Origin of the sequence: Streptomyces sp. NPDC127097, from assembly GCF_042724075.1 — a bacterium.
Classification (GTDB): Bacteria; Actinomycetota; Actinomycetes; order Streptomycetales; family Streptomycetaceae; genus Streptomyces.
In genome coordinates this window covers 1-55,595 of the sequence record NZ_JBHXFI010000026.1, presented here as the reverse complement: position 1 = coordinate 55,595, position 55,595 = coordinate 1, and the positions used below count along the sequence as shown (strand labels likewise).

Annotated in this window: 53 protein-coding genes and 1 tRNA gene (1 of these 54 running past the window's edge); 22 read left to right on the top strand and 32 right to left on the bottom strand. The window is 71.8% G+C overall.

Annotated elements, in window-relative coordinates:
• The 8 genes from ACFWJW_RS20620 to ACFWJW_RS20585 all read left to right on the top strand — a co-directional run.
• Positions 1-1,305 carry the 3' portion of an FtsK/SpoIIIE domain-containing protein gene (locus tag ACFWJW_RS20620; protein WP_387243121.1) on the top strand. 51 nt of this gene lie to the left of the window's left edge, so the window shows 1,305 of its 1,356 coding nt (coding positions 52-1,356); its start codon lies beyond the left edge, outside the window; the stop codon is at positions 1,303-1,305.
• An 82-nt stretch (positions 1,306-1,387) separates the two neighbouring features.
• Positions 1,388-2,068 (top strand): DUF2637 domain-containing protein, encoded by a 681-nt coding sequence (locus ACFWJW_RS20615; RefSeq protein ID WP_387243118.1) that lies wholly within the window; start codon positions 1,388-1,390, stop codon positions 2,066-2,068.
• Positions 2,069-2,086: 18 nt separating this feature from the next.
• Positions 2,087-2,278 (top strand): mobile element transfer protein, encoded by a 192-nt coding sequence (locus ACFWJW_RS20610; RefSeq protein ID WP_088798616.1) that lies wholly within the window; start codon positions 2,087-2,089, stop codon positions 2,276-2,278.
• Between the two features lie 17 nt (positions 2,279-2,295).
• Positions 2,296-2,451, top strand: coding sequence for a hypothetical protein (locus ACFWJW_RS20605; RefSeq protein WP_109891880.1), 156 nt, complete (start codon positions 2,296-2,298; stop codon positions 2,449-2,451).
• 23 nt (positions 2,452-2,474) lie between these two features.
• Positions 2,475-2,771, top strand: a complete 297-nt coding sequence (locus tag ACFWJW_RS20600; protein WP_387243113.1) for a SpdD-like protein — start codon at positions 2,475-2,477, stop codon at positions 2,769-2,771.
• 89 nt (positions 2,772-2,860) lie between these two features.
• The gene (repSA, locus tag ACFWJW_RS20595) at positions 2,861-4,273 is read left to right on the top strand and encodes a replication initiator protein RepSA (protein ID WP_387243110.1); all 1,413 of its coding nucleotides are present in this window, start codon (positions 2,861-2,863) and stop codon (positions 4,271-4,273) included.
• On the top strand, positions 4,270-4,458 hold the full coding sequence (locus ACFWJW_RS20590; protein WP_387243107.1) for a helix-turn-helix transcriptional regulator: 189 nt from the start codon (positions 4,270-4,272) through the stop codon (positions 4,456-4,458). Before repSA ends, ACFWJW_RS20590 begins: the two co-directional genes overlap by 4 nt.
• Positions 4,458-5,609 carry a tyrosine-type recombinase/integrase gene (locus ACFWJW_RS20585; protein WP_387243104.1) on the top strand — a complete coding sequence of 384 codons (1,152 nt, stop codon included), beginning with the start codon at positions 4,458-4,460 and terminating at the stop codon, positions 5,607-5,609. Before ACFWJW_RS20590 ends, ACFWJW_RS20585 begins: the two co-directional genes overlap by 1 nt.
• Positions 5,610-5,711: 102 nt before the next feature.
• Here ACFWJW_RS20585 and ACFWJW_RS20580 read toward each other — a convergent pair.
• Positions 5,712-5,785, bottom strand: a tRNA-Thr gene (locus ACFWJW_RS20580).
• 176 nt (positions 5,786-5,961) lie between these two features.
• Here ACFWJW_RS20580 and ACFWJW_RS20575 point away from each other — a divergent pair.
• From ACFWJW_RS20575 to ACFWJW_RS20565, 3 genes are all read left to right on the top strand, one after another.
• Positions 5,962-7,098: an ABC transporter ATP-binding protein gene (locus ACFWJW_RS20575; protein ID WP_387243100.1), complete on the top strand. Its 1,137-nt coding sequence runs from the start codon at positions 5,962-5,964 to the stop codon at positions 7,096-7,098.
• A gap of 300 nt (positions 7,099-7,398) precedes the next feature.
• Entirely contained in the window at positions 7,399-7,815 is a 417-nt protein-coding gene (locus tag ACFWJW_RS20570; RefSeq protein ID WP_387243097.1) for a hypothetical protein, read from the top strand.
• A 30-nt stretch (positions 7,816-7,845) separates the two neighbouring features.
• A complete protein-coding gene (locus ACFWJW_RS20565) occupies positions 7,846-8,574 on the top strand; it encodes an NDP-sugar synthase (protein ID WP_387243095.1) in 729 nt (242 codons plus the stop codon).
• 293 nt (positions 8,575-8,867) lie between these two features.
• On the opposite strand, the gene ACFWJW_RS20560 is transcribed toward ACFWJW_RS20565, so the two are convergent.
• The 7 genes from ACFWJW_RS20560 to ACFWJW_RS20530 all read right to left on the bottom strand — a co-directional run bounded on the left by ACFWJW_RS20560 (position 8,868) and on the right by ACFWJW_RS20530 (position 15,964).
• The gene (locus tag ACFWJW_RS20560) at positions 8,868-10,493 is read right to left on the bottom strand and encodes a DoxX family membrane protein (protein ID WP_387243258.1); all 1,626 of its coding nucleotides are present in this window, start codon (positions 10,491-10,493) and stop codon (positions 8,868-8,870) included.
• A 160-nt stretch (positions 10,494-10,653) separates the two neighbouring features.
• The gene (rlmB, locus tag ACFWJW_RS20555) at positions 10,654-11,610 is read right to left on the bottom strand and encodes a 23S rRNA (guanosine(2251)-2'-O)-methyltransferase RlmB (RefSeq protein WP_387243092.1); all 957 of its coding nucleotides are present in this window, start codon (positions 11,608-11,610) and stop codon (positions 10,654-10,656) included.
• Positions 11,611-11,738: 128 nt separating this feature from the next.
• A complete protein-coding gene (gene cysS, locus ACFWJW_RS20550; RefSeq protein ID WP_387243089.1) occupies positions 11,739-13,133 on the bottom strand; it encodes a cysteine--tRNA ligase in 1,395 nt (464 codons plus the stop codon).
• Between the two features lie 123 nt (positions 13,134-13,256).
• On the bottom strand, positions 13,257-13,661 hold the full coding sequence (locus ACFWJW_RS20545) for a PPOX class F420-dependent oxidoreductase (RefSeq protein ID WP_042147072.1): 405 nt from the start codon (positions 13,659-13,661) through the stop codon (positions 13,257-13,259).
• A 142-nt stretch (positions 13,662-13,803) separates the two neighbouring features.
• A complete protein-coding gene (gene ispF, locus ACFWJW_RS20540; protein WP_387243085.1) occupies positions 13,804-14,328 on the bottom strand; it encodes a 2-C-methyl-D-erythritol 2,4-cyclodiphosphate synthase in 525 nt (174 codons plus the stop codon).
• Positions 14,321-15,067 (bottom strand): 2-C-methyl-D-erythritol 4-phosphate cytidylyltransferase, encoded by a 747-nt coding sequence (gene ispD / locus ACFWJW_RS20535; protein WP_042147066.1) that lies wholly within the window; start codon positions 15,065-15,067, stop codon positions 14,321-14,323. Before ispD ends, ispF begins: the two co-directional genes overlap by 8 nt.
• Before the next feature lie 414 nt (positions 15,068-15,481).
• Positions 15,482-15,964, bottom strand: coding sequence for a CarD family transcriptional regulator (locus ACFWJW_RS20530; protein WP_003953493.1), 483 nt, complete (start codon positions 15,962-15,964; stop codon positions 15,482-15,484).
• An 839-nt stretch (positions 15,965-16,803) separates the two neighbouring features.
• Here ACFWJW_RS20530 and ACFWJW_RS20525 point away from each other — a divergent pair.
• Positions 16,804-17,445 (top strand): DUF461 domain-containing protein, encoded by a 642-nt coding sequence (locus ACFWJW_RS20525; RefSeq protein WP_387243081.1) that lies wholly within the window; start codon positions 16,804-16,806, stop codon positions 17,443-17,445.
• A gap of 123 nt (positions 17,446-17,568) precedes the next feature.
• Here the strand turns inward: ACFWJW_RS20525 and ACFWJW_RS20520 are convergent, their stop codons facing one another.
• Both ACFWJW_RS20520 and ACFWJW_RS20515 read right to left on the bottom strand, forming a co-directional pair.
• Entirely contained in the window at positions 17,569-18,249 is a 681-nt protein-coding gene (locus ACFWJW_RS20520; RefSeq protein WP_018089768.1) for a response regulator transcription factor, read from the bottom strand.
• Positions 18,246-19,514 carry a sensor histidine kinase gene (locus tag ACFWJW_RS20515; RefSeq protein WP_387243078.1) on the bottom strand — a complete coding sequence of 423 codons (1,269 nt, stop codon included), beginning with the start codon at positions 19,512-19,514 and terminating at the stop codon, positions 18,246-18,248. The genes ACFWJW_RS20520 and ACFWJW_RS20515 overlap by 4 nt, the downstream gene beginning before the upstream one ends.
• Positions 19,515-20,051: 537 nt before the next feature.
• Between ACFWJW_RS20515 and phoU the strand changes: the two genes are divergently transcribed.
• Both phoU and ACFWJW_RS20505 read left to right on the top strand, forming a co-directional pair.
• On the top strand, positions 20,052-20,729 hold the full coding sequence (phoU, locus tag ACFWJW_RS20510) for a phosphate signaling complex protein PhoU (RefSeq protein ID WP_190839735.1): 678 nt from the start codon (positions 20,052-20,054) through the stop codon (positions 20,727-20,729).
• Between the two features lie 135 nt (positions 20,730-20,864).
• On the top strand, positions 20,865-21,020 hold the full coding sequence (locus tag ACFWJW_RS20505; protein ID WP_158894179.1) for a hypothetical protein: 156 nt from the start codon (positions 20,865-20,867) through the stop codon (positions 21,018-21,020).
• 94 nt (positions 21,021-21,114) lie between these two features.
• Here ACFWJW_RS20505 and ACFWJW_RS20500 read toward each other — a convergent pair whose 3' ends face one another.
• The 5 genes from ACFWJW_RS20500 to ACFWJW_RS20480 all read right to left on the bottom strand — a co-directional run bounded on the left by ACFWJW_RS20500 (position 21,115) and on the right by ACFWJW_RS20480 (position 25,457).
• Positions 21,115-21,363, bottom strand: coding sequence for an SCO4226 family nickel-binding protein (locus tag ACFWJW_RS20500; protein ID WP_387243255.1), 249 nt, complete (start codon positions 21,361-21,363; stop codon positions 21,115-21,117).
• A 130-nt stretch (positions 21,364-21,493) separates the two neighbouring features.
• On the bottom strand, positions 21,494-22,945 hold the full coding sequence (locus ACFWJW_RS20495; protein WP_387243075.1) for a hypothetical protein: 1,452 nt from the start codon (positions 22,943-22,945) through the stop codon (positions 21,494-21,496).
• On the bottom strand, positions 22,932-24,047 hold the full coding sequence (locus tag ACFWJW_RS20490; RefSeq protein ID WP_387243072.1) for a WXG100 family type VII secretion target: 1,116 nt from the start codon (positions 24,045-24,047) through the stop codon (positions 22,932-22,934). The genes ACFWJW_RS20495 and ACFWJW_RS20490 overlap by 14 nt, the downstream gene beginning before the upstream one ends.
• Positions 24,047-24,376, bottom strand: a complete 330-nt coding sequence (locus tag ACFWJW_RS20485; protein ID WP_387243069.1) for a hypothetical protein — start codon at positions 24,374-24,376, stop codon at positions 24,047-24,049. The genes ACFWJW_RS20490 and ACFWJW_RS20485 overlap by 1 nt, the downstream gene beginning before the upstream one ends.
• Positions 24,377-24,695: 319 nt before the next feature.
• Positions 24,696-25,457, bottom strand: coding sequence for a phosphoglyceromutase (locus ACFWJW_RS20480; RefSeq protein WP_042149646.1), 762 nt, complete (start codon positions 25,455-25,457; stop codon positions 24,696-24,698).
• Positions 25,458-25,710: 253 nt separating this feature from the next.
• Between ACFWJW_RS20480 and ACFWJW_RS20475 the strand changes: the two genes are divergently transcribed.
• Positions 25,711-27,105: an MDR family MFS transporter gene (locus tag ACFWJW_RS20475; RefSeq protein ID WP_387243066.1), complete on the top strand. Its 1,395-nt coding sequence runs from the start codon at positions 25,711-25,713 to the stop codon at positions 27,103-27,105.
• Between the two features lie 60 nt (positions 27,106-27,165).
• Here the strand turns inward: ACFWJW_RS20475 and ACFWJW_RS20470 are convergent, their stop codons facing one another.
• Both ACFWJW_RS20470 and mshA read right to left on the bottom strand, forming a co-directional pair.
• Positions 27,166-27,726: a YbjN domain-containing protein gene (locus ACFWJW_RS20470; RefSeq protein ID WP_387243063.1), complete on the bottom strand. Its 561-nt coding sequence runs from the start codon at positions 27,724-27,726 to the stop codon at positions 27,166-27,168.
• On the bottom strand, positions 27,719-29,089 hold the full coding sequence (gene mshA, locus ACFWJW_RS20465) for a D-inositol-3-phosphate glycosyltransferase (RefSeq protein ID WP_387243060.1): 1,371 nt from the start codon (positions 29,087-29,089) through the stop codon (positions 27,719-27,721). The genes ACFWJW_RS20470 and mshA overlap by 8 nt, the downstream gene beginning before the upstream one ends.
• Before the next feature lie 307 nt (positions 29,090-29,396).
• Between mshA and ACFWJW_RS20460 the strand changes: the two genes are divergently transcribed.
• Positions 29,397-30,233, top strand: a complete 837-nt coding sequence (locus ACFWJW_RS20460) for a class I SAM-dependent methyltransferase (RefSeq protein ID WP_387243057.1) — start codon at positions 29,397-29,399, stop codon at positions 30,231-30,233.
• 105 nt (positions 30,234-30,338) lie between these two features.
• On the opposite strand, the gene ACFWJW_RS20455 is transcribed toward ACFWJW_RS20460, so the two are convergent.
• A complete protein-coding gene (locus ACFWJW_RS20455) occupies positions 30,339-31,205 on the bottom strand; it encodes a helix-turn-helix domain-containing protein (RefSeq protein ID WP_387243054.1) in 867 nt (288 codons plus the stop codon).
• A gap of 256 nt (positions 31,206-31,461) precedes the next feature.
• On the opposite strand from ACFWJW_RS20455, the gene ACFWJW_RS20450 reads away from it, so the two are divergent.
• Positions 31,462-32,469, top strand: a complete 1,008-nt coding sequence (locus ACFWJW_RS20450) for an aldo/keto reductase (protein WP_387243051.1) — start codon at positions 31,462-31,464, stop codon at positions 32,467-32,469.
• Between the two features lie 81 nt (positions 32,470-32,550).
• On the opposite strand, the gene ACFWJW_RS20445 is transcribed toward ACFWJW_RS20450, so the two are convergent.
• On the bottom strand, positions 32,551-33,684 hold the full coding sequence (locus ACFWJW_RS20445) for a hypothetical protein (RefSeq protein ID WP_387243048.1): 1,134 nt from the start codon (positions 33,682-33,684) through the stop codon (positions 32,551-32,553).
• 191 nt (positions 33,685-33,875) lie between these two features.
• Between ACFWJW_RS20445 and ACFWJW_RS20440 the strand changes: the two genes are divergently transcribed.
• Positions 33,876-34,082 carry a hypothetical protein gene (locus tag ACFWJW_RS20440; protein WP_387243045.1) on the top strand — a complete coding sequence of 69 codons (207 nt, stop codon included), beginning with the start codon at positions 33,876-33,878 and terminating at the stop codon, positions 34,080-34,082.
• A 79-nt stretch (positions 34,083-34,161) separates the two neighbouring features.
• Here ACFWJW_RS20440 and ACFWJW_RS20435 read toward each other — a convergent pair whose 3' ends face one another.
• From ACFWJW_RS20435 to ACFWJW_RS20415, 5 genes are all read right to left on the bottom strand, one after another.
• Complete coding sequence (locus tag ACFWJW_RS20435) at positions 34,162-34,581, bottom strand: NUDIX hydrolase (protein WP_387243042.1); 420 nt, start codon at positions 34,579-34,581, stop codon at positions 34,162-34,164.
• 86 nt (positions 34,582-34,667) lie between these two features.
• Positions 34,668-36,002 (bottom strand): CHAD domain-containing protein, encoded by a 1,335-nt coding sequence (locus tag ACFWJW_RS20430; protein WP_387243039.1) that lies wholly within the window; start codon positions 36,000-36,002, stop codon positions 34,668-34,670.
• On the bottom strand, positions 35,965-38,247 hold the full coding sequence (locus ACFWJW_RS20425) for an RNA degradosome polyphosphate kinase (RefSeq protein WP_387243036.1): 2,283 nt from the start codon (positions 38,245-38,247) through the stop codon (positions 35,965-35,967). The genes ACFWJW_RS20430 and ACFWJW_RS20425 overlap by 38 nt, the downstream gene beginning before the upstream one ends.
• Positions 38,248-39,041: 794 nt before the next feature.
• The gene (locus ACFWJW_RS20420; RefSeq protein WP_387243033.1) at positions 39,042-40,088 is read right to left on the bottom strand and encodes an ABC transporter permease; all 1,047 of its coding nucleotides are present in this window, start codon (positions 40,086-40,088) and stop codon (positions 39,042-39,044) included.
• Positions 40,085-41,170, bottom strand: a complete 1,086-nt coding sequence (locus tag ACFWJW_RS20415; protein WP_387243030.1) for an ATP-binding cassette domain-containing protein — start codon at positions 41,168-41,170, stop codon at positions 40,085-40,087. Before ACFWJW_RS20415 ends, ACFWJW_RS20420 begins: the two co-directional genes overlap by 4 nt.
• Before the next feature lie 102 nt (positions 41,171-41,272).
• Here ACFWJW_RS20415 and ACFWJW_RS20410 point away from each other — a divergent pair, with 102 nt between their 5' ends.
• Positions 41,273-41,887 (top strand): GNAT family N-acetyltransferase, encoded by a 615-nt coding sequence (locus ACFWJW_RS20410; RefSeq protein WP_387243027.1) that lies wholly within the window; start codon positions 41,273-41,275, stop codon positions 41,885-41,887.
• Positions 41,888-42,079: 192 nt separating this feature from the next.
• On the opposite strand, the gene mshD is transcribed toward ACFWJW_RS20410, so the two are convergent.
• Positions 42,080-43,018, bottom strand: a complete 939-nt coding sequence (gene mshD, locus ACFWJW_RS20405; protein ID WP_387243024.1) for a mycothiol synthase — start codon at positions 43,016-43,018, stop codon at positions 42,080-42,082.
• A 155-nt stretch (positions 43,019-43,173) separates the two neighbouring features.
• Here mshD and ACFWJW_RS20400 point away from each other — a divergent pair, with 155 nt between their 5' ends.
• Entirely contained in the window at positions 43,174-44,982 is a 1,809-nt protein-coding gene (locus ACFWJW_RS20400; RefSeq protein ID WP_387243021.1) for a bifunctional metallophosphatase/5'-nucleotidase, read from the top strand.
• Positions 44,983-45,106: 124 nt separating this feature from the next.
• Here ACFWJW_RS20400 and ACFWJW_RS20395 read toward each other — a convergent pair whose 3' ends face one another.
• Entirely contained in the window at positions 45,107-46,033 is a 927-nt protein-coding gene (locus tag ACFWJW_RS20395) for an aminoglycoside phosphotransferase family protein (protein WP_387243018.1), read from the bottom strand.
• A 218-nt stretch (positions 46,034-46,251) separates the two neighbouring features.
• Here ACFWJW_RS20395 and ACFWJW_RS20390 point away from each other — a divergent pair, with 218 nt between their 5' ends.
• A complete protein-coding gene (locus ACFWJW_RS20390; RefSeq protein WP_387243015.1) occupies positions 46,252-46,824 on the top strand; it encodes a DUF3995 domain-containing protein in 573 nt (190 codons plus the stop codon).
• Here ACFWJW_RS20390 and ACFWJW_RS20385 read toward each other — a convergent pair.
• On the bottom strand, positions 46,803-47,660 hold the full coding sequence (locus ACFWJW_RS20385; protein WP_387243012.1) for an SDR family oxidoreductase: 858 nt from the start codon (positions 47,658-47,660) through the stop codon (positions 46,803-46,805). The genes ACFWJW_RS20390 and ACFWJW_RS20385 overlap by 22 nt on opposite strands.
• 296 nt (positions 47,661-47,956) lie before the next feature.
• Here ACFWJW_RS20385 and ACFWJW_RS20380 point away from each other — a divergent pair, with 296 nt between their 5' ends.
• A complete protein-coding gene (locus tag ACFWJW_RS20380) occupies positions 47,957-49,381 on the top strand; it encodes a DUF2993 domain-containing protein (RefSeq protein ID WP_387243009.1) in 1,425 nt (474 codons plus the stop codon).
• 86 nt (positions 49,382-49,467) lie between these two features.
• On the opposite strand, the gene ACFWJW_RS20375 is transcribed toward ACFWJW_RS20380, so the two are convergent.
• The 5 genes from ACFWJW_RS20375 to ACFWJW_RS20355 form a co-directional block, all read right to left on the bottom strand.
• On the bottom strand, positions 49,468-50,940 hold the full coding sequence (locus tag ACFWJW_RS20375; protein ID WP_387243005.1) for an ATP-binding protein: 1,473 nt from the start codon (positions 50,938-50,940) through the stop codon (positions 49,468-49,470).
• Entirely contained in the window at positions 50,937-51,674 is a 738-nt protein-coding gene (locus tag ACFWJW_RS20370) for a response regulator transcription factor (RefSeq protein WP_387243002.1), read from the bottom strand. Before ACFWJW_RS20370 ends, ACFWJW_RS20375 begins: the two co-directional genes overlap by 4 nt.
• A 124-nt stretch (positions 51,675-51,798) precedes the next feature.
• A complete protein-coding gene (locus ACFWJW_RS20365; protein ID WP_387242999.1) occupies positions 51,799-52,950 on the bottom strand; it encodes a S1C family serine protease in 1,152 nt (383 codons plus the stop codon).
• Between the two features lie 116 nt (positions 52,951-53,066).
• On the bottom strand, positions 53,067-54,092 hold the full coding sequence (locus ACFWJW_RS20360) for a LacI family DNA-binding transcriptional regulator (RefSeq protein WP_387242996.1): 1,026 nt from the start codon (positions 54,090-54,092) through the stop codon (positions 53,067-53,069).
• Positions 54,093-54,116: 24 nt separating this feature from the next.
• Positions 54,117-54,956: a response regulator transcription factor gene (locus tag ACFWJW_RS20355; RefSeq protein ID WP_387242993.1), complete on the bottom strand. Its 840-nt coding sequence runs from the start codon at positions 54,954-54,956 to the stop codon at positions 54,117-54,119.
• Positions 54,957-55,595 lie beyond the last annotated feature (639 nt).

Genomic DNA, 55,595 nt, shown 5'->3' with positions numbered 1-55,595 from the left:
CTGCGGTGGCGGCGTCCCGCCTGGTACTGGATGACCTTCGGAGTCGTCCTCGCCGCGCTGCGCGTCTTAGTCCGGTACGCCTCGGTCATGGACGCCTGTGGCCTGGCGGTCCCGCCCCCGCGCTGGCGGCTCGCGCTCGCCCGCTTGACCGACCGCCCGGCCCCCGAGTCACGTGCCCCACGCATCCTCCGTCTCCGGCCGAGCCGTACCGGGCTCGTCCTGCGGCTCAAGCTCCGTCCCGGCCAGGACGTTTTCGACCTCTCCTCCGCCACCGACCGGCTCCGGCACTCCTTCGGGATGTACGGCGTCACCGCCCGGGAGATCCGCTCCGGGGTCGTCGAACTGCGGATGACGGGCTACGACGTGCTCAAGCGCGTGCAGATGCCCGCCAAGATCGACCGCGCTCCGATGCGTGTACCCGTCGCGCTGCGCGAGGACGGATCGGTCCACTACCGCGACTACCGGACCGTCCCGCACGGGCTCACCCTCGGCGCCACCGAGTCGGGGAAGTCCGTCTACCAGCGCAACCTGGTGGCCGGTCTCGCCGCTCAGGACGTCGCGCTCGTCGGTATCGACTGCAAGCAGGGGGTGGAGCTGTACCCGCTGGCTCGCCGCTTCTCCGCCCTCGCCGACAACCAGGACACCGCTCTCGATCTGCTCGAAGCCCTGGTCGCGCACATGGAGTCCGTCTATCAACTCGTCCGCGAGGAACAGCGCATCAGCGTGAACGTCCCGGACGCGGAGATCGCCGCCGACATCTGGGATTTGGCCGAGGACCTGCGTCCCACGCCTGTTGTGGTCCTGGTGGACGAGGTGTCCGAACTCGCGCTCTTCGCCTCCAGGGAAGAGGAGAAACGCCGGGACCGGATCATCATCGCGCTCGTCCGGCTGGCCCAGCTCGGCCGTGCTGCCGGCATCTACCTGGAGATCTGCGGCCAGCGCTTCGGCTCCGAACTCGGCAAGGGCATCACCATGCTCCGGGCCCAGCTGACCGGCCGGACCGCGCATCGCGTCAACGACGAGGCCAGCGCCAACATGGCCTTCGGCGAAATCAGCCCGGACGCCGTACTGGCCGCCATCCAGATACCCGCCGACGCCCCCGGCATCGCCATCGTGGGTGACTCGACTGGTGGCTGGTCTCGCATCCGGGCCCCGCACACCTCGCTGCGCGAAGCAGTGAACCTCTGCAACAAGTACGCCGACCGCACGCCGGACCTGCCGGTGCTCGCGCCCTTCCGGCCTGCTATCGCCTCGTCGAACTCCGACGCCGTGGTGCTCAACAAGGCGTCCACCACGACTGCCTGACCCTCCCGCTCCCAAGGTCGGCGCTACCTCGATGCGCCACGTCCCTACCCCCTCCATGCCAGATTCCGGAAGGAGCACCGACATGGGACGCATCCGCCCGGACGCCGTCCTCGTACAAGCCGTCATCGCCGGAGCGCTCTCCTTCGCCCACCTCCATGACCTGGCCGCCGCTGCCGGACAGGACGGCTGGAAGGCGTGGGCCTACCCGATCAGCGTCGACCTGCTGCTGGTCGCGGCCTGGCGGCGCCTCCGCAACGACGGCCCGTCCCGGCTCGCCTGGTGCTGGTTCGTGATCGCCCTGGTGGCCTCGCTCGGCGCCAACGTCGCGACCGCCGGGTTCCTCGACCTCCGGCACCCGCCCGCCTGGCTCCGCTTCGGCGTCGCCGGATGGCCGGCACTCGCCTTCCTCGGTGGGACTCTGCTGGCTCATACACGGGGTGCGGCCGAGCCCGCCGATTCTGCCCCGACGGCCGACGTGGCTCCGGCATCCGCTCCCGTACCCGCTCCGGTCCCGACAGCTGAACCTCCGTCCGAGCCGCCCGAGTTGGACGCCGTCGACCTCCCCTCGGCGGAACCACCCGCCGAACCGCACCGGTCCGCCCCCGCGCCTGCCCCCGTCCCGGCCGCGCTCGTCGCCCACGCCCGCAAGGTCGCCGACGAGCACCGCGCCCGGACCGGAGACCAGATCGACGTCGACACCCTGCGGGCTCGCCTCGGCGTCCCGCCCCAGCTCGCCGACTCCATCGCCGCCCAACTCACCTGATCAGCAAGGAGAACCACCATGCCCGCCCGCGACCACTTCCACTCCGTCATGCGGATCGGCCCCGTACAGATCGGCACCTACCGCGACCGCTACGGCCGCACCAAGCACGCCGCTGTCTGCACCGCCGACCGCTGCGGCTGGTCCGCCGACTTCTCCAGCCGCTCGGCCGCCCAGCTCGCCGCCCGCACTCACCGCTGCACCGTCCGCTGACCAGCTGAGGAGATCCCATGGACGTCCCGCTCTGGCTTGCCCTGATCGCCGTCGGCTACCTCGGCATCAAGCTCATCCGCCCGCCCTGGTGGCTCGTGGCCGTGTTCCTCCTCGGCGGCTACCTCCTCGCCGACAGCTTCCTGGCCTCCGCCATCGACACGGCCGTCAAGTAACGCCCGCAGAAGGGAGATCCACCATGTTCCGTCCCAAGGTCCCGACCAACCCGACGCCGACCGGGCTCGTCATCCAGCCCTCCGTCGAACCGATGCACACGCCGCCGCCGGCCCCGGTCGGTCAGTCCTCGTCCCGCCCCGCGGTTCAGCTCACGCCCGGCAACGCGCTCGCCCTCCTCGGCGGCGGCACGGCCGTGGCCCTGGTCGTCGGCGCCGTCCTGGTCTCGATGCTCCTGGCGGTCGCCATCAGCGGGGTGTCCGTCGCCGTCTGCGCGGTCGTCCTCCGCTCGCTGCTCGCCTCCGGGCGCACGCACCGCTGACCGGCTCCCGGGCGGCCTCAACCGCCAAGTCTCCGCCGCCCGGGAGCCGTGCTCCTGCCCGAACCACAGATCCGGAAGGAAGCCCCATCATGACCGACCGCACCCACGTACGTGGGAGGTCGCCCGTGCCTGACGCACTCCTTGACCCGACCACCCTCGGCGACCTGCTGAGGGTAGCTTCGGCCCCCGACTACGACCGCTGGGCAGACCAGATCCACCGCACCGGCGGCTGCTCCGACCCCATCCACCTCACCGGCTGGACCCTCACCAAGGACCGCACGTCGGGCGAGACCCTGCACCACTACTCGACCGCGTCTGAACCCGGCGGACGCCTCCGCCTCGCCTGCGGCAACCGCCGCGCCTCCCGCTGCCCCGCCTGCGCCTGGACCTACGCCGGGGACACCTACCACCTCATCCGCGCCGGCCTCGCGGGAGACGACCGCCGAGACATCCCCGGCACCGTCCGAGACCACCCCCGCGTCTTCACCACCCTCACCGCGCCCTCCTTCGGCCCCGTGCACAACCGGCCCGACCGAGGCGTCTGCCGCTGCGGCACGCATCACGGCACGAACGATCCGGCACTCGGCACCGCCCTGGCTCCCGAGACGTACGACTACGCCGCCGCCGTCCTGTTCAACAACCACGCGGGCGACCTCTGGCAACGCTTCACCACCCGCCTCCGCCGCGAACTGGCCGCCCGCGCCGGCCTCACCCAACGCGACCTCAAAGAATCGGCCCGCCTCTCCTACGGCAAGGTCGCCGAGTTCCAGCAGCGCGGCGCCCTCCACTTCCATGCCGTGATCCGCATCGACGGACCGGACGGGCCCGGAACACCACCGCCGTCCTGGGCAAGCGTCGACCTACTGACCAACTCGATCCGCGCCGCCGTCACACACTCCTACACCTCGGTCACGGCCCCGGCCGCAGGCGACCAGCCCGCCCGTACCTTCCGCTGGGGCACGCAGCTGGACGTACGGCCGGTCAAGGCATTCGACGACAACTCCGACATCACCGAACAGGCCGTGGCCTCCTACGTCGCGAAGTACGCGACCAAGGCCGCCGAAACCACCGGCACCCTCGACCGGCGCATCGGCGAACTCGCCGAACTGGACCGCCACCAGGTCCCCGAACACACCCGCTGCCTGATCACCGCGTGCAAAACCCTGGACCCGCTCTACCCGGATCGCCGCCTCTGGGCCTGGGCCCACATGCTCGGCTTCCGCGGCCACTTCTCCTCCAAGTCCCGCCGCTACTCGACCACCCTCGGCGAGCTGCGCGCGGCCCGCGCCGACTTCCGCGCCGCCCAGGAACACCAAGCCCTCGGCCTCAAACCCCCGGAGCCGGACACCGTCCTCGTCCTGACCGACTGGCAGTACGCCGGCCACGGCCACACCCCCGGCGAGTCCGCCCTCGCCGCCACCATCGCCCGCGACATCCAGACCAACCGCGAAACCGCACGCCAAGCCCGTGCCGAGCTCGAAGCCGAGGAGGACTGGACATGACCACCGACACCAGCCAGTTGCTGACCGTGCCTGAGGTCATGGCGCAGCTCAAGTTCGGCCGCTCCAAGGTCTACGACCTGATCCGCTCCAAGCGCCTCATCTCCATCACCGAGGGCCGCGCCCGCCGCATCCCCGAGAACGCGCTGCACGACTACATCCGCAACCGGATCGAGGAGGCCGCCTGATGTCACAGCAGCGCAAGCGCAACCCCAACGGCGCCGGCACCATCACAAGGCGCAAGGACGGCCGCTACCAGTGCGCGGTATACGTCCTCCAGCCCGACGGCACCCGGGCCCGCAAGTTCGCCTACGGCAAGACCTGGGCAGAGTGCGACGCCAAGCGCCGCGAACTCCTCGCCAAGGTCGACGGTGGCGTCCCCGTCCCCACCCGGTCGGCCAAGCTCGCCGAGTGGCTGCCGTACTGGCTGGACAACGTGATCAAGCCGAACCGGAAGCGCAGCACGTACAGCAAGTACGCGATGCACGTACGGCTCTACCTCGTGCCTCTGCTCGGCACGAAACGGCTGGAGACCCTCGGCCCGCGTCACGTCCGAGTGTTCCTCGCCGACGTTGCCCGCAAGTCCTCCCCCGCAACGGCCAAGGAAGCTCACCGCGTGCTCCGCACTGCCCTGACAGCAGCCACCCGGGAGGAGTTGGTCACGCGCAACGTCGCCTCGCTCGTAGAGGCCCCCAAGGTCGTCAGCCGCGAGACCACGCCCTGGTCGCTGGACGAGACGCTCACGTTCCTCGAAGAGGCCCGCCGCGACCCGCTCTACGCGGCCTTCGTCCTCGCCATCGCGATGGGCCTCCGCCGCGGTGAGGTTCTCGGCCTGCGCTGGTCGGACGTGGACCTCGACGGCCGGGTGATCCGCATCAGCAACCAGGTGCAGCGCATCGGCGGCGAGCTGTACCAGGACACCACCAAGACCGGGAAGATCCGCCCCGTACCGCTGCCCCTGATCTGCCTGGCCGCTCTCCGCTGGCACCGGCTCCGCCAAGCCCACGAGGCAGAGAAGCGGAGCACCAAGATCGACCCAGCCGGCCTCGTCTTCACCACCCGCTCCGGTCGCCCCATCGAGCCGCGGAACCTGAACCGCTCCTTCTCCCGGCTGACCGCCTCGGCCGGCCTCCGCACCATCCGTCTCCACGACGCCCGGCACGGCTGCGCCACCCTGCTCACGGCAGCCGGCGTCGCTCCCCGCGTCCTGATGGAGATCCTCGGCCACAGCCAGATCAGCATGACCATGGACGTCTACACCCACGTCGCCCAGGACACCCAACGGGAAGCGATCAGCCACATGGACCGGCTGCTGAAACGGCGGCTCGACCGAGACTGATCACGGCTGACGGGCGACCGACCGTCCCCGTTGATGTCACCCGTAGATGTCAGAAGCCCCAGGCCACATCCGGCCCGGGGCTTCTTCCCTGCTCAAGCTAAGAGCCCCCTGTCGGATTCGAACCGACGACCTTCGCTTTACAAGAGCGGTGCTCTGGCCAGCTGAGCTAAGGAGGCGTGCGTGAAGCAGTGTACCCAGGCGCGCCGGATGCCGGTTCCCATTTCGTGACTGCCGGGCTACTGACATCGGGGCCCGCCGCGGGTAGCGTCACGGAGAGTCCATATCAGTGGACTACACCACTCCTTTTACTCGGATCGTCCGGCACGTTCCTGCCGGTGAAGGGACTTTCACCATGGCTACGGTCACGTATGACCAGGCAACCCGCATCTACCCGGGTTCCGACAAGCCCGCCGTCGACAAACTGGACATCGCCATCGAAGACGGCGAATTCCTTGTTCTGGTCGGCCCCTCCGGATGTGGCAAGTCCACCTCGCTGCGGATGCTCGCGGGGCTGGAGGACGTCGACGGAGGCGCCATCCGTATCGGGGACCGCGATGTCACCCACCTTCCGCCCAAGGACCGGGACATCGCCATGGTGTTCCAGAACTACGCGCTGTATCCGCACATGACGGTCGCCGACAACATGGGCTTCGCGCTCAAGATCGCCGGCGTGCCGAAGGCCGAGATCCGGCAGAAGGTCGAGGACGCGGCCAAGATCCTGGATCTGACCGAGTACCTGGGGCGCAAGCCCAAGGCGCTGTCCGGTGGCCAGCGGCAGCGGGTCGCGATGGGCCGGGCGATCGTCCGGGAGCCGCAGGTCTTCCTGATGGACGAGCCGCTGTCCAACCTGGACGCCAAGCTGCGCGTGCAGACCCGTACGCAGATCGCGGGGCTCCAGCGCCGGCTCGGGATCACGACGGTGTACGTCACGCACGACCAGGTCGAGGCGATGACGATGGGCGACCGGGTCGCCGTGCTCAAGGACGGCCTGCTCCAGCAGATCGATTCGCCGCGGAACATGTACGACCGGCCGGCGAACCTGTTCGTGGCGGGCTTCATCGGCTCGCCCGCGATGAATCTCGTCGAGGTGCCGATCACCGACGGCGGGGTGAAGTTCGGCAACAGCGTCGTCCCGGTCAATCGTGAGGCGCTGGCCTCGGCGGCCGACAAGGGCGACCGGACGGTGACCGTGGGCGTGCGCCCCGAGCACTTCGACATCGTCGAGCAGAACGGCGCCGCCGCGCAGTCGCTGTCCAAGGAGTCCGCGGACGCGCCCGCCGGTCTGGCCATCACGGTCAATGTCGTCGAGGAACTCGGCGCCGACGGCTATGTGTACGGCACCGCGGAGGTCGGCGGCGAGGTCAAGGATCTCGTCGTACGGGTCAACGGCCGCCAGGTCCCGGAGAAGGGCAGCCGGCTGCACGTCGTGCCGCGGGCGGGCGAGACGCATGTCTTCTCGACCTCGTCCGGGGAGCGCCTCACCGACTGACACGGGCGGAGAGCGAACGTGGCGGCGGTCCCGGGCACGTCCGGGGCCGCCGCCGCGGCGTTCGCCGGCAATAACTCCCGCACCGCCGCCGCGCCCCCGCAACCGACCCCCGCACCGCCGCGGCATCCGCCGGCAACAACTCCCGCACCCCCGCCGCCAAGCCCAAGTCGGCACCATAGGGACATAACCCGACTTTCCGCACCAGTGCGTCAACCCCACAACCGCACCGACGAGCCATTGCGTCCCCCGATAAGGTGACCAAATGTCGCCAAATCATCACTCCTCGCTACGATCGCGACCGTGAACTCCGCAGCCCGCCGCATCGGCAGAACTCTCGCCCTCGTCCTTCCCGTCGTCCTGGTGCTGTCCGGGACCCTCGCCGTCACCGCCGTCCCCTGGGCGTCGACGGCCACCGACTCCCAGGTACTGACCGCGGCCGCCGGCCAGGCCGTCACCAAGACCGCCGCCCGCGCCCCCGAGGAGGCCCTGCGCAAGCGCCTCCTGGTCGAGCTCCAGGAGAAGGACCCGGGCGTCGCCCTGACCCACCTCCAGGAGGCGACCACCAAGCGGCCCTCGCTGGCCAAGCACTGCGTCTCCATCGCCCGTGACCTCGGCCGCGCCGCGGTCGCCAAGTACGGCGCCGCACACCGCGCTCAGGCATTCTCCCGCCCGGTCTGCGACACCTCCTTCGCCACCGGCGTCGCCGCCGCCCAGTGACCCCCGCTCGCACCGCATAGGGTGCGATCCATGACAGGTGCCCCGCATCCCTACCCCACGCAGGCCGTGGTCCTGGCCGGCGGCCAGGGCTCACGTCTCCGCCCGTACACCGACGACCGCCCCAAGCCGATGGTCGAGATTCCCGGCACCGGGACCCCGATCATCGGCCACCAGCTGAACTGGCTGGCCGAGGAAGGCGTCACGGACGCGGTCATCTCCTGCGGGCACCTCGCCGGAGTACTCCAGGACTGGCTGGACCGGGCCGAACTCCCGTTGCGCGTCACGACCGTTGTCGAGACCGAGCCGCTGGGCCGCGGCGGCGGCCTCAAGTACGCGGCCGGCTCACTGCCCCGCCCGGACGAACCCTGGTACGCCACCAACGGCGACATCTGGACCCGCTTCCCGCTCCGCGACATGGCCGCCTTCCACCACGAGCGCGCCGCCGAGGCCACCCTCGCGCTGGCCCGCCCCCACATCCCCTGGGGCGCCGTGGAGACCGACGCGTTCGGGCATGTGCTGGACTTCATCGAGTCGCCGCCCTCGCCGTATCTCATCAACGCCGGCGTCTACGTCTTCTCCGCCACCTTCACGGGCCTGCTCCCGGACCGCGGCGACCACGAGCGCACCACCTTCCCGCGCCTCGCCCGCGAACGCCGGCTGGCCGGCTTCCCGCTCCCCCAGGGCGCCTACTGGCGCGCCATCGACACCGCCAAGGACCTCACCGAGGCCGCCAAGGAGCTGAGCGCCCAGGGGCGTTGAGCGGGCGCAGGCGGGGCGGGGGCGGGCAGGGCGGGGGCGGGCCCCTGGAGCCCGGAAAGTCGTACGGCACCTCCGCCCTCCCACCACGGCCCCCACGGCCCCCACGGCGCCGCCACGTCGGCCGTACGCCGCGTCCACCCGCCGCCCTCGGCCGTGCACGACATCCCCCACCGGCCTCCGCCGTCCCCACACAACGACTGTCCCCGACCGCTCCTCCCTCCCCCTGACGGCCGGTGCAGAAGAGCCGTACGGGGAGATCGGGGCGATCGGGGACGGTGTGGGAGCGGTGGGTGTCAGCCCAGGAGGCCGCCCAGGGCGTCGCGGCCGGAGTCGCCTCCGGAGTCGCTGCTGCTGCCGCTGCTGCCGGTGGTGCCGCCGCCGGTGCCGCCGGCCGAGGGCGGCACCCGGCTCGGTACCGGGGCCCGACGGGACGGCACGGTCTGCTGCGGTGCGCTGGTGGTCGCGCCGGGCTGTTCCGCGAGGCCGCTGCTGCTGCCCGTCGCCCGTCCGGTGCCGGGGGCCGAGGCGGCCGGGGTGCCCGGCTTGCGGGCCTTGTGCGAGGCGCCCGCGGAAGGCGTCCCGGGGCGCGGTGCGGCGCTGCCGGTGTGCCGGTGGCCGGGCCGGGTGGCGCGCTTGCCGGGGCGGGGCAGCGGGGAGCCGGGCAGGTTGTTGATCGCGGGCTCGCCGGGCCGCGGTACGGGCGCGACCGTCGCGGACCGTACGGCGCCGCCGAGCAGCGAGCCGATGAGCAGGGTCAGTCCGGCCACCATCGCGGTCATCACGGCGCCCCGGCGCAGCACCCGGCGCCGCAGATCGGCCACCTCTACGCGGGGGCCGAGCCGCCGCCATGCCTCACCGGCCAGCCGTCCGTCCATGGAGTAGACCGGGGCGCCCGCGATGATCAGCGGGCTCCAGGCGGCGAGGTAGATGATGTCGGGGGCGTCGTAGGCGGGGACGGTGCGCCAGCTGACGGTCATCAGCAGCGCCGCGGACAGCAGCGTGCCGATCGACGCGGCGACCCGCTGCCACAGTCCGCAGATGGTCAGCACACCGACGACGACCTGGAGGAAGGCGACGGTCAGGCCGGCGCCGACGGGGTGCGAGACGGCGAAGTCGCGGAGCGGCACGGCCAGCGCCCAAGGGTCGAGCGACAGCAGCCACTTGACCATCGAGCCCCGCTCGCCGCCGTCGAAGTAGACGGGGTCGCAGAGCTTGCCCATCCCGGCGTAGACGGAGATCAGGCCGAGGAAGATGCGTAGCGGCAGCAGGACGACGCCGAGGTTCATCCGGCGGCCGGGGTAGTACGCGTGCCGCACGGAGTCGGCGCCCCGCCGGCCGCCGGGGTCGTAGCCGTCCGGCGCCTCGAACCGGTCGTCCTCGTAGCCGTCGTCGAGCGGACCGCGGCTGCCGTACGAGGTGCCCCGGTAGGGGGTGTCGTAGCTGTCGGCGTACGCGCTGCCCACGGGGCGTACGCCGCGCAGCAGCTTGGTGTCGTTCTGGGCGGGGCCGCGCTGGCCGATCACGGTCTGGGCGGGGGGCGCGTCGTCGAGGCGGACCCGGGGCAGGACCTGGGTCGTGCCGACGTCCTCGCCCGGTCCGTCGAGGCCGATGCCCGCGTCGCGTACCGCGTGCAGGAGTTGGGTGGTGGCGCCGGCCGTGCCGCCCGGTGCGGTGCGGCCGCTCCACACCACGGGCGCCCGGCGTCTGGCACCGGCGGACGGGCCCCGGCCGGCGGGGATGTGCGCGGTGCCGGCCATGGCGCCGCCCGCCGCGGGCGCGGCGAGCTGTACGCGGAAGCTGGCGTGGTTGACGATGACCTGCGCGGGATCGCACGGCACCTTGACCGAGCTCAGGCCCGGCTCGTCATCGAAGCCCGGCGAGCGTCCCCCCGTAGGCGTGCGGGGTGTTCTGGTGTCCACGCTCATCTAACCGAGTGACTCGCGTGAAAGACACTGCCTTGACCGGGTCGATCTGTCCGAGACCCGTCAAAGGGGCACGGGATCCGGCGAAGACGTACGGAGGGTCAGGCCGTGCCCCGGGGTGGCGCGGCGGTGTGCCGGACGCCCCGGGGCACCGTACTCAGCCGCGGCGGCGGGCCGCCTCCCACAGGACGACACCGGCCGCGACACCGGCGTTCAGCGACTCCGCGCCGCCCGGCATCGGGATGCGCACCCGGACGTCACAGGTCTCGCCGACCAGCCGCGACAGGCCCTTGCCCTCGCTGCCGACGACGATCACGACCGGGCCGTCCAGCGCCTCGACGTCCTGGAGTTCCAGCTCGCCGTCCGCGGCCAGCCCGACGACCGTCAGACCGGCCTTCTGGTACGACTCCAGGGTCCGGGTCAGGTTGGTGGCGCGGGCGACCGGCGTACGGGCCGCGGTGCCCGCCGAGGTCTTCCACGCACCGGCCGTCATCCCGGCCGCCCGGCGCTCCGGCACGACCACGCCGTGACCGCCGAAGGCACACACGGAGCGGACCACGGCGCCGAGGTTGCGCGGGTCGGTGACGCCGTCGAGCGCGACGATCAGCGGGTCGTCACCGTCGTCGAAGGCGGCCGCGGCCAGGTCCTCGGGGTGCGCGTAGTCGTAGGGCGGGACCTGGAGGACCAGGCCCTGGTGGTTGAGGCCGTTGGTCATCCGGTCCAGCTCGGGGCGCGGCGCCTCCATCAGATTGATGTCGCCGCGCTCCGAGGCGAGCTGGAGTGCGGCGCGCACCCGCTCGTCGGTGTCGATGAACTGCTGGACGTAGAGGTTCGTCGCGGGCACGCCGTCGCGCAGCGCCTCGAAGACCGGGTTACGGCCGACGACCAGCTCCGCGGTGCCCTTGGCGCCGCCGCGGCGCGGGGCCGGGCGGCGCGCCGCGGCCTGCTTCGCCTGGGCGTTGGCCACGCGGTTCTTGACGTGTCCCTTGCGCGCGGAGGCGGGCGGGGTCGGGCCCTTGCCTTCCAGGCCCCGGCGCCGCTTGCCGCCGCTGCCGACCTGCGCGCCCTTCTTGTTGGACGTGCGGCGGTTCCTGCGCTGGCTGTTGCCGGCCATGGGTCACCTGTTTCTTCACTGCTCTCGACGTCTCGCGACGTGGAGTGGGGACGTACGTATGGAATGAGTGTCGCCCGCGGCCACCGGGGCGGTCGAATCCGGGTGGCCGGTGACGGGCGGGACGGGGGTCAGGACAGCGACCAGCGCGGGCCCGAGGGGGTGTCCTCGATGGCGAGTCCGGACTGCTGGAGCTGGTCGCGGATGGCGTCGGCGGTGGCGTAGTCCTTGCGGGAGCGGGCGGCCTGGCGCTGGTCGAGGACCAGGCGGACCAGGGAGTCGACCACGCCGTGGAGGTCGTCGCCGCGGTCCGTGCCGCCGCCGGACCAGCGCTCGTCGAGCGGGTCCAGGCCGAGCACCCCGAGCATCGCCCGCAGCTCGGCGAGCCGGGCCACCGCCGATTCCTTGTCGTCGGCGAGCAGCGCGGAGTTGCCCTGGCGGACGGTGGTGTGCACGATCGCCAGCGCCTGCGGGACGCCCAGGTCGTCGTCCATCGCCTCGGCGAAGGCCGGCGGCACCTCGGGCGCGGGCTCGACGACGCCGGCCTTCTCGACCACGCGCTGGATGAAGCCCTCGATCCGCGCGAACGCGGACTCGGCCTCCCGCAGCGCTTCCTCGCTGTACTCGATCATCGAGCGGTAGTGCGGGGTGCCCAGGTAGTAGCGCAGCACGATCGGGCGCCAGTGCTTGACCATCTCCGAGACCAGCAGGGAGTTGCCGAGCGACTTGGACATCTTCTCGCCGCTCATGGTCACCCAGGCGTTGTGGGTCCAGTACGCGGCGAAGTCGTCGCCGTACGCCTTGGCCTGCGCGATCTCGTTCTCGTGGTGCGGGAAGACGAGGTCGACGCCGCCGCCGTGGACGTCGAAGGCCGAGCCCAGGTACTTGTGGGCCATCGCCGAGCACTCCAGGTGCCAGCCGGGCCGGCCGCGGCCCCAGGGGGTCTCCCAGCTGGGCTCGCCCTCCCTGGCCGCCTTCCACATCGCGAAGTCGCGCGGGTCCCGCTTGCCGGTCTCGCCCTCGCCCTCCGGCTGGCGGAGGTTGTCCAACTCCTGGTTGGACAGCTGGAGATACTCCGGGAAGGACTTCACGTCGAAGTAGACGTTGCCGTCGGCGGCGTAGGCGTGGCCCCGCTCGATCAGGCCGCGCATCATCTCGATCATCTCGGGGATGTGGCCGGTGGCGCGCGGCTCATAGGTGGGACGCAGGCAGCCGAGGGCGTCGTAGGCCGTGTTGAAGGCGACCTCGTTCTCGTAGCCGATCGACCACCAGGGGCGGCCCTGCTCGGCCGCCTTCTTGATGATCTTGTCGTCGATGTCCGTGACATTGCGCACGAACGTCACGTCGTAGCCGCGGTGGGCGAACCAGCGGCGCATGATGTCGAAGTTCAGTCCCGACCTGATATGCCCGATGTGCGGGGCGGCCTGCACGGTCGCGCCACACAGGTAGATCGAGACACAGCCCGGCACGAGCGGGGTGAAGTCGCGAATCTGCCGGGCGCTGGTGTCGTACAGGCGAATCGTCACGGAACCAGGGTAGTCGGAACGAGGCAGTGCCCCGCGACCCATTGGGCCACGGGGAAACAGATCCGCCACAACCGCCCGATTCGCCGGAAGTGTCACCCCGCCCGGGGCGGGCCCGGGGGCCGGTCAGATGCTGCCGACCACCTTGCGCGGGGTGATCCGCACCACGACCCGCTCGGCGTCGTCGGCCGACGCCGGGTTGAACTCCGCGTACGGCTTGCCGGTGTACTTCCGCGACAGCTCGTCGATCAGCTCCGGCCCGCCCTCCGTGCTGAGCGAGGCGGAGCCGCGGACCTCGGCGTACGTATACGGCGCGTCGAAGGGCTGCACGACGACGGAGACCCGGGCGTCGCGGCGGAGGTTGCGCTCCTTGCGGCGGCCGACGGTCGTCGAGATCAGCAGATCGTCGCCGTCCCGCTTCACCCAGACCGGGGAGACCTGGGGGCTGCCGTCGGGCTGGACGGTCGCCACGGTCACGAAGACCGGGGTGTCGAGGAGCTGCTTGAGGTCGTCGGACAGGGTGGCAGTCACGAGGGGTCCTTCCTGCGGGCCGTTCCGAGGGTCACGAGTACTCCGATGGTCCCCCCAACACCCGCGCGGCGCCCGGCATTCCCGCGCCGTACGGGGGAATGCCGGGCGCCGCGTCAGGCGGTCCGGGCCCCGCGGGACCCGGTCAGGCCGTACGGAAGACGATCGCCGTGGCGACCGCGGCCAGGCCCTCGGCGCGGCCGGTCAGGCCCAGCCCGTCCGAGGTCGTGCCGGAGACCGCGACCGGCGCCCCGACGGCCGCCGAGAGCGCCTTCTGGGCCTCGTCCCGGCGCTTGCCGACCTTCGGGCGGACGCCGATGACCTGCACCGCGACATTGCCGATGGTGAAGCCCTCGGCCCGCACGATCCGCGCGGCCTCGGCCAGCAGGGTCACCCCGGACGCGCCGGACCACTCGGGGCGGCTGGTGCCGAAGTGCGCCCCCAGGTCGCCGACGCCGGCCGCCGAGAACAGCGCGTCGCAGGCGGCATGGGCGGCCACGTCGCCGTCGCTGTGGCCGGCCAGGCCGTAGCCGTCGCTCTCCGCGGCGTCCCAGAGCAGCCCGGCGCACCACAGCTCACGGCCCTGCTCGAAGGCGTGCACATCCGTGCCGATGCCGACGAGCGGGAGCAGCGGGGCGGCGGGGGCCCCGGCGGGGTTCGGCTCAGACATAGCCATCGGTGGCCCTCCTGCGGGCGAGTACGGCCTCGGCCAGGACCAGGTCCAGCGGCCGGGTCACCTTGAATGCCTCCTCGTGGCCGGGAACGACCACGACCGGCGAGCCGAGCCGTTCGACCAGCCCGGCGTCGTCGGTGGCGCCCTCGCCCTCGACGACGGTGTCATGCGCCTTGCGCAGGGTCGCCAGATCGAAGCCCTGCGGGGTCTGTACGGCGCGCAGCAGCGCCCGCTCCGGGGTGCCGACCACCGGCTCGGGGGCGCCCTGCGGCTGCGGATCGACCTGCTTGACGGTGTCGGCCAGCGGCAGCGCCGGGACGACGGCGGGCGCACCGGCGCGGACGGCGGCGACCACCGCGTCGACCGTGTCGACCGGGACCAGCGGCCGGGCGGCGTCGTGCACCAGCACCACGTCGACGGTGTCGGGGAGCGCCGCCAGACCGAGCTGGACGGACTCCTGGCGGGTCCCGCCGCCGGGGACGACCCGCAGGTCGGTGCGCTCGGGCAGCGGATGCTCGTCGAGCAGGCGGCTGACCTCGGCGGCGCCGTCGGGCGGGGCGACCACCACGATCACGGAGACCGCGCGGGAGGCGGCCATCGCGCGGACGGCGTGCACCAGCATCGGGGTGCCGCCCAGGGTGCGCAGCGCCTTGGGGGTGCCGGGACCGAGCCGGACACCGCGGCCGGCGGCGGGAATCACCGCGGCGGTGCGGAGGGGACGGGAGGGATCTGACATCGATGGCTCCGGAGTCCGGGGCGAGCCCGGAATTGACGCAGACAGGTTTGTTTCCTCGGACGAGGTGGGTATGGCCTGGGCGTGCCCCCTACGGGGGGAGTGCCGGGCGCGACGCCTTGACCGGACCCTTCCGTGACATCGGTCGAGCCAGCTGCCCGGGCCCGGCACGTCACAGGGGGGCGGTGTTCCTCGTCGACACCAGCCGATCGCCCCCCGTGGCTCCATCGCAAGACCCGCAGATATGCCGCAGCGCCCGGCAACGGACCGTTCCCCTCGGGGAATCGATCGTCACTCGGGCACCGCGGCATTGCTACGTCGTCGCTGCGTAGGATTTCCTTGGCTGGGATTTCCTGGCGCTGGTTTCACCTGCGTTGGATGGCGCCAACGCCGGGCAGGGCCAACGCTTCAGCGTCGTCAGGACGCGAGTACCTCGTCGAGCAGGGCCTCGGCCTTGTCCTCGTTGGTGTTCTCCGCGAGGGCGAGCTCGCTCACCAGGATCTGGCGCGCCTTCGCGAGCATCCTCTTCTCACCGGCGGAGAGGCCGCGCTCACGCTCACGCCGCCACAGGTCACGCACCACTTCGGCAACCTTGATCACATCGCCGGAGGCGAGCTTCTCGAGATTTGCCTTGTAGCGACGGGACCAGTTCGTGGGCTCTTCGGCATACGGTGCGCGAAGCACCTCGAAGACCCGGTCCAGCCCGTCCTGACCAACCACGTCGCGTACGCCGACGAACTCCGCATTGTCCGCTGGCACACGAACAGTCAAGTCGCCCTGGGCGACCTTCAGCACCAAGTAGGTCTTGTCCACGCCTTTGATCTGGCGAGTTTCGATGGCCTCGATCAGCGCGGCCCCGTGATGGGGATAGACCACGGTGTCGCCAACCTTGAACGTCATGTGACAGGTACCCCTTCCGTGGCTATCCATGCTAACACGGGAACGGGCCGTTCTGAATGGCGTTTTCGCAGGTCAGGGCATATCTCGGGGCTTGACAACAGCGACCGGAACGTGCTGCGAGGGGTCTCGGGAGATGGGAATTCGCAGGTCGGAGGGGCTGCACGGGTGAGCGGAAACATGCCCGTCACGTACCGGGAAGGCGATGATCGACAGGCCGAACGTCCCGGTTTGCACGGATCCACACGAGCGAGTTCCGGTACTCCGTTCGGCCGCTCAGGGACCTCTTGGGACGGATTCTGGAATTGATCACGAACCGGCGGGCGAAGAGTGTGATCAATTCCAGCGAGCCCTTCACATTCCCTGCGAATACTGCTTTTCCCAGGAAGGAAACCAGCCGCTCGCCACCCGAACGGCCGCTTGCCGAAAATTCATGCCCGTTCTTGAGAACGTTCTCGACTCCGTCTGATCTGCGAACCGTTCCGTGTGCCGTTCCGCGAACCGTTCCGCCGGCCGTTCCGGGTACCGCGGGCGGCCGCCCGTTTCGCGGTGCTTCTCCCGTCGTCTCCCGGGGAGGCGGCCGCCGTCGGCTCCCGTTCGGGGCCGCGTGCCGAGGGCGGTGGAACAGGGCCCGGGCGGCGGTGGCGGGCCGCCGATCGCGCTGGGGGCGGGTCGGGTGCGGCGGCGCGAGGGCGGCTCGGTAACCTAGCGGCGCTGACACACCCTTAGGGCGGCTTTACGCACCCGTCGTCATGACGCGTACGGAGGGCCGCCCCAGCCGTCCATCCGCGACCGGGCAAGAACGTTCGGCCGCCGTAGCTCGTCAAGGAGATGCCGCCGCCGTGAGCCGCAGCCTTCGACGCGGCGTCCTCGCCGCCACCGTCCTTTCGCTCTCGATCGCCACGCTGTCCGCGTGCGGGGCCGGGAACGACGCCCAGACGCTTGCGGTCAAGCCGGACAACGCCGCGACCTCCGTCGGCGACATCAAGATCCAGAACGCCAACGTGATCACCCAGCCCGAGGTGGACGCCAAGGGCCCGGCCGTGGTCTCCGCGACGGTGTTCAACAGCGGCATCAAGGACCAGAAGCTGACCGCGGTCTCCGTCGACGGCACCGGCCAGACGGCCAAGCTCGCGCCGGCCGACCACGGCTCCGGCCCGATCACCGTGCCCGCCGGCGGCTCCGTCGTGATCGGCGGCGCGGGCAACCCCTCGGCCGTCCTCGCCAGCGGCCGGGAGGCCGTCCAGGACGGCAACGCGCAGCCGCTGACCTTCAAGTTCAGCTCCACCGGCCAGGTGCGGATCAACGCCTTCGTCGTCCCGGCGAAGAACTACTTCGAGGGCTACGGGCCCTCGAAGGTGCCGTCGCCGTCCGGCTCGCCGTCGGCGTCCGGGTCCGGCAAGCCCTCGGGCAAGCCGTCGGGGTCGGCGTCCCCGTCCGGTTCGGGCAAGCCGACCGCCGCGGCGGACCACGCCGAGGACTGAGCCGGCCCACGACGGCGGCAGGCCGTCACCACCACGCGTCAGGGGCGCCCGTCCGATCCGGAGGGGCGCCCCTGACGCGTGGCATGGCGCAGCACCGCACGGCGCAGCGCTGCGCGGGCCGGTTTACGGCTCGAACTTGTAGCCCAGGCCGCGGACCGTGACGAGGTAGCGCGGCGCGCCCGGGTCGGGCTCGATCTTGGCGCGCAGCCGCTTGACGTGCACGTCCAGGGTCTTGGTGTCGCCCACGTAGTCGGCGCCCCAGACCCGGTCGATGAGCTGCATACGGGTCAGCACCCGGCCGGCGTTGCGCAGCAGCATCTCCAGGAGGTCGAACTCCTTCAGCGGCAGATCGACCTTGCCGCCGGCGACCGTGACGACATGGCGGTCCACGTCCATCCGGACCGGGCCGGCCTCCAGGGCCTGCGGGGCGACCTCCTCCGGCTCGCCGCGGCGGCGCAGCACGGCGCGGATACGGGCGACCAGTTCGCGGGAGGAGAAGGGCTTGGTGACGTAGTCGTCGGCTCCTATTTCCAGGCCGACGACCTTGTCGATCTCGCTGTCCTTGGCGGTCACCATGATGACCGGGACATTGGAGCGGCCGCGGAGCTGGCGGCAGACCTCGGTGCCGGGCAGGCCGGGCAGCATCAGGTCCAGCAGCACGAGATCGGCGCCGTTGCGCTCGAACTCGTCCAGTCCGTCAGGGCCCGTAGCCGCGATGGCGACCTCGAAGCCCTCCTTGCGAAGCATGTACGACAGTGCATCGCTGAACGATTCCTCGTCCTCGACGACAAGCACTCGGGTCACGGAAGGACCTCCGGGGCTGGGTGAGCAGGGAGCGGATCGTTGAAGGTCTCGTACGGGCGGTCCTCGTCGTCGAGGCCCTCCGCGGAGAGGTCGGCGGGCCGTTCGCGGTCGCGTACGGCCCCGGCTTCCGGGAGACGCAGGGTGAAGGTGGAGCCTTGTCCCTCGGCGCTCCATACCGTGACCTCCCCGCCGTGCGAGGCGGCCACGTGCTTGACGATGGCGAGGCCGAGGCCGGTCCCGCCGGTGGCGCGCGAGCGCGCCGGGTCCACACGGTAGAACCGCTCGAAGATGCGGTCCCGGTCCTTCTCGGATATCCCGATGCCCTGGTCGGTCACCGCGATCTCGATCAGGTCGCCGCCGGGCGCGGAGACATGGCGCCCGGCGATCCCGACGCGGGTGCGCGCCGGGGAGTAGTTGACGGCGTTCTCGACGAGGTTGCCCAGGGCCGCCGCGAGCTGGCCGCGATTGCCCCAGACGCTGAGCTCGGCGGTGCCGCCGGCGGCCATCGTGATCTGCTTCGCGCCGGCCTGCTGGCGGCAGCGGTCCACCGCCTCGGCGACCAGCTCGTCGACCCGGACCGGCTCGGCGTCCTCCAGCGGGTCGTCGTTCTGCACCCGGGAGAGATCGATGAGCTCCTGGACGAGGCTGGTCAGGCGGGTGGCCTCGTTCTGCATCCGGCCGGCGAAGCGCTCGACGGCCTCGGGGTCGTCGCTGGCGTCCATCACGGCCTCGGAGAGCAGCGACAGGGCGCCGACCGGCGTCTTGAGCTCATGGCTGACGTTGGCCACGAAGTCGCGGCGGACGGCCTCTATGCGGCGGGCCTCGGTGAGGTCCTCGACCAGCAGCAGGACGAGCCGGGAGCCGAGTGGGGCGACTCTGGCGGAGACCGCGAGGGCCTCGCCGCGGCCGGTGCCGCGGCGCGGGAGATCCAGCTCGACCTGGCGTATCTCACCGTCCCTGCGGGTGTCGCGGGCCATCTGCATCATCGGTTCGACGGCGAGCTTGCCGCCGCGGACCAGCCCGAGGGCGTACGCGGCGGAGCTGGCCTTGACGACGGCGTCGGCCTCGTCGAGCACCACCGCGGAGGAGCGGAGCACCGAGAGCACGGTGTCGACGCCGGGCGGCAGCGCGGCGTCGGTGTGCAGCGAGCTGCGGGTGGGCTTGGCCTGATCGCGCTCGCTCCAGCGGAACGCCAGCATGGCGAAGACGCCGGTGCACAAGCCGGCGATCGCTGCCACTGCGGCGACGGCCGCATCCACGTTCATGACTCCAGGTTATGCGCCGGGTCGGACACTTCCCCAGCCGTGCGAGGCCCTGCTCGAACAGCCGTCGCCCAGAGTTCACCGTGGCGTCCCGACGGGTTCACTCCGGAGGCCGGTGCGGAACGTGTGCCCGACCGCCGGACGCCCCTAGGGAAACCGGCGCGTGCGCCCGGCCGCTCCGGCGCACGACCAGGTGAACCGCCCGGCCGGCCCCGGGGCAGCGGATGCGTCGCCCAGAGTTCACCTTCATGTCGGTGCCGGTTCACCCCCGGTGGCACCGGAGGTCGCGCGGCGCCCGCAGGGTGAGGGTGCGGGTGCCGGACCGGTTCCGCTCCGACCCGCGACCGGACACCCTGAGCGACCGCGGGCGGGCGCCCCTCCGGAGCACGGCACCGCGGAGTACCGGCTCCGCGGAGCGCTCCTCCGGGATCCGGGCCGCGCGGGCACCGGCCGTGAGAGCGTGGGCACAGGTCACCCTGCACCCCGTTCCACCTCCCACCCCACGCCACACCACCACATCGAAGCGAGAGAAGGTCACTGATGCGGGACGCGTACCACGAGGAGCTGGATTCGATCGGCGAGGGCCTGGTCGAGATGGCCCGGCTCGTCGGCTCCGCGATCGGGCGCGCCACCACGGCGATACTCGACGCGGACCTCAAGCTGGCCGAGAACGTCATCGCCGGCGACGAGAAGGTCGATGATCTCCAGCGCGACCTGGAGGCCCGTGCGATCGCGCTGCTGGCGCGGCAGCAGCCGGTCGCCACCGACCTGCGGATCGTCGTCACCTCGCTGCGGATGAGCGCCGACCTGGAGCGCTCCGGCGACCTGGCCCAGCACGTGGCCAAGCTGGCCCGGCTGCGCTTCCCGGAGTCGGCCGTTCCGCAGGATCTGCACGCCACCATCCTGGAGATGGGGCAGCTGGCGCAGCGCCTGATGGCCAAGGCCGCCGAGGTCATCATCACCAAGGACGTCGACCTCGCGCTCCAGCTGGAGCAGGACGACGACGCGATGGACATGCTGCACCGCACGCTCTTCCAGCACCTGATGGACGACCGCTGGAAGCACGGCATCGAGACGGCCGTGGATGTGACCCTGCTGGGCCGCTACTACGAGCGTTTCGCGGACCACGCGGTGTCCGTCGCCAAGCGGGTCGTCTACCTGGTCACGGGCGAGCACGCGGACGAGATCGCCCCGCCGACGGCGGTGGAGGGGGCCTGACGGCACCGGCGGGCGGAGGGTGCGGGTCCGCCCCATGAGCCACCGTGCGCCGTTGACGTGTGCTTCCGCGCGCCGTTGACGCGCCTCGTCACCCGGGCTTGCAATGGGCAGCAGGTGACCCCTAGGAGGCAATGCATGGCACCCATGGCGGACTCCCCCAACCCCGCGGCCGAGGCTCCGACGGCCGTCGACCGCCCGCGGCTCCCGCTGCTCGGCGCCTGTGGCTGCGGCCCCGGCTGTAGCTGCGGCTGCCAGTCGGGCGGACCGTGCCAGTGCGGCGGCGGCTGCTAGCGACCTCGACGGCACAGCGCCACGGCGGCCCCGGCCGGTCGGTCTTCACGACCCTCCGGCCGGGGCCGCACGCATTCCCGTCATTCCGCCGTCGTCACAGCATGATCGCCAGCGGATGGATCTCGTCCGCCTTGTGGCCGGCGCGCTCGTGTATGCGCTGCACCGCTCCCGCCGACGGCGCTTCCGACAGACAGAACACATCGCCGGACTCGGTGTCGGCCCAGGCGTGCTCGAAGGTCACGCCCTCCTCGCTCTGGATAGCGAGATCGGCCTGATGCGCGGCTTGGAACTCATCGGCCGTGAGGCCCTTCATACCGTGATGGATGTCCATGAACTTGGGCATCGGGCTCATCCTCCAGATTGCAGACGACACCCCCTCTTCCATGCTGCATGCGCCTGGCCGGGGCGCATCTACGGGGCGGGCCCTTCGTTTGTCTCCTTGCGTTTGCCCTCCGGCATGTCCCCGGAGGGACTCAGGCCGGATTCGTCCCGCCCTCGGACATGGCCGCGCGGAATTTCGACGCGTGCGGGGCAGCCGTCACGAGAAGGACGAGCGCCAGCCCGGCGACGGCGCCGGCGATGCCGGTCACCCAGCGCCAGACGCCCGTGATGTCGAAGGTCAGCAGCGCGGCGCAGCCGATGAGCACCGCGGCGAGCACCAGCACCGACGGTGCCACGTAAAGCGGCCACGCGGAGTGCGGGTCCCAGAGCCGCAGAGCGCGCGACTCGCCGTTGCCCGCGGCGGCCTTTTCGACGGAGACGCCCTCGGCGGCCATCATCTGCGCATCGTCGGCCTTGAGCGTCCCGTGCATCACCCAGCCGTCGTCGGACACCAGCGCCGCCGGGGTGTCGCCCCCGGATGACCGCCCGCCGTCGGCGCCGCTCCGGGCGGCCCAGCACAGCCACAGTTGCTGCCCCGTCAGGGAATCGGGGACATGTTCTTCTCCGACAGCGGCCAGGAAATGCGCGGTGCGGGATGACGCGGTGACAACTTTCAGGCACATCTGCTTCTGGGAGTCCCGCTGCCAGAATCCGGGCCCCAGGCATGTCCCGCGCACGGCCATATCGGTGCCGCCCAGCCGGGAGAAGGAACGGAATCCATGGCGCAGGGAAAGGCCGACCACGGAGAGGACGAGGCCGGCGGCCCAGGCGATGCCGATGATCAAGACGCGGCCGGTCCCCATCGTGGAGCCCTCCAGCGCCGCACCGAGGCTGCGCTCGTCCCCCGCGAGGGCGCCCAGTCCGGGATGCGCCGGGGCGTAGAGGACCGAGACCTTGCCACCCGCGCGCGGACGGTCGGGCGTGACCGGATGGACGGTTGCCGTCACCGGCCGCCCGCCCGCCTTCGGGGCAAGCCGGACGACCGCGGTCGAGGTGTAGTAGTCATGGCCCTTGCTCGGATCGTGGAACTGGACGTCGCTGACCTTCTCCACCCGAACGTGTGCGAACTCCGCACCGGCGTCGGCGATCCGCTGCATGGGTTCCGGACGCTGGGGCGCCCCGATCACCAGCGCGAGAAGGGTCACCAGCGCCGTGCAGACCCCTAGGGACCAGGCGAAGGAACGCCCCTGCATGCCCCGGCGCGAGGGCAGCACCCGGGGCGGCCCGTCCGGTTCCGCGGCGCCAGGCTCGCCCGTTGCCCCCGAGAACTCGGCGACGGCGACCGCGGCGTACGTCCGCCGTCCCCCTGCCGCGCGCTGGAACACGGCGATGGCGCCGACACAGGCCAGTGCGCACCCCAGCGCGACGAGTATCGCCGTCCGGCGCGGCTCCGGTTCCGAGCAGAAGAGCCACAGCGGCAAGACGGCGGCGAGGGCCGCCAGACCCAGTGCGCCGAAGTACGCCCCGGCCCGGCGTGGGGCCGCGCCCACCCGTCGAAGGGCGGGCGGCGCGGCCGCGGTGGTGGCGTGGTCAGCCGAAGACATCTCGTACCTCGTCGGTCGCTGAGGCATCGCGCCCCTTGGTGCCCTGTTTGGCACCCGACTGTACGTCCTTGTTGTGGTCGTCGACGTCGCCCCAGCCGTCCTTGCCGTCGTTCGCCGCGACACCGCCGGCGATGGGGACGGTGGTGCCCCACGCGGTGTCCCGGGCGATGTCGTGGCTCTCGGGCGTGTGCGTGCCCCTGAGGTCGTTCGCGATATCGCGCAGGCCCTTGTCGATGCTTCGCATCGTGGCGCCGGCGCCACCGGCCGCGCCGCCGGCGACGGCGGTGATCGCGGTCTGCCGCATGTCGAGGTCCTCGCCCTTGCGCCAGGAGTCCAGCGCATCGCCGCCGACCCCACCGGCCGCGCCGGCCGCGGCACCGCTGACGACCTCGCCGGCGCCCATGCGGGTGGCGGCCGCACCCACGCCGGTACCGATGCTTGCGCCCGCGAGACCGCCCATGAGGTTGGTCCCCCACTCGGGGCCCTTGCCGCTGATGAGGCTGGTGGCCACGCCGCCGGCGGTGCCGGTGGTGGAGTTCAGCGCGAAGGAGGACAACAGCTTCGCGGCGGCCTCGGTGTACTTGTTGATGCCCTTGAACGCCTTGTACGCATTGGCAACCGCCCGCAGCATCCGGCCCAGCATGCCGGCCGCGTCCAAAGCTTTCTTGGCCAGCATCGCTATTCGGGCGGTACCGACCGCGGCGGAGACACCGAAGGTCACGAACGACATACCGATCGAGACTCCGACGGAGATCCCGATCTCGATGTAGATGTCCTCGATTTCGTTGTTGACCTCTTCGATGGCTTTCGCGGCCTTTTCCAGACCCGCGGCGGCTTCATCGAAATGCTCGGTCACATGGTCCGCGGCCTTTTTGCACTGTTTCCAGTGCTCGTGAAAAGCCTCGGCGGCCGGGCCCCGCCACGTGTGCCCGACCGCGGCGTTGACCTGCTTGTCCAGGGCGCCGAAGATACGGTCGACCTCGGATTTCAGGTGACGCCACTCCTTGGCGGCCTCTTTCAGCTCGTCCGGTCGGCCGCCCGGATGGACGATCTCAATTCCGAGTTCGACGATCTCCTCGGCAACGGACTCGTTTCCGCTCATCACTTGCCCCCGTGATCACCGAAGAGCGCGCCGACACCCTGGTCGTTGGTCTCCGTGTTCACGGTGACCTGCTTCAGGCCGGCGCCGATGGCGTCGAGATGCGTGTAAATGGACTTCATGGCACCGGCGACGTCCGTGGAGTACTCGATGTACGCCGAGGTGACCTCCTCGGACTCGGTCAGGACACCGAAGCCGTCACTGATGGCCTCTTCCCCGGTTTCCGCGACGAACTTCTTGAGAGCCGACTCCAGGTCGTAGGAGTGCTGCTCAAAGCTCTTCGCCAGCTTCATCAGTTCCGCGTGATCGACGAATGATTCTTGGTCAGCCACTTACACTGCCCTTCCCCCGCTATCCACAACTCCGGCGCATGCGCCCTTGCGCTACACCCTAGGGGAACTCCGTCTCGCACAAGCAATCCTGAGCGCCCATCAATTCGGCGAAGCGACGGGCGCGCGGGCCGCGATGCCACATATGCGCACATGGTGACAATAATCGGAGACTATGCACTTCACGGCCGAACCCGGACGCAGCATCGATGACATTTCGGCATATCGCGGAACCAGTAGAAAAATGGTGACGCGGATTTCCCAGGGAAAACGAAGGCCCCGCACTGCACGAAACATGCAGTGCGGGGCCTGATCGCCGTTCTTACTTCTTCTTGCCCTGGTTCTTCACGGCCTCGATGGCGGCCTTGGCGGCCTCCGGGTCGAGGTAGGTGCCGCCGGGCTTGACCGGGCGGAAGTCGGCGTCCAGCTCGTAGGCGAGCGGGATGCCGGTGGGGATGTTCAGGCCGGCGATGTTCTCGTCGGAGATGCCGTCGAGGTGCTTGACCAGCGCGCGCAGGCTGTTGCCGTGCGCGGCGACCAGGACCGTGCGGCCGGCGAGGAGGTCCGGGACGATGCCGTCGTACCAGTACGGCAGCATGCGGACGACGACGTCCTTGAGGCACTCGGTCTTCGGGCGCAGCTCCGGCGGGATCGACGCGTAGCGCGGGTCGTCCGACTGGGAGAACTCGGCGCCGTCCTCCAGGGCGGGCGGCGGGGTGTCGTACGAGCGGCGCCAGAGCATGAACTGCTCCTCGCCGAACTCGGCCAGCGTCTGCGCCTTGTCCTTGCCCTGGAGCGCACCGTAGTGGCGCTCGTTCAGCCGCCAGCTGCGGTGGACCGGGATCCAGTGCCGGTCGGCGGACTCCAGGGCCAGCTGCGCGGTGCGGATGGCGCGCTTCTGGAGGGAGGTGTGCACTACGTCGGGGAGCAGGCCGGCGTCCTTGAGCAGCTCTCCGCCGCGGACTGCCTCCTTCTCGCCCTTCTCGTTGAGATTGACGTCCACCCAGCCGGTGAACAGGTTCTTCGCGTTCCACTCGCTCTCGCCGTGGCGGAGGAGGATCAGCTTGTACGGTGCGTCGGCCATGGCGTCGAGCGTAATCGACGTCCGGACCAGGCCCGGCGCCGGTCCAGGAGCTGGGATCCCCGACGACGTTTGACGCTTCCCGTCAATTGAGTGGCGGGCCGGGCCGGGCGATCAGTAGGGTGCGGATGCCGTAGTCACCACTTACACCGCTCGCCTCTTCCGTGCCCGCCGCCCGCCCTTCCGGCGCCCGCCGCGGCCGGACCCGCCCGCATCCCTGCCACGCACCGCTTCACCATTAGACGGGGGAAATGTCATGTCCGCATCCACGCCCGGCCTCACCAGGCGGTCCGCTTTCCGACGGGCCGCCCTGGAGAGCGTCTCCGGCCTCCCCCGGCAGTTCTGGTGGCTGTGGACCAGCACCTTGGTCAACCGGCTGGGCGCCTTCGTCGCCACCTTCCTCGCCCTCTATCTGACCGTCGAGCGCGGCTACTCGGCCTCGTACGCGGGACTGGTGGCGGCGCTGCACGGGCTGGGCGGCGTGATCTCGTCCGTGGGTGCCGGGGTGATGACCGACCGGCTCGGCCGGCGGCCCACCATGCTGATCGCGCAGCTGTCGACGGCGGCGTCCGTCCTGCTGCTCGGCTTCATGACGGACCCGGTCGCGATCGCGGTGGTGGCGGGCCTGGTCGGCATGGCGAGCAACGCCTCCCGCCCCGCCGTCCAGGCGATGATGGCGGACATCGTCGCCCCCGAGGACCGCGTCCGCGCCTTCGCCCTGAACTACTGGGCGATCAACCTCGGCTTCGCCATCTCCTCCACCGCCGCCGGACTCATCGCCGAACACGGCTACTTGGCACTCTTCGTGGGCGAGGCCACGCTCGTGCTGGCCTGTGCGCTGGTGGTCTTCTGGAAGCTCCCGGAATCGCGGCCCGCCCAGAGCGCCCCGGGCGGCCCGGGCGGCCCGGGCGGCCCGGGCGACGGTGCCACCGGTCCGGCCCCCGCCCCGGTCTCCATGCTGACCGTCCTGCGCGACGGCCGGTTCATGACCGTCGTCGGCCTCAACCTGCTGCTCGCGCTGCTCTTCCAGCAGGCATACGTCTCGATGCCCGTGTCGATGGGTCAGGACGGCTTCTCCAGCGCCCAGTTCGGCATGGTCATCGCGGTCAACGGCGTCCTCGTCGTGCTGCTTCAGATCCCGGTGACGCGCTTCATCGAACACCGCAGCCCGGCCCTGCTGCTCATCGGCTCCGCGCTGCTCGCCGGCTACGGCTTCGGGCTGACCGCGCTGGCCGGCTCGGTCGCCATGTACGCGGTCGCCGTCACCGTCTGGACCCTCGGCGAGATCATCAACTCCCCCACCCAGATGGGGCTGGTGGTGCGACTGTCCCCGCTGCACGGCCGCGGCCGCTACCAGGGCATGTACACCCTGTCCTGGTCGGTCGCCTCCCTGGTGGCCCCTCTGCTCGGCGGCGTGGTCATCGACCAGTACGGGGCGGATGTCCTGTGGGCGGGCTGCGCGGCCGTGGGCACGGTGGCGGCGGTGGGCTACGGGCTGCTGCTCCGGGGCCTGCCGGAGGAGGAGGGCACGGGGGCGGTGGCCGCGGGCCGGCCAGCCGTGGGCACGCAGGAGTCGGCGGAGCAGGGGTCGTCTTCCGGGCGCGGGCGGGAGGCCGGGGCGCCGGTGGGGGCGGGCGAGCCGGTGGCGTGACGGGGGCGGGCGGCTTGGGCCCGGGCCGCTCCCCCGGCCGGGCCCTTCGGCGTACGGCTGCTACGCGGAGGGCCGCTGGGTCAGATGCGCGAAGGCTTCGAGGTTGCGGGTGGACTCGCCGCGGGACACCCGCCAGGCGTACTCCTTGCGGATCGCCGTGGCGAAGCCCATCTCCAGCAGGGTGTTGAAGCTGCCGTCGGCGTTCTCCAGGACCGTGCCGAGGATGCGGTCGAGTTCGTCGGGGGTGACGGCGGCCAGCGGGAGCTTGCCCACGAGGTAGATGTCGCCGAGCTTGTCGATCGCGTAACCGACGCCGTAGAGGCGGGTGTTGCGTTCGAGGAGCCAGCGGTGCACGGCCTCGTGGTTCTCGTCGGGCCGGCGGACGACGAAGGCGTTGATGGAGAGCGAGTGCCGGCCGACGATCAGCGAGCAGGTCGTGGAGAGCTTGCGGGTGCCGGGGAGCTTGATGACGTAGGTGCCGTGGGAGGGGGACTCCCAGTCGAGGCCGGCGTCGTTCAGCGTCTGCTCGATCACGTCGTGCGCGGTCGCCCCCGGGGGCACGGCCGGCCCGGCCTGCCCCGTCGTCCTGCTCACGCCGTGGTCCTCGCCCGTGTCACCCATGGAGCGATCGTAGGTGACGGCGGTGTTCCTGCATGGCGGCGGTGTAGACGTCACCGGTCGCCGCGGCGGCGGTGTCCCAGCCGAAGGACTGGGCGTGCCGGGCCGCGTCGGTGCCCATACGGGCGGGCAGGGCCGGGTCCGCGACGAAGCGGGCGAGCGCGCGGGCGTAGTCGGCCGGGTCATGGCCGGCGACGAGGAAGCCGCTGACGCCGTCGCGCACCGCCACCGGCAGCCCGCCGACCGCGGCCGCGATGACCGGGGTGCCACATGCCTGGGCCTCGATGGCGACCAGTCCGAACGACTCGCTGTACGAGGGCATGACCAGCACGGAGGCGGCGCGGTACCAGTCGGCGAGCTGTTCCTGGCCGACCGGCGGGCGGAACTGCACCAGATCCGCGATGCCGAGCCGGGCGGCCAGCTTCTGGAGGCCCTCGGGCTTGGCCAGACCGCTGCCGCTGGGCCCGCCGACCACGGGCACCACCAGACGGGAGCGCAGCGAGGGGTCCCCCTCCAGCAGGGCGGCGGCCGCGCGCAGCAGGATGTCCGGGGCCTTCAGCGGCTGTATTCGGCCGGCGAAGAGCGGAATGACCGCGTCCTGCGGCAGGCCGAGGCGGGCGCGGGCGGCGGCCCGGCTCTCGGCGACGTCGCCGCCGGTGGGCCGGAAGCGGTCGAGGTTGACGCCGGGGTGCACCACCGCGATCTTGTCCGGCTCGGCCTCGTAATGCCGGGCGAGCTCGTCCGCCTCCTCGGCGGTGTTGGCTATCAGCCGGTCCGCGGCCCGGACGATCTGGGTCTCGCCGATCACCCGGGCGGCCGGCTCGGGGGTATCGCCCACGGCCAGCGCGGCGTTCTTGACCTTGGCCATGGTGTGCATGGCGTGCACCAGCGGGACGCCCCAGCGCTCGCCGGCCAGCCAGCCGACATGGCCGGAGAGCCAGTAGTGGGAGTGCACCAGGTCGTAGTAGCCGGGGCGGTGGCCGGCCCATGCCTGCATCACGCCATGGGTGAAGGCGCACAGCTGGGCGGGCAGCTCCTCCTTCGCCAGTCCCTCGTACGGGCCGGCGTCCACATGCCGGACGAGGACGCCGGGGGCGAGCTCGACGGCGGGCGGGAGGGTGCCCGTCGTGGCGCGGGTGAAGATCTCCACCTCGATGTTGATCGAGGCGAGCTTCCTGGCCAGCTCGACGATGTAGACGTTCATGCCGCCGGCGTCGCCGGTGCCGGGCTGATGCAGCGGGGAGGTGTGGACGCTGAGCATCGCCACCCGCCGCGGACGGCGGGGGCTGCCGGGCAGCCGCAGCCGGGCCTGGCCCGGGAACTGGCCATGGGGACGACTGCGGAGCCGGGACACGTATTGGCTCACGTCGAGCTACCTCCTAGGCGAGGCGGCGGCGCGCCTCCGACCCCGTCCAACAACCGACCACGGCCATCCATTTCCGTTCGGCACGCGCTCCGCGTACTTTGCCAAAGCGTGACCTGGCGGGGGCGGGCGGGAGCTCCGCGGGGGCGGCCGGGGCCGGCGCGGCGGGGTGGGGCTGGTGGGCCGTCGGCCGGTCCCGGTGGGTTCCAGGCCGTCCCGGGGGGCGTCGGCCGGTCCCGGCGGGCCCTCACCCGCCCCGGCGGGACCTCGGCGGGCGGCGCACCCGCGGCCACCCCATACTCTCGATGCCATGGCCCGCCGCCCCTCCGTCCCTACCGCCGCCCCGGCGACCGCACCGTCCCGCCCCGTCGGCAACGCCACCCGCGGGACCACCAACCCCAACCGGCTGCGCCGTATGGACCGCTGGATCGCCGCGGAACACGGCGCCGTGCTGCGCCGCTCCGCCGACCCCGTCGCGGTCGACCTCGGCTACGGCGCCGCGCCCTGGACCGCGGTGGAACTGCTGGGCCGGCTGCGGACGGTACGGCCGGACGCCCGGGTCGTCGGCATCGAGATCGACCCGGCGCGGGTGGCGGCCGCGCGGACCTATGAGCGGCCGGGGCTGGACTTCCTCCACGGTGGCTTCGAGGTGCCGCTGCCGGGTCAGCGGACGCGGGCACCGGTCCTCATCCGGGCCGCGAATGTGCTGCGGCAGTACGACGAGGCCGAGGTGGCGGCCGTGTGGCGGCGGCTGTGCGCACGGCTGGCGCCCGGCGGGCTGCTGGTCGAGGGCACCTGCGACGAGATCGGACGGCGGCACGTCTGGGTGGCGCTGGGCCCCGAGGGGCCGCGCACGGTCACCTTCGCGGCCCGCCTCAGCGCCCTCCAAACCCCCTCTGACCTGGCTGAACGTCTCCCGAAGGCGCTGATCCACCGCAATGTGCCGGGCGAGCCGGTCCATGCCTTCCTGCGGGACTTCGACCGCGCCTGGGCCACCGCCGCCCCGCTCGGCGCGCTGGGTGCCCGCCAGCGCTGGCGGGCGGCCGTGGCAGCGCTGGCCACGGACTGGCCGCTGACCGGCGACCCGCGGCGCCGCCGCCAGGGCGAGGTCACCGTCCGGTGGGAGGCGCTGGCCCCCAGGGGGTGACCCGGGTCCCGTCCCTACGTGGTCAGCGCCGGCCCCCAAGGGATGGCCCGAGCCCCTTACGTGGTCAGCGCCGGACCTCAGGGGACACCCCGGGCCCCGCCGCCCCTACGTGGTCAGCGCCGGCTCCGCCAGGGTCCGCCCCAGCTCCCGGATGCGCCGCTCCGTCTCCGAGCCGACCGGGGCCGTGTACGTCACCAGAGCCTGGTCCGGGTCGTTGCCCAGCCGGAAGCTCTCGAAGGTGACGACGAGCTCGCCCACCTGGGGATGCAGAATCCGCTTGGTGCCGCGCAGACACTCGTGCACCGACTGCGTCTCCCAGATCCGCCGGAAGTCCGGGCTGTGGGCGAGGAGTTCATTGACCACCTCGCAGATCCGCGGGTCGTCGGGGTGCCGGCCGCTGTCGGCGCGCAGATTGCCGACCACCTCCACGGCCTTCGCCTCCCAGTCCGGGTGCAGGTCACGCGCCGCCGGGTCGAGGAAGACCAGCAGTGCGGTGTTGCGCCGGTCCGGGGCGAGCCCCTCCAGGTCGAAGGCGATCCGGCCGCCCAGCGTGTTCCAGGCCAGGATGTCCAGCCCGCGGCCGACCACGATGGCCGGGACGGTGTCCCCCATCGCGTCCAGGACCTGCTGGATCTCGGGGCGTACGGTCCGGGGCGCGGGGCCGGCGGCGCAGCAGTCCGCGCCGGGGCGCCGGGGTACGGCGATGTTGCGCAGGTAGGTCAGCTCGCCGTCGGTCAGCCGCAGCGCCCGCGCGATGGCGTCCAGGACGGAGTCGGAGATGGCGGGGGCCCGGCCCTGCTCGATCCGGGTGTAGTAGTCGACGCTGATGCCGGCGAGCTGGGCGACCTCCTCGCGCCGCAGCCCGCGCACCCGGCGCCGGTTCACGCCGCCGGGCAGGCCCAGGTCGGCCGGGTCGAGCGCCGCGCGGCGCGCCTTGAGGAACGAGCTGATCTCGATTTCCGCGTACAGCATCGGTCCAGTATGCGACGCACGGCCGGTTGGGTGGTTCCCACCGTCCCAGGTTGCGACGGGCCTGGTCCGCTCCCCCTACGGACAGCAAGGTGGTGCCCGGACGTCTCCCGGTCGCCCCGGAGCCGCACTCCGGCACGCCCCGCAGACGTCCTCCGGACGACCCGCAGACGCACTCCGGCACGCCCCGGAGACACCCTTCGGGACACCCCTGAGAACTCGCAGACTCGCCACTCGCAGACTCGCAGAAGGAGCACTCATGCAGCGCAGGATCCTCGGCGGTACCGGCATCTCGGTCAGCGAGTACGCGCTCGGCGCGATGATGCTCGGCGGCTGGGGCAACACCGATCACGACGACTGCGTACGGATCGTGCACCGTGCGCTGGACGCCGGGATCAACTTCGTGGACACCGCGGACGTGTACGCCGCCGGCGAGTCCGAGGAGATCGTCGGCAAGGCGCTCAAGGGCCGCCGCGCGGACGTCGTCCTGGCCACGAAGGCCGTCAGCTCCATGGGCCCGGACGCCAACCACGGCGGCAGCTCCCGGCGCTGGATCGTACGGGCGGTGGAGGACAGCCTGCGCCGTCTGGGCACCGACTACATCGACCTCTACCAGATGCACCGCCCCGACCCGACGACCGATATCGACGAGACGCTCGCCGCGCTCTCCGACCTCGTCCGCGCCGGGAAGGTGCGGGCGATCGGCTCCTCGACCTTCCCCGCCGAGCAGATCGTCGAGGCCCAGTGGACCGCCGAGCGCCGCGGCCACCTCCGCTTCCGCACCGAGCAGCCCCCGTACTCGATGCTGGCCCGCGGGGTGGAGAACGCGGTGCTGCCGACCGCCCAGCGCTACGGCATGGGCGTGCTGACCTGGGGCCCGCTCAGCGCCGGCTGGCTGTCCGGCCGCGACCTCTCGGCCAGCTCCCGGGCCGGCATGGAGAGCCAGAAGTTCGACCTCTCGATCCCCGCGAACGCCCGCAAGGCCGAGGCGGTCACCGCCCTGTCGGGGGTCGCGGCGGAAGCCGGCCTGCCCCTCCCCCACCTGGCGACCGCCTTCGTCCGTTCCCACCCCGCCGTGACGTCCGTGATCATCGGCCCCCGCACCCTCGACCAGCTCGACAGCATGCTGGACGGGGCCGGGGTGACGCTCGACGCGGACATCCTCGACCGGATCGACGCCATCGTCCCGCCGGGCACCGACCTCAACCGGGCCGACGCCTACTACCTGCCGCCGGCTGTCACGGACGCTTCCCTGCGGAGGCGGTGAGGGCGCTCGGGCGGTCGCTTCGGATTTCCAGGGCGCCGGGTTCCAGGCACGGCGCGCGTCAGCCGCGTCCGAGCTGCGAGGCTACGCCGCCTTGAGCCGCCCCACTTCCCGTGCCCGGTCCGACAGTTGGCGCACGGCGGGAAGGTGGCGATACGGGCGCAGCCCCTCCCGCAGGGTGGCGAAATGCTCGTCCCCGCGGGCGCCGGAGGTTCCCGCGTAGTCGTCCAGGAAGCGGCGCCATGCCTCGCAGGACTCTTCGACGTGGCGCATGGCGAGGAGGCGTCGGGCGAGAAGTCCGTTGGTGTGCAGGCGGCCCTGGCGTTCCTGCGTCGGCCGGACACGGTTGGAGCGGCGTAGCGCCCGGACCGATTCCTGGCGGTCGCCCAGCTCCCACAGCACGTGCGCCACGTGGAACTCGTAGGCGGCACGGTCGTAACCGCCGATGTGGTCGTTACGGCCGTCGGCCTGTGACAGGGCCGCTTCGGCCTCTCGCAGCCGGGTGAACGCCTGGCGGCGGTCCTTCACCATCGCGGCGCCGTGTGCCTGCTGCCCCCGGAGGAACGCGGTCAGACGCGGGCCCGCGACGGGGGCGGCTTCGGCGGCGGAGTCGGCGAGTTCAAGGGCCTTCGCGCCGTGGCCGAGGTGGGATGCCTGCAACGCCATGCCCCGCAGGGTGCGGCAGTAGGTGAGGTGGTCCTCGGCGGCGCCGGCGAGCTTGAGGGCCTTGACGAAGTACCGCTGCCCGATGCGGTGTTCCCGTTCGTACATGGCCATCCAGCCGGTGAGATATACCAGGTCGGCGGCGGCCGACCGCATCGCCTTCCGGGCCTCTTCCGTGCCGCCGGCCTTCAGGTAGGGGCCGACGGTGTTGACGAGGAAGGCGGCGGCCATCGGCCGGGCGTGCGCTCCGCCGAGATCATCGAGGATGTCCGCGATGTTCTCCGTCATCGTCCGGACGGTCTGCACGTCGCCCGTGCCGATCCGCACCGTACGCCCGGCGGTCGTCGCTTCGGCCCTTGCCGTGACGGCGTCAAATCCCGGCACGGCCAGCGCGGCCGAGTACAGCCCGGCGCCGAGCACCGCCCGCCGTGAGGGGTCCATATCGGCCCTGCCCAAATCCATCACTCCCGCCGCGATGTCGGCTGGTTCGCCCGGGTCGGCGCTCTCGCCGAGACCGGCGAGTGCGAGGTTCGGCGTTCTTGAGCGTGGTGCCATCTCGTGAACCCCCGAGCGTTCAACCAGTTCAACCGTCTCTCCACTCTGCTCCCTTACCCGGTGAGCCGTCGGGGAGTTGAGTGAATACCAGCCGTCGGGAGGCTCCTTCCGCCGGATGCTTGACAGCCCTGTTCGCGCCTGCCGCCGAGAGGTGGGGCGGACCGGACTCCCCGACCGATGAGGAGACGCCCGTGATCTCACACATCACGATCGATCAGCGGGACATCGCCTACGACGCCCGCGCCCAGCAGGCCGCGCTGTCGGTGACCGTCCACCACCGCGACGGCGCCACGGAGCCGTCCCTGCTCGTCATGGACCCGGGGCAGGTGGAGCTGTACGCCATCCAGCTGGGTCAGGCGATCGCCAAGCGGAAGGCCGCGCAGGAAGCGGCGTGGTGATGCATGGGCTTCGCGAGGTCGGTGACGAGGTGGAGGACGACGGTCGCCGGAGGATCGTGACCGCCATCCATCAGGCCCTTCACGCCAGATGCAACGCCGCCAGCAACGCATCCACCAACGGCCGGTCCCGTTCCTGGGTGAGGCGGTGGCGGGCGTCGGTGGGGGAGAGCCACTCCAGGCGGTCGACCTCGGTGCTCGGGGTGAAGGCGCCGGCGAGGGCCTCGGCTGCCCAGTAACGGACGGTCTTGGGGCGGCCGTTGGCCATGTAGGAGGAGGTGGGGAGGGGGGCGCCGGGGCGGCAGTCCATGCCGGTTTCCTCGGCCACCTCGCGCACCGCACCGGCCAGGGGGTTCTCGCCGCGCTTCAGCTTGCCTTTGGGGTGGGACCAGTCGTCGTACTTGGGGCGGTGGATGAGGGCGATCTCCAGCCCCTCCTCGGTCGAGGCGCGGCGCCACAGGACGCAGCCCGCGGCCCGTACCGGCTTCTGGGGGGACGTCACCTCGGCACCCCTTTCCGTGCGGTCATGGGGCCACCTTCTCAGCCCGGCCGCGCCCCGTCCGCGCGTTCATGTCCCGCGTCGCCTCCTCAGCCTTTGCGGTCCGGTGTCCGGGGCAGCCAGACGCGGCCGAAGGCGAAGCGGGCCGCCTCCACCTCGTGGCGCTGGTCGGCGTGCAGCACGCCCAGGGCGTAGGCGGTGGCCGGGGCGATGCGAGGGGTGCGGGCCGCGGCGGCGGCTGCGGCGGCGGCCTCGGCGGCGTCCCGGTGCCACTCCAGGGCCCGGCCGGCCTCCGCGAGCCGGAGGTCGCTGGTCTCCGGCGCGATCACCTCCCGGGCGTAGCGGCTCAGCCGCACCAGCATCCGGGCCTGGTGCCAGGGCGCGTCCTGGCGCTGGTCGGCGGCGAGAGCGGCGGCGTTGTACGGGTAGCCCGCGCGGGACAGCGGCAGGGTGGCGACCGCCTCCGCGAGCCGCCGGTGCGCCTGCTCTACGAGCGGCGGGAGCGCCTCGTCGGCCGGCAGCTCGGCGGTCTCGGGGGCCAGTGGCACCTCGGAGGCGAGCACCGCCACGGAGTCGGCGACGGCGTGGAAGCGGGCCGAGCCCAGGGCCTGGAGCGCGGCGGAGTGGGCGCGGGTGCGGGCGAGGGTGAGCTGGCGGTCCAGCAGCGCCCCGGCGCGCGCCGCACCGGCCGACAGCGCGCCGTCGGGGTCCGGGTCGGAGGAGGAAGAGGAAGAGGAAGTGGAAGAGGGGGAGGAGGGCGCCGCGGAGGGGGCGGTGGCGGAGGTGGGCTGGCCCGTGGGTGTGCGGTCGGGGCGTTTGCCTCGTTCTCCGCGGCCGGTCCGGTCGCTGCGCTCGGGGCCCCGGCCGGTCAGCCGCTGGAGGGCCGTCATCAGCCGTTCGCGGCGGGCCGCGCACGCCTGTTCGCGGGCCAGGGTGCCGGACAGCCAGCCCAGTTCGGAGCGGAGCTGGTCGGCCCAGTCCTCCTCGGTCAGCGGCCGGAAGGTGTGCAGGGTGGCGCTGATCCGGCGGGCGGCGCGGCGCAGCTGCCGGGCGGCCTCACCGGCGCCCTCGGCGTCCGAACCGCTCTCCCGGTGCAGCCGCAGACTGCGCAGGAAGTCCGCGGACTGCTGGTGCAGATACTCGGCGAGCACCTCGTCGGCCGTATGGGAGGCGAGGCCGGCACCGATGTCGGGGCCGGTTCCGCGGTCGCCGCCGTCGTCTTCGCCGGTGCGGGCGGCCGTCACGGCCCCGTACCCGGTGTCGTCCGGCCCGTACATGCCGTCGTTCCCCCCGTACGGCCCGTCCACCACCGCGGCGCGGGCGCCGGGCGCCCGGCCGGGCTCGTATCCGATTCCGAGGAGACCCGCCGGTCCTCCGCTCGGCTGGTCATGTCGCTGGGCCACGCCGGCGCCTCCGGGCGTCAATGAGCATTTCCTGTACGTTGCGCAGCGGCGCGCCGTCCGCGTCCACCGCCTGCCGGGTCCAGTCCCCGTCCGGGCCCAGGTGCCAGGACGAGGTGGCATCCGACGTCCCCCGCTCCAGCAGCCGGTTGAGGGAGGCGCGGTGCGCCGGGTCGGCGACCCGCACCAGCGCCTCGATCCGGCGGTCCAGATTCCGGTGCATCATGTCGGCGCTGCCCAGCCACACCTCGGGCTCCCCGCCGTTGCCGAAGACGAAGATCCGGGAGTGTTCGAGGAAGCGGCCGAGGATGCTGCGGACCCGGATGGTCTCGCTCAGGCCGGTGACGCCCGGCCGGAGCGCGCAGATGCCGCGCACCCAGATGTCGACCGGCACCCCGGCCTGGGAGGCGCGGTAGAGCGCGTCGATGACGGCCTCGTCGACCATCGAGTTGACCTTGATCCGGACGTAGGCGTCGCGGCCCGCGCGCTGGTTCTCGATCTCCTTGTTGATCCGCTGGACCAGGCCGTCCCGCAGGGACTTGGGGGCGACCAGGAGGCGGCGGTAGGTCTCGCGGCGGGAGTAGCCGGAGAGCCGGTTGAAGAGATCGGAGAGGTCGGCGCCGACCTGGGGGTCGGCGGTCAGCAGCCCGAGATCCTCGTAGAGCCGCGCCGTCTTGGGGTGGTAATTGCCGGTCCCCACATGGGAGTAGCGGCGCAGCATCTCGCCTTCCTGGCGGACCACGAGCGACAGCTTGCAGTGCGTCTTGAGGCCGACCAGGCCGTAGACGACATGGCAGCCGGCCTCCTCCAGCTTCCGCGCCCACTTGATGTTGGCCTGCTCGTCGAAGCGGGCCTTGATCTCGACGAGGACGAGCACCTGCTTGCCGGATTCCGCGGCGTCTATCAGGGCGTCCACGATCGGCGAGTCACCGGAGGTGCGGTAGAGCGTCTGCTTGATCGCGAGCACGTCCGGGTCGGCGGCGGCCTGCTCCAGGAACGCCTGGACGGAGGTGGAGAAGGAGTCGTAGGGGTGGTGCAGCAGGACGTCGCGGGCGCGCAGGGCGGCGAAGATGTCCGGCGCGGACGCCGACTCCACCTCGGCGAGGTCACGGTGGGTGCCGGCCACGAACTTGGGGTACTTCAGCTCGGGCCGGTCCAGGGCGCCGATGCCGAAGAGGCCGGTCAGGTCCAGCGGGCCGGGCAGCGGATAGACCTCGGCGTCGGAGATCTTCAGCTCCTGGACGAGCAGGTCGAGCACGGCCGGGTCGATGGACTCCTCGACCTCCAGACGGACCGGCGGTCCGAAGCGCCGCCGCATCAGCTCCTTCTCCAGCGCCTGGAGGAGGTTCTCCGCGTCGTCCTCCTCGACCTCCAGGTCCTCGTTACGGGTGACCCGGAACATGTGGTGCGCGCGCACCTCCATGCCCGGGAACAGCTCCTCCAGGTGGGCGGCGATGACGTCCTCGATGGGGACGTAGCGCTGCGGCGACGCCTCCAGGAAGCGGGAGAGCAGCGGCGGCACCTTGACCCGCGCGAAGTGGTCGTGGCCGCTGACCGGGTTGCGTACGACGACGGCCAGATTCAGCGAGAGGCCGGAGATGTACGGGAAGGGGTGCGCGGGGTCCACCGCCAGCGGCGTGAGCACCGGGAAGATCTGCTGGCGGAAGAGGGTGAACAGGCGGGCCTGCTCCTTCTCGGTCAGCTCGGGCCAGCGGATCAGATGAATGCCCTGGTCAGCGAGCTCGGGGGCGATGTCCTGCTGGAAGCAGGCGGCGTGCCGGGCCATGAGCTCGCGGGAGCGGGTCCAGATGAGGTCCAGCACCTCACGGGGCTGGAGCCCGGACGCGGAGCGGGTGGCGACGCCGGTGGCTATCCGCCGCTTCAGACCCGCGACCCGGACCATGAAGAACTCGTCCAGATTGCTGGCGAAAATCGCCAGGAAGTTCGCCCGTTCGAGGAGGGGGGTGGCCGGGTCCTCGGCCAGTTCCAGCACCCGCTCGTTGAAGGCCAGCCAGCTCCGCTCGCGGTCCAGGAACCGGCCGCTGGGCAGCTCCTCCCCGTCGGCGCCCACCACGCCCTGGTCCTCGTACGCATCCGGATCGGCGTCCAGGTCGGGCTCCAGACCGGGCACCGTGCCGCGGACCGCGTGCGGGCGGTGCGCGGCGATCGAGCCCACGGAAGGCTGGGCCGAGGGGGCCGGGGCCTGCGGGGGCTTCGTGGTGGACATCTCGGGCTGGACCTGTGCCTGAGCGCTGGGCTGCTGGTTCATGGCCTTATTCTTCCGCGTTCCGGGGGTTCCAGGCGCGTCAGGAGGTGGCGGCGGCGCGAGATGGAGCCTCGGGTTCGGGACGGTCGGCACAGCGGGCTGCATTCAGCGATGCTCGCAAGCGACGTTGAATCGCCGGTAACGCGGATATGGCGGACAGGCAAGCGGGGTGCTACTCCCAGGGGTATTTCGGGTCGGCCGGGGCCCGGCGCCACGCCGGGGGCGGCGGGGCTCGGAGGCCCGGGGCCGGAGGCCGATCGGCGGGCCGCGTCCCTTGTCTTTCCCCTGCGCTGCCTTTGTAACACGCGCGGAGAGCCGGGAGAAATGCGCGGCTTTCCGATCAAGGAATTGCGGGGGTGGTGATCTTGCGGAATGCGGGTGAGGAATGACGGGGGGAATGCGGCCGCGGCGGAGGAGATGCGGCGGGAGGCGTCGGGATGCGGCGGGATGCGGCGGGATTCTGCAATTCCCGGCGATCCGGTGGGGCGGGCCGCCGGCGAGATCCTGGGCGGTTTGGTGGCCGGTGGGGCGCAGGCGGCGGCCGGGGCCGTCGGGCGGCGCCTCGCGCCGGGGCCGGTGCCCCGCTGGTCCGCCAGTCCGCCGGTCCGCCGGTCCGCCGGTCCGCCGGGACGGCACCCGGCGCCCCGCCCCGCCCCCATCCCGCCCTTTTCGAGCCCGAGCCGGAATTCCCGTGGCACGAAATGCCACGGCGAGGGGGCGGAAGGGGAAATCCCGGAAGCTCCCGGAGTTCCGGTAGCCTCCGGGCGGAGAACCCGCCGGAATTCCCCGGCGGCGCCTCAGCCTTGTTCGCGGCGCATCACCCGGAAAGCGATCACGGTCAGTACGGCCGTCAGGGCGAGCACGATGCCGCTCTCGATCCACGCCAGCGGCCAGTGGTGCGACACCGGGTGGTGGTCCATGTACTGGCCGACCACGTGGTTCGTCCGCAGACAGCCCTCGTAGTTGCCCGCGGACTCACAGACGGTGTCGGGCAGATGGGCGCCGGAGCGGGTGTAGTAACCCTGGCTCACGAGCCAGGCGTTGTCCGGCAGCTGGGCGGACTCCTTGGGCCCGAACTCGGTGGTCCCGGCCGGCAGCAGGTACGGCCGGATCTGCTGGAGCGCGACCTGGACCACGACCATGGCGCCCAGCGTCACCCCCATCGTCAGCACCGTACGGCGCAGCAGCAGCCCGGCCAGCACCCCGATCGCCAGGGCCAGCAGGGAATGGGCGACCGGCACCGGGCCGAGGGCGGCGAAGCCGAGGACCGAGTACCAGTAGGAGCCGGACACCTCGTCGCCGACGACCTGCCACATCCAGGCGAACACCGCCGAGAGCGCCGTGGTGGCGGTCAGCACGACCAGCGCGGGCAGCGCGGTCTTCGCCGCCAGCCAGCGCAGCGGGCCGACCGACTGGGTCAGTACGAGCTTGTGGGTGCCGGCCTCCAACTCGCGGGCGATCAGCGGCGCGCCGAGGAACAGGCCGATCAGTACGGGCAGCAACAGCAGCCCCGCCTCGGCGAGTTCCAGGGGCACGCCGTAGGTGCTGCGGAAGGCGATGACCGCATCCTGGGTGCCGTCACAGCGTGGGACCAGGGAGATCATCGAGCAGCCGTCGAGGTGGTGGGCGTCGATGAACGCGGCCGCCCGGCCACGCAGCACCACGCACCAGACGATGCCGGCGGCCACGGCGGCGAGCAGCACGCCGAAGAACAGCCGGTGCTGCCGCCGGACCAGCCAGACGAGACCGCCCAGCCGGCCGCGGCCGCCCGCCTCCCGGGTCCCGCCCGGATCGCCCGCGGCGGGTCCGGCCCCGTTCGCCCCGAGGTGTGCTGTGGTGGTCATGCCGCCGCTCCCTTGCCGCTGTGATGGATGTGCCGTGTGCGTGGTGCGTTGTCCGGCGGGTACTGCCAGGCGCCCCGCACCCCTGCCGGGCCGGGCGGCCCGTTGCGCGGCAGGCCGGGGATACCGGGCTTGTTGCCGGGCCGGCGGCGCCCGGGCACCGAGACCGGTTCCGCGCTCGGTGCGATCAGGTCGGGTGCGCCTGGCGCGCGCAGATAGGCGAGCAGCAGCTCCTCCAGGGACGGCTCCGCGACCTCCCAGGGCCCGGCCGCCACCGGGCCCTCGCGCCGTACGACCGCGGTGAAGTGACGCCCCGACAGCTGCGCCTCGACGACCGGATGCGCGGCGATCTCGGGCGGCAGCGCCGCACCCCGGCGCTGCCCCATCACCAGGGCGTGCGCCCCGATGACGTCATCGACCTCGCCCGCGAGCCGCACCCGGCCGCCGCCCAGCACCAGCAGATGGTCACAGACCCCGTCGAGCTCGGCGAGCAGGTCCGACGACAGCACGACGGTGGTGCCCTGCTCGGCGGCCTGGGCCAGCAGCAGTGCGGTGATCCGGTGCCGTGCCAGCGGGTCGAGACCGGCCAGCGGCTCGTCGAGCAGCAGGAGTTCGGGGCTCTTGGCGAAGGCGAGGGCCAGGGCGAGACGGGTGCGCTGCCCGCCGGTGAGGGTGCCGACCCGGGCATCGAGGGGGAGGTGGCCGTCCCGGACGATCCGTTCGGCGCACCGCCCGTTCCACCGGCCGGGGTTGAGCTCACTGCCCAGGCGCAGGGTCTCGGCGACCGTCAGCCGGGGGTGGCGCGGTGTGCCCTGGGTGAGGTGGGCGACCCGGGCCGAGGTGCCGGCCGGGGCCTCGCCCCAGACCCGTACGGAGCCTTCGCGGGGGCGGGTCAGCCCGGAGACCAGCGAGAGCAGGGTGCTCTTCCCGGCGCCGTTGGGCCCCACCAGCGCGCAGATACGGCCGGCCGGCAGCCGGAAGGTGCAGTCGCGCAGCGCCCAGCGGCGGCGGTACCGCTTGCCGAGGCCGACCGCCTCGACGGCGGTACGCCCCGAGGTCCGGCCGGTCACCTGGTCCATGGCCATCGGCCGCATCCCGCCCCCCCCTGAGCCATTCCACTAATTAAGTAGTGAAAGGGTGGGGGAAATGGGCTGCACCTGTCAACCTCAGCTGCCTACGCTGCCCGGGTGGCCTCCTCTTCCGCACCCGCACCACCACCACCGCCGCCGCCGCCGTACACCCCCGACTACCCGCTACGCACCGAGCGCCTGTATCTGCGCCCTCTCGCCCTCGACGACTTCGCAGCGGTCCACGCCTACCGGTGCCGCCCCGAGGTCAGCCGCTACCTCTACTCGGGCCCCTTCGACGAGGCCGCGTCCCGGGACTTCGTCGCCTCCAGGTCCACCCGCACGACGCTGCGCGAGTCCGGCGACGGCCTCCAGCTCGCCGTCGTCGTCCGCGACAGCGGCACCCTGATCGGCGATGTCACCTTCCTCTGGAAGAGCAGCCGCCAGGGCCGCATCGGCTACGTCTTCCACCCCGGCCACGCCGGCCACGGCTACGCCACCGAGGCGAGCCGGGCGCTGCTGAAGCTGGGCTTCGAGGAGCTGCGACTGCACCGCATCCAGGCCGAGTTGGACGGCCGCAACACCGCCTCGGCCCGGCTGCTCGAACGGCTGGGAATGCGCCGGGAGGGCCGGCTGCGGGAGAACTCGCTCCTCGACGGGGAGTGGAGCGACGAGGTCATCTACGCGATGCCGGCGCGCGAGTGGCGGGCCCAGCAGGAGGAGCGGGCCCGGTAGGAGGCGGTGCGCGCCCGGCGGGAGAGCGGGCCTGGCAGGAGAGCGCGCGCGGTAGGAGAAACGCGCCCGGTAGGAGGAGCCCGCCCGGCAGCGGCGACGAAACGGGGCGGACCCCGATGGGCCCGCCCCGCGGCACGCTCGTCCGGCGCCCGGTCCCGGTCTCAGGTCTCCGACCGGTACAGGCGCCCCGTCTCAGGTCTCCGACCGGTACATCAGATCCGTCTCGTGGGTCGCGAACCCCATCCGCTCGTACACGGTCACCGCCGCCTTGTTGTCCGCGTCCACGTACAGCATCGCGGTGGGCAGCCCCTGGCCGGCCAGATGGCGCAGCCCGATCGAGGTCAGCGCCTTGCCCAGGCCGCCGCCCTGGGCGCCCGGCCGCACGCCCAGCACATAGACCTCACCCAGGCCCTCGTCGGCGTGCACCTTGGTCCAGTGGAAGCCGACCAGCCGCCCTTCCTTCTCCGCCAGGAAGAAGCCCTTGGGGTCGAACCACGCCTCGGCCTTGCGGTCGTCCAGATCGCGCTGGATCAGCGAACCCTGCTCCGGATGGTGCGCGAACGCCTCCGCGTTCACCTCCAGCCAGGCCGCGTCATCGGTGCCCGGCTGGAAGGTCCGTACGGTCACGCCCTCCGGCAACACGGGCTCCGGCAGCTCCAGATCCGTCAGCCGGCGCCGCATCTGCCGCAGCTCCCGGAACATCGTCAGCCCCAGGGTCTGGGCGAGGTGCCGGGCGGCCGGATGCCCGCCGTGCGCCCACACCCGCAGCCGGCGCCCGGACTGCTCCATCAGCTCACCGCCCAGCGCCCGGCCGTGCCCGCGGCCCCGGTGCCCGGGGTGGACCACCAGTTCGGCGGCCGGTGCCTCCACCGGGTCGGTGTCCTCCAGCTGCCCGTAGGCGACCAGCTCCTCGCCCTCGTCGCCGCGCGTGTACACCAGCACATGGCGCACGCCGTCGCGCCGGCCCCCGCGCAGCTGGAGCCGCCCCTGCTCGGACACGGCGGACTGTCCGTCCGTCCGCGCGGCCCGCTCGATCAGCTCGAGGACGGCCGCGCCCGCTTCCGGCGCCAGCTCGTCGACCACCTGGATCCTGCGGCCGGCCCGGCCCATCTCCTGTGCAGCGTCATTCATGTGTGAAGCGTACGACTCCCCCGGGCCCCCGGCGGGGTACCACCCGCACTCGGTCCCCTCCCCCGCAACCAGCTCGTCACCCGTGCCCCCCTGTTGCGCTACGCGCGTGGACCTTAAGCTGCCGTCCGCTCAGCAACATCCAGGAGGGGACCCCCATGCCCGCGACACCGCAACGGCGCCGCGCCGTACGAAGATTGACGATCGGCGCCGCCGTACTGGCCGCCGCAGGAATCGCCGCCGGCGCGCTGCCGGCCGGCGCCGACACCGGCCGCGGCGCCCGCACCGGCCGCACCATCGACGTCCAGCTGCTGTCCTTCAACGACTTCCACGGCAACCTGGAACCGCCGCAGGGCTCCTCCGGCACGGTCGAGGAGCTCCAGGCGGACGGCGGCAAGAAGAGCGTTCCGGCGGGCGGCGCCGAGTACCTCGCGCAGTCGCTGCGGACGGCCCGTAAGGGTCACCCCTACTCGGTGACCGCCGCGGCCGGGGACCTGGTCGGGGCCAGCCCGCTGCTGTCCGGGCTGTTCCACGACGAGCCGACCGTCGAGGCGATGAACAAGCTGGGCCTCGATGTCACCTCCGTCGGCAACCATGAATTCGACGAGGGCCGCACGGAACTGACCCGCCTTCAGAAGGGCGGCTGTCACCCGAAGGACGGCTGCTACGAGGACGGCAAGAAGTTCCCGGGCGCCGGCTTCCCGTACCTCACCGCCAATGTCACGGACGAGAAGACCGGCAAGCCGCTGCTCAAGCCGTACTCCGTCTGGAAGCACAAGGGCGTCAAGATCGGCTTCATCGGGGTGACCCTGGAGGGCACCCCGGACATCGTCAACGCCGAGGGCATCAAGGGCCTGAAGTTCCATGACGAGGTCGAGACCATCAACAAGTACGCCAAGGTGCTGAACAAGCAGGGCGTGAAGTCGATCGTCGCGCTCATCCACGAGGGCGGCATGCCCGCCTCCACCTCGTACAACTACAACTGCGACAGCCCCGGCCCCGGCGACGGCATCTCCGGTCCGATCACCGAGATCGCCCAGCACGTCACCTCAAAGGTCGACGCGCTGGTCACCGGCCACACCCACCAGGCGTACGCCTGCACCATCCCGGACCCGTCCGGCCGGCCGCGTACCGTCACCTCCGCCGCGTCGTACGGCAAGCTCTACACCGACACCACGCTCACCTACGACCGCCGCACCCACGACATCGTGCGGACCACCGTCAAGGCGCCCCACGCGGCCAACCACGTCGTCGACCGCACCCAGCCCAAGGCCGCGGACATGACCTCGCTGATCGCCCGCTGGAACAAGCTGGCCGCGCCGGTCGCCGGCCGCCCCGTCGGCCATATCTCCGCCGATATCGCGGGCCGCGGCGCCAACGCCCCCGAGTCACCGCTCGGCGATGTCATCTCCGACGCCCAGCTCGAAGCCACCAAGGCGGACGACAAGGGCGGCGCCCAGCTCGCCCTGATGAACCCGGGCGGCATCCGCTCCGACCTCGCCTTCAAGGCGTCCGGTTCGGAGGGCGACGGGGTCGTCACCTACGGGGAGGCGTTCACCGTCCAGCCGTTCACCAACATGATGAACGTCATCGACCTCACCGGCGCCCAGCTCCTCAGCGGCCTCCAGCAGCAGGTCAGCGGCCCCAACGCGGCCTCCCCGAAGATCCTCCAGGTCTCCAGGGGCCTGACCTACACCCTGGACATGACCAAGACGGGCGCCGACCGCGTCGTCAAGGACTCGGTGAAGCTGAACGGCGAGCCCCTCGACCCGGCCAAGACCTACCGCGTCGCCATGAACGAGTTCCTGGCCGGCGGCGGCGACGGCTTCCCCGCCTTCAAGGACGCCAAGAACAAGCACGTCGGCCCCTCCGACCTCGACGCCTTCACCGCCTACCTGACCGCACACTCCTCGGCGGACAAGCCCCTCACCCCGCCGAAGGCTGATCGGATCACGGTCGTGAAGTAGGGAGTGAGAGGCAGGCAGTAGGCAGGGGCCAGTAAGCAGGAGGACGCGGCGGGCGATCGGGTGGCCGCCGCGTCCGCCGCCCTTCGCTCGCCCTCCGCCCGCCCCTGAACTGCCCGCCCCGCCCTCACCCCACCCCGAACCACGTCTCCGCCAGGGACTCCAGGGTCGGCTCGGGCGGGGCGGGCAGTTCGCGGAGGTAGCGGGGGAGGTTGCTGTGGACGTGGAGGAGGGTGTGGGTGAGGAGGTCGGTGGGGGTGAAGGTCTCGCCGTAGGCGCGGAAGATGCGGGCGAGGAGGCGGGGGTCGGCGCGGGAGACGTAGAGGCCGACAGCGACGAAGTCGTAGGCGGGGCGGCCGAGCATCGCGGGTTCGAAGTCGAGGAGGCCGGTCAGGCGCCAGTCGTCGTGTTCGTCGACGGTCAGGTGCTCGCGCATGAACTCGGTGTGGAGGAGGACGTCCGGCCCGGGGGCGGCGGGGGGCGCGGAGGCGAGGAAGGCGGGGATCTGTTCCAGCCAGGGTTCGGGGAGGCCGTGGGCGCGCTGACGGTCGACCGCGGTGGTGTGCTGCCGGGTGCGGAAGTCGTCCCAGTCGCCGGGGCCGAGGATTCCGGTGAGCGGTGACGGGTCCAGGGCGTGCAGGGCGGCCAGGGTCTCCCCGGCTTCGGTGGCGATCCGGTCCTGGTCGGCGCGGGGTATGCGGGGCCAGGTGACGGCCAGGTCGGTGCCGCGCAGACGGGACATCAGGACGTAGCGCCAGCCGTTCTCGTACGTACCGGCGTCGTGGACGTACGGGGTGGGGACGGGGAGTTGGCCCTGGAGATGGGTGAGGACGTGGGCCTCGGTCACGCCGTCGTCGGCCGCGGCGGCGGGGAAGAGCTTGAGGACATAGCGGTTCCCGACGGCGTAGACGGGCTGGGAGCCCGCTGAGTAGCGGGTGAGCGGGTCGGCTCGGAGACCGAGCCGGGTGCAGAGCGCGGCGACGCCCGGCCGCATCACCGTTTCGTCGGGGACGATCGCGTCCCATTCGTCGTCCGTGTCCACGCGAGGCAGCATGCGCGGACGGTAGGGCGGGGAGCGGGGCGACGGCAAAGGAATTTCGGTGGGGCCGGGGGCATGGGGGTCCCCTGGGGGGAGCGGGGTCCCGTAGGGGAAGTGGGGTCCCCTAGGGGGAGTGGGGTCCCCTAGGGGGAGTGGGGGCTCCGTCGGGTGGGGGAAGGGGACGGGTCCGTGGGAGGACGCCGTGGGGGCGGGGCGTTCGTAGCGTGGCGGGCATGAGGACTTCTGTGGGTGGTGCGGGGCGTGGCTCGTCGGGCGTGCGAACGGTGCGCCGGCGGCCGGTGTTCTGGGCGTATGCGGCCTTCGGGTGGCTGGCGGTGTCGTTCGTCTGGCATCTGTGGATGGGGATCGACTACCGGTCGGCGATGGGCGGCGGGGACCGCGTCCCGGTGTGGGGGTTTCTCGCCTACGACGGGCTGATCACCGCGATGTCGGCGGCCGGGGCGGTCCTCGCGCTCGCGACCGTCCGGCCGTGGGGCCGCCGGCTGCCGCCCTGGATGGTGCTGCTGCCGCTCTGGTTCGGGGCGCTGCTGCTGGTCGTACGGGGTGTGCCGGGGCTGGTCGAGAACGTCACCACGGCCATGGGGCTCACCCCGTACGGGCTGTTGGGGCTGGCGGAGCGGCCGGCCGATCCGTCGTCGGGGGAGTTCTGGACCGGCATGGTGATCAATACGTACTTCTTCGTGGGCGCGGTGGTGTTGCTGCCGCTGGCCGTGCTCCACCACCGGGGCCTGCGGGCCGCCGGGAGCACCGGCGGCCCGTCCGGTCAGGAGAAGTCGGCGGCGTGATCCCGCGCCCACTGGGCGAACGTCCGGGCCGGGCGGCCGGTGATCCGCTCGACGGCGTCCGAGACGGGGAAGGCCGGCGCCTCGACCGTACGGCCGAACATCCGGACCAGCTCCAGCGCGGCCTCCTTGGGGAAGTGCGGCCCGGCCATCGCCTCGGCCGCCGCCTCCTCGGAGATCTGCTCGACCCGGGTCTCCTTGCCGGTGGCCCGGCCGATCTCGGCGACCTGCTGAGCCACCGTCAGCTCCGCCGGGCCGGTGACGAGATACGCCTGGCCGAGGTGGGCGCCGCTGCGGTCCAGCAGGGCGGCGGCCGCGACATCCGCGAGGTCGGCCTCGTGGACGGGGACGCCGCGGGCGTCCGGGTGCGCGTCGCGGACCACACCGGACGTGCGGATCGCCGGGGCCCAGGCGAGCGCGTTGGTGGCGTAGTTGCCGCCGCGGACAAAGGTCCACTCCAGGCCGGAGTCCCGCACCGCGCGCTCCAGACCGGCGTGCAGGCGGGCGATGTGGTGCGCGTCGTCCTCCGGCGTATCGGTCACCGCCATCGAGGAGTTGAGGACGATCCGGCGGACACCGGCCCGGACGGCGGCCTCGGTCAGCGCCGCCGCGGCGTGGTCGCCGCCGGCCGCGAGATTGAGGAACAGCGCCTCGGCACCGGCCAGCAGCGGTTCGAGGGCGTCCGCGCCGGTGAGATCGGCGCGGACGGTCTCGGCCTCGGCGGGCAGCCCGGCGCGTGCCGGATCGCGGGTCAGCGCGCGGACCGCGGCGCCCTCCGCGAGGAGCCGGCTGACAAGTACGCGGCCGATGTTGCCGGTTGCGCCGGTCACAACGATCATGGGGGCAGCTTCCTGCGACTTCATGGGATGACAACCGTCTTCCGTTTGTTGGGTGAATGAGCTGAATGCGAGGAAGGAAACGACTGAGCCGGGCAATGGCGCGGAGGGCCCAGGTATGGGTCAATGGACGCCCGGCCGCGCGCTGTTGTCCGGGTCACAAGAGATGTGACGGTAGTTCACGTCGCTGTGGCCGCGCCGCCAATTTTTTGCCAAGAGCGGCGGGACAACCGTTATGTATGCGACTTACTTCCGGTACGACTTGCGTTCAAGGGACCCGCTCGTGGTGAGATGAGCGGATGCGAACCCCCACACGCATATCTTCACCCTCGCCCACGCCCGCCGCGCCGCACTCCTCGCATTACCCCGCGCCGGGCGCCCAGGACGACCCCACCGGCGACACCAGAAAGCTCGACGCGATCAATCCCTACGCGGACCTGGCGGCCCTCGCCGACCCCGAGCCGGAGCCGGAACCCGAGCCGGAATTCGGCTCGTTCGACATCGACGGCACCCCGCGGCGCCGCACCTACCTCAACGAGCGCGACGACAGCGACGACCCGCTGGGCCTCGGACTGCGCTCGGACGAGGAGACCGGCGAGGCATGGAAGCCGCCGAACCACCGCCGCCGCAACGGCAACGGCAACCGCAACCGCAGCCGCCGCAAGAAGCGCGGACTCAGCAAGTTCGCCGCCATGTCGATCACCCTGAAACTGCTGGTCACCGCTTTGGTCGGGGTGGCATTCCTGACGCTCTTCGACCGGTTCGCGGTGCTGTACGTCCAGAACGCGGCGGCGAAAAAGGTGAAGGACGCGCTGCATCTGAACGCCACTCCCGAGGTCGACATCAAGGGATTCCCGTTCCTCACCCAGGTCATGGACAAGCATGTCGACCAGGTGAAAGTCACGATTCCCGACCTGGCCGCCGACCGGGTTTCGCTGGCGAAATTCGAGGCCACCGCGAATGACGTACGCATCGACGGCGATCTGCCCAGCTCCATCAAGGGCGCCACGATCGGCACCATGAACGGCAGCGTGCTGCTCGCCTTCGACGACATGAACCGCGAGCTGGGGGCCTCGCAGGTGAAGTTCAGCGAACGGGGGCCGAACGTGGTGCGCGCGGTCGGTCAACTGCCGATCGCCGGCCATAAATTGCGCGTACGGGCCGAGGCGCGCATCCGGCGGGCCGGGGACCGCGGGGTCTCCACCGACATCAGCCGGATGCGTCTGGACATCGGCGATATCGCCGTCTACCGCCCCGGCACCGGCAAGGAGGAGGGCCTGCGGCTGACCCGCAAGACCGCCGCCGAGCTCAGCCGGCAGGCCGCCAAGGTCAAGTCGATGCTGAGCATCCCGGCGATCGCGGACCGGATCGGCATTCCCAAGCCGTACATCCAGGAGGCGCTGCGCAACGAGGAGAAGCTGCACGAGCTGACCGGGTCGCCGCGCTTCGTCCAGAAGCTGATGACGGTCAATCTGGTCGATGTGGTGGCCGACCACCCGTGGCTGCTGGAGAAGGTCGGTATCGACCCGAAGATCCTCGGCGCGCTGACCGGGCTCACCAAGCCGCAGCTCGCGGACCAGCTCTCGCTGTCCTTCCAGCTTCCCAAGACGCCCGGGAACGTCCGGCTGCGCAACATCTCCGTCGAGGAGGACGGCATCCGCGCCGACATCACGGGGTCGGAGCTGCCGTTCGGGGACGCGGCGAAGAAGCAGCCGAAGAAGTAGCCGGAGCAGCGGCCGGACAGGGGCCGCGGTGGCGGGCGCCGTAGGGGACGGGGCCGCCGCCGCGGCCCCTGGGCATACGACACCCCCTAGCGGGGGCCCGTCGGCCCCGGCATCCCGGGCGGCGGGGTCGCGGCGCCCGGCAGGGTCAGCACCGCCTCGGTGCCGCCGACGTCCGCGGACCGCAGCCGCACCGCACCGCCCGCCTGCTCCGCCGTACGCGCCACGATCGACAGCCCCAGGCCACTGCCCGGCAGGCTGCGGGCGGACGGCGAGCGCCAGAACCGCTCGAAGACATGCGGGAGTTCGTCCTGCGGAATACCGGGGCCGTGATCGCGTACGGTCAGCTCGCCGCCGGCCAGCCGCACCTCGACGGTCCCGCCGGGCGGGCTGAACTTCACCGCGTTGTCCAGCAGATTCACCACCGCCCGCTCCAGCGGGGCCGGCTCGGCCCGGACGAACCAGGGGGCCAGGTCCGCCGCGATGGTCAGCGACGGGCCGCGCAGCCGGGCCCGCTCCAGCGCCGCGCCGACGATCTCGTGCAGCGCCACCACCGCGACGGCGCTCTGCCCCGGCGCCGGCGGCCGCGACAGCTCCTGGAGATCGCCGATCAGCTCCGCCAGCTCCCCCATCTGCGCCTTCACCGAGGCCAGCAGCGCCTCCTTGTCGGCGGGCGGGATCGGCCGGCCGGACCGCTCGCTGCGCACCAGCAGATCGATATTGGTACGCAGCGAGGTCAGCGGCGTCCGCAGCTCATGGCCCGCGTCCGCGATCAGCTGCTGCTGGAGATCGCGGGAGGCGGCCAGCGCCGCGGTCATGGAGTTGAAGGAGCGGGAGAGCCGGGCGATCTCGTCCTCGCCCTCGGCCGGGATGCGGATGGTCAGGTCCTCGGTGCGGGCGACCTGTTCGACCGCGTCGGCCAGCTGGTCCACCGGCTTGAGACCGGAGCGCGCGATGACCAGACCGGCGGTGCCCGCGCCCACGACGCCCAGCCCTGCGACGGCGACCAGCAGCAGCGCCAGGCGGTTCAGCGCACTGTCGACCTCGGTCAGCGGGCGCGAGATGGACACCGCGAACTGCACGCCCTGGACACCGATGTGCTTGGTCAGCACCCGGACGTCCGCGCCGCCGGTGGTGACCGCGTCATGCAGGGTGTCCCGCGCCAGGCCCTGCGCCACCGCGACATCCGCGCGCTGCACCTGCACCGGCTGGGAGTTGGGGCCGATGCAGCGCGAGCCGTCGATCTGGACGATCTGGACGTTGTAGTAGGAGGGCGGGGCGTTCTTGCTCTCGGTGGGGTCGGTGGGCTGGCACTTGGCGTAGGTCAGCTGGAGATAGTCCGCGGGGACGCTGACGTTCTGAAGCGAGCTGTCCACCTCGTCGCGCAGCTGGGCGCGGGCGAGCAGCCAGCAGGCCAGCGCGGAGACCGCCACCGCCACCGCCACCGCGGCCGCCGTGAGCAGGGTCAGCCGCGAGCGCAGCGGCAGCCGCGCGATCCGGGCGCCGAGCCGGCTGCGCACACCGTCCGCCGCCACTCCCCCGTGGGTGGTCGCCGTGCTCATTCCGCCCCGCCGTCCGTCCGCAGGACGTAGCCGACCCCCCGCACGGTGTGCACCAGCCGCGGCTCGCCGCCCGCTTCCGTCTTGCGACGCAGATACATCACATACACATCGAGGGAGTTGGAGGTGGGCTCGAAGTCGAAGCCCCATACGGCCTTCAGGATCTGCTCACGGGTGAGCACCTGCCGCGGATGGGCGAGGAACATCTCCAGCAGGGTGAATTCCGTACGGGTCAGCTCGACCTGCCGGCTGCCCCGGGTGACCTCGCGGGTCGCCAGGTCCATCCGCAGGTCGGCGAAGCTCAGGACCTCGCCCGCCTCGGGCGGGGCACCGGCCGCCGCCGCGTACGAGCTGCGGCGGAGCAGGGCGCGGATCCGGGCGAGCAGCTCGTCCAGCTCGAAGGGCTTGACGAGATAGTCGTCGGCGCCGGCGTCCAGCCCCGTGACCCGGTCGCCGACGGTGTCCCGGGCGGTCAGCATCAGGATCGGCACGGTCACCCCGCTCGCCCGCAGCCGGCGGGCGGCGGTCAGCCCGTCCATTCGGGGCATCAGGACATCCAGCACGATCAGTTCCGGGTCGTAGACGGCGACCTTCTCGACCGCGTCCAGCCCGTCGACCGCCTGCTCGGTCACATACCCCTCGAAGACCAGCGAGCGCTGGAGGGCCTCACGGACCGCGGGCTCATCGTCGACGATCAGGATGCGGGCGGGATGGTCACCGTGCTCGACGGGGCTCATGTGCGTGGTTACCTCGGACCTCGGGTGTGCGGACGGCTGGTGCTCAGCCTTGCACGACGACGGGCGATCCGAGAGGGAGACGCAGCCTCTCGTGCCGGGCGGGGGCAGGGCGGCGGGCGGGCGGTCAGACGCCGCTGCTGCCGCCGCCGCGCAGGGTGTCGAGATCGGCCTTGACGGTGTTGATCGGTATCGCGAAGCCGAGGCCGACGCTGCCCGCGCTGCTGCTCGACGCCGAACTCGGTGAGTACATCGCGGAGTTGATGCCGATGATCTGCCCCTGCATATTGATCAGGGCGCCACCGGAGTTGCCGGGGTTGAGCGAGGCGTCGGTCTGGATGGCTTTGTACGAGGTCTTCGACGAGCCGGTGTCGCCGTTGTACTGATTCCCGCCGAACTCGAACGGCCAGCCGCCGCGGCCGCCCGGCCCGCCCTGCTGCCCCTGCCCCTGTCCCTCTTCCTTGGGGACGGTGACGTCCCGGTCGAGGGCGGAGACTATTCCGCTGGTCACGGACCCGGTGAGCCCCTCGGGCGAGCCGATCGCCACCACCTGGTCGCCGACCGTGAGCTTGCTGGAGTCGCCGAGCGAGGCCGCGGTGAGGTCCTTGGCGCCGCGCACCTTGACCAGCGCCAGGTCCTTGTCGGGGTCGGTGCCGACGACCTTGGCCGTCTTCCGGCCGCCGTCGCTGAAGGTGACGGTGACCGAGTCCGCGCCGGCCACCACATGGTTGTTGGTGACGATCTCGCCGCCGCTGGTGACGACCACCCCGGAACCGGTGGACTCGCCGCCGGCGGTCCGCGCCTTGATCTCCACGATCGCCGGGCTGACCGCCTTGGCCACCCCCGAGACCCCGCTGCCACTGCTCTTGCCCGCGTTGACGAGCGGGGTGGAGGAGGTGTTCTGCGTCGCCTTGTTGGTGGCGCCGGCGATCAGCGCCGCGCTGCCACCCCCGACGAGACCCGAGGCCAGTGCCACCGCCGCGATCAGCGCGACCGGCCGCCGGACCCGCCGCCGCGGCTCGGGTGCGTACGCGGGCGGCGGCGGAACCGCCCCCTCACCGAACCCGGCGTACGAGGCACCCGGGCCGCCCGCGGCGTTCCCCCCGTACGCCTCGCGGCCGTAGCCCTGGCCATGATCCTGACGCCGGCCGTCATCCTGGTGCTGCCCGAAATCCTGGCCGTGGCCCTGATCCTGGCCATGGCCCTGCTCGTCGTCGCCGTACGCGTACGGCCGGTGCTGTGGCATCTCATCGCCGCTTCGGCGGTAGCTCTGGGTCATGGTGATGACTCTGCGACCGCACCATGAGAGCTGTCTGAGAACGTCCTGAGAGACCCGACAGAAGTGGGTATGCCCGGTATAAAGACGGCCGGATCAGCGGCGCGTACCCGGCTCGCTCAGCCGCCGCAGCCGCAGGAGCGCCGGACCACCAGCCGCGACGGGAACTGCCGCAGCCGCTCCCGCCGGGAGCCGACCACCCGCAGCCCGTCGTCCAGCACCAGATCCACCGCGGCCCGCGCCATCGCCTCCCGGTCCGAGGCGACCGTGGTCAGCGGCGGATCGGTCAGCGCGGCTTCCTTCACATCGTCGAAGCCCGCGACCGCCAGCTCGCCGGGCACATCGATACGCAGCTCGCGGGCGGCCCGCAGCACCCCGATGGCCTGGTCGTCCGTCGCGCACATGATGGCCGGCGGCCGCTCCGGGCCGGCCAGCAGCTTCAGCGCGACCTGGTAGGCGTCGTAGCGGTTGTACGGGGCCTGGAAGTAGTAGCCCTCCGGCGACCGCCCGGACTCCAGCATGGCCCGCCGCCAGCCCTCGACATGGTCGGTGACCGGGTCGCCGGACTTCGGGGTCTCCTCCGTACCGCCGAGGAAGGCGACATACGGATGGCCGTGCTCCAGCAGATGCCGGGTCGCCAGCTGGGCGCCCCACACGTCGTCCGTCATCACCGCGACATCGTCGATGGCGTCCGGCCGCCGGTGCAGCAGCACCACCCGCGCATCCCATGCATCGATCTCGGCGGCGGCGTGCTCACTGGGCCCCTGGCTGATCAGGATCAGCCCGGAGACCCGCATCCCGAGGAACGCGCGCAGATAGTGCACCTCGCGCTCGTCGAGATAGTTGGCGTTGCCGACCAGCACCATCTTCCCGCGCTCGGCGGCGGCCTGCTCGACCGCGTGCGCCATCTCCGCGAAGAACGGCTGCCGGGTGTCCGGCACGATCAGACCTATGAGATCGGTACGGCGGGACGCCATCGCCTGGGCGACGCGGTCCGGCCGGTAGCCGAGCTCCTTGATGGCGGCGAGTACCCGCTCGCGCGTGGCCGGGGCGACCGGCCTTGGTCCGTTGTTGATGACGTAGCTGACAACGGCGGTGGACGTACCCGCCAGTCTTGCCACATCATCCCGCGTCACCTTGGCCACGCGCGGCAGTCTACGCGGGTGGTGCTACCGGCGGGCAGGTCGTGCGGCCGGGGAGTCCGCGCCCGCGGCGACGGCCTTCCCGGAGCCGTCACCGTCCCCGCCGCCGCGGCCCTCGGCCGGCGCCGCGCCGCGGCCGGACTGCGCCGCCTTCGCCGCGTCCTCCTTGGCCTTGGCCTCCGCCGCCCGCTCCACCTTCTCCGGCGTCACGAAGCGGTAGCCGACGTTACGGACCGTGCCGATCAGCGACTCGTGCTCGGGCCCGAGCTTGGCGCGCAGCCGCCGGACGTGGACGTCGACCGTCCGCGTACCGCCGAAGTAGTCGTAGCCCCACACCTCCTGGAGCAGCTGGGCGCGGGTGAAGACCCGGCCGGGGTGCTGCGCCAGATACTTCAGCAGCTCGAACTCCTTGAAGGTCAGGTCCAGGACCCGCCCCTTCAGCTTCGCGCTGTACGTCGCCTCGTCCACCGAGAGATCACCGTTGCGGATCTCCATCGGGCTGTCGTCGGTCGTGATCTGCTGGCGGCCCATCGCCAGCCGCAGCCGCGCCTCGACCTCGGCCGGGCCCGCGGTGTCCAGCAGGACGTCGTCGATGCCCCAGTCCGCCGTGACGGCGGCGAGCCCGCCCTCCGTCACCACCAGGACCAGCGGACAACCCGGCCCGGTGGACCGCAGCAGCTGGCACAGGGACCGCACATGCGGCAGGTCGCGACGGCCGTCGATCAGTATGACGTCGGCCCCCGGGGTGTCGATCAGGGCCGGGCCCTCGGCGGGAGCCACCCGCACGCTGTGCAGCAGCAGGCCGAGCGCCGGGAGCACCTCCGTCGACGGCTGGAGTGCGTTGGTCAGCAGCAGAAGTGAACTCACGTCCGACCACCTACCCGGTTCTCGGGGTGCTGTGTCCTCGGTTGCGTGCGGTCCTGCCTGCTTCGCTCGCCCATGACGTCTGGTTCCTCCTCGGTCCCTGCGACGGGGGCACCACCCGGCCCTGGCCGGGGGAGTCTGCGGCACTGCTTCGTACGGGTCCTTCCCACCGCGCGACAGGCGGCTGAAAGCACAAAAGGACCCGGGGGCAACGCTGCCCGGATCCTTCTTGCCCAGCAGAATAGCTCACCTGGGTTCCGGACCCGAGGCGACTTTTGCAGCTTTTTGTATTCCGCCGATCACTTCGAGTGGTCAACGGGTGCCGTCGTTGACCCTCCGACGGGCCCATGAGCGGGGCCCCCGCGACGCCGGTCAGCCCCCATTTGACGGGGCCGGGGGCGTCCTGGGCCGGGTCCGGCCGGGGCCTTTGCGACGGGGGTCGCCGAGGCGGCGGAAAGTGACGAATTTCGTCGCCTCCCCATCCCACGATGTGGACTGCCTCCCACGTTTTCGGCCGTCCCGCCGTGGTTGTTGCTCGCCGTTTGTGGCCCGCTACGCGGTGCCCCCGCCGTTGCGCCAAGCGCTGCGCTTTGCCTCGGCCGGCGTTTGTGGCTTGCTCGCCGTTGCTGCCCCACTGCCTGA

Coding starts and splice junctions, on each gene's coding strand:
- ACFWJW_RS20615 (WP_387243118.1), top strand. CDS start 1,388: ATGGGACGCATCCGCCCGGACGCCGTCCTCGTACAAGCCGTCATCGCC.
- ACFWJW_RS20610 (WP_088798616.1), top strand. CDS start 2,087: ATGCCCGCCCGCGACCACTTCCACTCCGTCATGCGGATCGGCCCCGTA.
- ACFWJW_RS20605 (WP_109891880.1), top strand. CDS start 2,296: ATGGACGTCCCGCTCTGGCTTGCCCTGATCGCCGTCGGCTACCTCGGC.
- ACFWJW_RS20600 (WP_387243113.1), top strand. CDS start 2,475: ATGTTCCGTCCCAAGGTCCCGACCAACCCGACGCCGACCGGGCTCGTC.
- repSA (WP_387243110.1), top strand. CDS start 2,861: ATGACCGACCGCACCCACGTACGTGGGAGGTCGCCCGTGCCTGACGCA.
- ACFWJW_RS20590 (WP_387243107.1), top strand. CDS start 4,270: ATGACCACCGACACCAGCCAGTTGCTGACCGTGCCTGAGGTCATGGCG.
- ACFWJW_RS20585 (WP_387243104.1), top strand. CDS start 4,458: ATGTCACAGCAGCGCAAGCGCAACCCCAACGGCGCCGGCACCATCACA.
- ACFWJW_RS20575 (WP_387243100.1), top strand. CDS start 5,962: ATGGCTACGGTCACGTATGACCAGGCAACCCGCATCTACCCGGGTTCC.
- ACFWJW_RS20565 (WP_387243095.1), top strand. CDS start 7,846: ATGACAGGTGCCCCGCATCCCTACCCCACGCAGGCCGTGGTCCTGGCC.
- rlmB (WP_387243092.1), bottom strand. CDS start 11,610: ATGGCCGGCAACAGCCAGCGCAGGAACCGCCGCACGTCCAACAAGAAG.
- ispF (WP_387243085.1), bottom strand. CDS start 14,328: ATGTCTGAGCCGAACCCCGCCGGGGCCCCCGCCGCCCCGCTGCTCCCG.
- ispD (WP_042147066.1), bottom strand. CDS start 15,067: ATGTCAGATCCCTCCCGTCCCCTCCGCACCGCCGCGGTGATTCCCGCC.
- ACFWJW_RS20530 (WP_003953493.1), bottom strand. CDS start 15,964: ATGACGTTCAAGGTTGGCGACACCGTGGTCTATCCCCATCACGGGGCC.
- ACFWJW_RS20515 (WP_387243078.1), bottom strand. CDS start 19,514: ATGAACGTGGATGCGGCCGTCGCCGCAGTGGCAGCGATCGCCGGCTTG.
- phoU (WP_190839735.1), top strand. CDS start 20,052: ATGCGGGACGCGTACCACGAGGAGCTGGATTCGATCGGCGAGGGCCTG.
- ACFWJW_RS20505 (WP_158894179.1), top strand. CDS start 20,865: ATGGCACCCATGGCGGACTCCCCCAACCCCGCGGCCGAGGCTCCGACG.
- ACFWJW_RS20500 (WP_387243255.1), bottom strand. CDS start 21,363: ATGCCCAAGTTCATGGACATCCATCACGGTATGAAGGGCCTCACGGCC.
- ACFWJW_RS20495 (WP_387243075.1), bottom strand. CDS start 22,945: ATGTCTTCGGCTGACCACGCCACCACCGCGGCCGCGCCGCCCGCCCTT.
- ACFWJW_RS20490 (WP_387243072.1), bottom strand. CDS start 24,047: ATGAGCGGAAACGAGTCCGTTGCCGAGGAGATCGTCGAACTCGGAATT.
- ACFWJW_RS20480 (WP_042149646.1), bottom strand. CDS start 25,457: ATGGCCGACGCACCGTACAAGCTGATCCTCCTCCGCCACGGCGAGAGC.
- ACFWJW_RS20475 (WP_387243066.1), top strand. CDS start 25,711: ATGTCCGCATCCACGCCCGGCCTCACCAGGCGGTCCGCTTTCCGACGG.
- ACFWJW_RS20470 (WP_387243063.1), bottom strand. CDS start 27,726: ATGGGTGACACGGGCGAGGACCACGGCGTGAGCAGGACGACGGGGCAG.
- ACFWJW_RS20460 (WP_387243057.1), top strand. CDS start 29,397: ATGGCCCGCCGCCCCTCCGTCCCTACCGCCGCCCCGGCGACCGCACCG.
- ACFWJW_RS20455 (WP_387243054.1), bottom strand. CDS start 31,205: ATGCTGTACGCGGAAATCGAGATCAGCTCGTTCCTCAAGGCGCGCCGC.
- ACFWJW_RS20450 (WP_387243051.1), top strand. CDS start 31,462: ATGCAGCGCAGGATCCTCGGCGGTACCGGCATCTCGGTCAGCGAGTAC.
- ACFWJW_RS20445 (WP_387243048.1), bottom strand. CDS start 33,684: ATGGCACCACGCTCAAGAACGCCGAACCTCGCACTCGCCGGTCTCGGC.
- ACFWJW_RS20425 (WP_387243036.1), bottom strand. CDS start 38,247: ATGAACCAGCAGCCCAGCGCTCAGGCACAGGTCCAGCCCGAGATGTCC.
- ACFWJW_RS20420 (WP_387243033.1), bottom strand. CDS start 40,088: ATGACCACCACAGCACACCTCGGGGCGAACGGGGCCGGACCCGCCGCG.
- ACFWJW_RS20415 (WP_387243030.1), bottom strand. CDS start 41,170: ATGGCCATGGACCAGGTGACCGGCCGGACCTCGGGGCGTACCGCCGTC.
- mshD (WP_387243024.1), bottom strand. CDS start 43,018: ATGAATGACGCTGCACAGGAGATGGGCCGGGCCGGCCGCAGGATCCAG.
- ACFWJW_RS20400 (WP_387243021.1), top strand. CDS start 43,174: ATGCCCGCGACACCGCAACGGCGCCGCGCCGTACGAAGATTGACGATC.
- ACFWJW_RS20395 (WP_387243018.1), bottom strand. CDS start 46,033: ATGCTGCCTCGCGTGGACACGGACGACGAATGGGACGCGATCGTCCCC.
- ACFWJW_RS20390 (WP_387243015.1), top strand. CDS start 46,252: ATGAGGACTTCTGTGGGTGGTGCGGGGCGTGGCTCGTCGGGCGTGCGA.
- ACFWJW_RS20385 (WP_387243012.1), bottom strand. CDS start 47,660: ATGATCGTTGTGACCGGCGCAACCGGCAACATCGGCCGCGTACTTGTC.
- ACFWJW_RS20380 (WP_387243009.1), top strand. CDS start 47,957: ATGCGAACCCCCACACGCATATCTTCACCCTCGCCCACGCCCGCCGCG.
- ACFWJW_RS20375 (WP_387243005.1), bottom strand. CDS start 50,940: ATGAGCACGGCGACCACCCACGGGGGAGTGGCGGCGGACGGTGTGCGC.
- ACFWJW_RS20370 (WP_387243002.1), bottom strand. CDS start 51,674: ATGAGCCCCGTCGAGCACGGTGACCATCCCGCCCGCATCCTGATCGTC.
- ACFWJW_RS20365 (WP_387242999.1), bottom strand. CDS start 52,950: ATGACCCAGAGCTACCGCCGAAGCGGCGATGAGATGCCACAGCACCGG.